Origin of the sequence: Oscillatoria sp. CS-180, from assembly GCF_028330965.1 — a bacterium.
Lineage (GTDB): Bacteria > Cyanobacteriota > Cyanobacteriia > Phormidesmidales > Phormidesmidaceae > Halomicronema.
On the sequence record NZ_JAQMUB010000032.1, the window covers coordinates 1 to 57671 of the forward strand.

Sequence of the window (57671 nt, forward strand, 5' to 3'; positions counted from 1 at the left end):
ACGCACAGTTGTGCGTCCCGACCTCCCTTAGCTTCATAAAAGCCAACCCCGTGTGGCGCTGGCAGATCCCACGTTTACGCTGCCAACGTCTCAACCTGACTGCTTGTTAGCGCTTCGTTGAAGATCATGACCTCATCGATGGCGCCATCAAAGCCATGACCACTCTTGGCAACACCATCATGGAATCGAGTTGTATTGTTAATGCTACCTAGACCAATACCGCCCGTATGTTGCCAGAGCTGTGAGCCTTTACCTTCTCCAAACTGTTTGCCATTGAGATAGCCCTTCAGCGCCCCATCAGTAACCTTCTCGCTACCGTCTAGAACTAACGCGACGTGATTCCATTCGTTCGCCGCAAAGGCATCCGTACTAAGCCAAGTTCCCTTCCACTGGCTTTCTTGACCGGGTTGATTCCAGCCGCCGACTTGCAGTTCATCGCCATCGAGGTAAATATTCAAACCGCGAACGTGTGCCCCCTCTTCATAAAGCACTTGCTTTTGTTTGCCGGATGCCAGCAGTTCATCTGCTTTAAACCAGAGCGAAATTGTTCGTTCGTCGTGCTTGCCTATATTGATGTCTTGAGAATTGGCAAGACGAATAGCGTCGCCTTTCCCGTCAAAAGTGACAGCGCCTCCATTGAGTCCTGAAGTCCATTGAGCATCGCCAACTAAAGTGCCAGCGTTTTTAGTTCCTTGCGAAGAACTATCTGCTGCAATCTTGCCGGACTTTTCATCTAGCTTCAAGCTAGCGATGGGTGCTGGCAAGACACTGGGAGGCATGGGTTGAGGATCTGGATTTGGGTTTGGATTTGAACTGGGTTTAGAAACCCCAGATGGAGCCTCACCCGTTAGCTTGACGTCGTCTATGGCGACAAAATCGCCTGCGTCTGCAAGCTTTGTGCCTTTGGTTTGAAAGAGCAAGAACTGATATCCGTCACCCAGATTAACCTTGGGCTTAAACGTTTTCCAGTTGAAGAACTCTCCGTCTTCACCTCCAAAGGTCTCCTTGTATAGCAGTGTTCGAGACATCGGTAGGGTGCCAACCTGGGTTGGTCCGGTCTCTTCCCAATAGTTCTGATCAAACTGTCCATCAACGCCCCATAGTTCGACGGTGACTTCGTTCCTCTGCCATTGCTTATCGCCGCCTTCTAGATTCTTGAGTCGGAAACTGAGAGTCTGTTCGCCTTGATGGAGAGAATCGTTGTGAACAACTTGTCCCACCGCACCTCCCCACTTACCCACTTTCGAGAGTTTGGCCGCACCGTTGCTGTTTCTGACCGCCTCAGTTGCAAACCAGCCGTCATCGGACCACTGACTATTGTCTTTCCAACCCTCTAAAAAGGTCTTAGATCCACTAAAGTTACTGTTTTTGAAAGCGTTGGCATAAGCGGTTGGTTTGACCTGTACGGCCTGAGTCAAGGTTTGAGCGGCTCCCTGGTTGTCCAAAACTTGCAGGGTGACGTCGTGAGTGCCTACTTTGTTGAATTCATGAGTGACCTTACGACCAAAGTCATCGAACCGACCATCCCCATTGAAGTCCCAAGCATAGGTCGCAATTCCTTTGCTATCGATGGGGTATTTGGGGGACGTTTGATCGGGTCCTAAGGGATCGCGATCATACGAAGCGCTGGCATCGAATGTGACCGACAAGCCACCGGCAGCCTTGTTTTTGAACCGGGCGATAGGAGCTTTATTGCCCTCTTGCTCTTCAAAAACCGTATTTTTGATGGCAAATTCTGCCGGTAAATCATCAGGCCGCTCATCTTTAGGTGCTTTGGTTCCAATCGTTCTGAGGTTATAGGTATTGTCGCTAAAGCGGCTGTTTTCAATGGAGGAACGAGTAAAGTCTCGTTCTTCGTTCAAGAATTCAACGTCAAGTCCTTCCTTGAATCCTTTGACAGTGAGATCTTTGTAGTTTGTTTGAAACGTTGCGTGATTGTGGAAGATACCGTTGCCACCACTCGGTTTTTCGACGTTCCCGACAATGAGTCCGTCTTTGAAGTCTAGATTGCTGCTGTAAAAAACGCGCAGGCCACTATAGCGATTGCCCCACAGCTTAAAATCTTCGATTAGACCCCGGGCTTCATGGGCTGTTCGAGGCTCAGGGCTACTAAATGTGAGATGACCGTCAAAATTAGTCATTTGCCCCCACACTCTCATTCCCATATTGGTGTTGTAGCTTTCGAAGCCCGACAGTTCACGTAGGGGGACGTCGGTGACATCGACTTCCTCTTGCCCGGGTTGAGCAACTCGATCGCGGATATCAGCCGGTAAGTTTTTGACCGCGATCGTCTCCTTGTCCCTAAAGTCGTTCTGAGGATCAAGCGTGTCTCCGAAAACGGTGATTCCGCTGTCGTTAGCGCTGATGGCGACGTTGTCTCGCATCGCGACCTGAGCCGCTCCCTGAACCCAATACCCTTCACCTCGAAAGCCCAAGTCAAATTTGCGATCGCGCGCATCACTTTGCTGAGAAACCTTCTCCCAAGGAATGCCCGTTGTCTTGATGGTAATGTTGTTTTCCCAGAGACCCAGTTCGTTACCGGCCTCTGCAACAATGCCAGCTCCAGCCACATCAAAGACAACGTTGTCTTTAAGGACGGCGTGACTGTCATGGTGCACAATTCCCCAACCCGGAGTATCCACTACGGCGTTCCCCGTCACGATCGCGGCTTGACCGTTGATGTCATCTGCTCCCGTGCGATGAATGTGCAGACCATAGCGACCGCGTGGGTTTTTACCATGACCTTTGGAACCATCAACATTTTCGCTGACATCATCCACAAGTTTCGTTTTATCAGAGCGTCCTAGATGATAGAAACCTGCGTTGTTGATGCTGACATCTGGATTGTGCATAAACATGGTGTGTCCCCGCTGTGAGGTCGGGGTACTCTCGCCATCTTCGCTTTCAATCGTGACGTTACGGCTAGTGTTGGCTACATAGAGAGAAAGCTGGTCTTTCTCTGGAATGTCGGGGCGGACATGATCGAATCGTAGAATCGTGTTGTCGCCGCTCTCAATGCTGTCATTCGTAAAACGGACTCGGTTGCCGTTGATTTCCGTGATTGTGAGTACTTCGTCACGAAAGCGACTGTTGTCCTGATCGGATCCTTTCCAACCGTAGCTGGTGCCGCCCAGGACGAGCTTGTCGCCTACCCGCCATCCAGACGGTTTTCCCTTGAGCACTAGTTCGCTATCGCCTGCGATCGCATCTTTCGATAGGGCAATGAAGTCAGTCTTCTCGGCACCGTTGATGTTGACTTCACCGTGGGTAACAACACCACGACTGAGCTGAGTGGGATCCCAACGGGTGTCAATCTTGCCTTCATTGGCAATGATAATTTGTGCTGTTTTGTCCGCCTGAATAGGGTTTTTTTCGGTTCCGATGTTAAGTGTTCCTTCGTCTGTTGAAACAAAGGTATCGACCACCATCTTGGTGTCTTTGTTGTGCGCGAAGGTCAGCGTTCCATCTAGGCGAACGGTTTTGAGACGGGCATCGCTTTCACCGTCATAACGAACTTTGACACCCTCTTCAATTAAAACCTTTGCCTTGTCACCCGGAATCTTTCCGCCTTTCCAAGTATTAGGGTCAAACCAAGAGCCATTGTTGACAGCGACGTGTGTCGCTTTATTTTTAGGCACCAAGTCCATCAAAGCCTGATGCTCTTTCATCTTCACTGGATCATCTGCATGAGGCCCATCATGATGGGAATGGGTGTTGGATGAACTCATCGTGTGATTGTCCATGATGACACTTAAACTCCATGTTTTGAACGCCAGTACACTACGGCAGAAGTAGGCTTACCCTGTAAAACGCTCGGAAAGCTTATCTGCCTTAGTTTTGAGTTTTGAGTTTTGAATTCCGCGTTGCGGGACTAGTGGCAGTGCAGTAAATCCTGTTAAGGGTGGGGGGTATAGGGGTGTTTTTATTAGGGAGCAGCCCAAAGAATCTCGTGCGATCGCACACGAGACTACGCTCTTTTTTCCAAGCTTTAGAAGTAGGACTTACGCATAAATCCCTGGTATCCCCCAATTCTGGGAGACGTTAGTCTGGCTTTCCCAGGCGGGGGAGCTATGGGCCAAAACCGGATTAATAGCCGTCGCCACTGCCGTTAGGTCAAGACGACGAGCCATTGAGCTACGCGCTAAGCACCTGATGCTAATTAGTTCACCAGCCTAGACAGCTAAAGCGATAACTCTGACTTTTCCTTTCATTCTTCTGCCTTTAGCGGCATCTCTTCTGTTTAGAGATCAGCTTTAAAGCAGCAGTTAGATTCAAATGATTTTGTGTTTTCAGATATCCAAAGCCTGATCAGAGTTGAAACACTTTGGCTCTATGTCTACATTTTTGACAAAAGAAACAGTACTTGAAACGGTAGACACAGCAAACTACTTTACTACTCTGTAGACTCGTCTTGCTGCGGTGAATGCAGGTATTAATTTAGTTGCTACTCTTATCCTGCAGTTCCTCAATGACATCATTAAAGTAATCTCAAGTCCCAATGAAGCAGAACGTTGAGATTACGCAAAATGAGTTGTGTAACTTTTGTACTGTTTGCCTGTGTAGCTAAAAGAACAGTCAGATTTCCGAGTTTTAGCGGCTGACTCTGACCAAATGACCTTCGTCCAAGATGTGCTGAATGGTGTTGCCCATGACCTCTCGTAGCATACGCTGATTAGCACTGTTATCGATTGTTACCGTCAGGACGTAGCGCTCGTCATCAATTTTGACCGCTGTAGAACTGCCGATCACATTGGAATTTTGCCCGGTTTTTTCGCCAATCCAAGCAACTCGCTTGTCTCTGAGCTGACTGACGGCGGTATAGCCAAACTCCCAGTCATACTGACCGACCATGCCCTCAAGGATTTCGTCATCACCGGGATTTGAAAATGTGTAGATCTGGCGCATCATCTCGGTGACTTCGTTGCTGGTCATCACGTTACGCCCCACCGACCGATTACGAGTTGGAGCTGTGCGATCGCCGATAAGCTTCGATCTCACTCGGGTTTGTTCATACCCCATCTTCTGCAGGGTTTCATTCATGTAATCCCAGCCGATATAGTCGATGAGCTGGTTGGTCGCAATGTTGTTACTTTCCTTGAGCATCCGCACCATCACTTCTCGAATGGGATATTCGTGGCGGACATAGATTTTGGCGCCATTGGCGTTCTCAGTCCAGTTATGCGGATCTACGTACATAGAGTCAGACAGATCAATCCCTTCCTCCATCACCTTTTGCATAAGAACGACGGCCACGGGAAGCTTGATTAGACTGGCAGGACTGGCAGGAGGCTGATCGCCTCTATAATCCCGACATTCTCCTGACAAATGACAAATGGTAATGCGGATTGCTTGGGGGCGTCCTGTTGCTTCAGCGATGTTGGATAGGAAGCCGGACTGGAGCTTATCAATATCTTGCGAAACGGGACCCAGAATCGCTGCGTAGTCCTCTCGTCGGGCTGTTGCCGCCTCTGCTAAAACGGATTCCTCGGGTATCTGTTCTAGCTGACGCAGGGCCGACTGCCAGAGATATTCCTGCTGCAACAGTTCTTCTAACGTTTCCTCTCCATCTTCACGGCCAGCATCACGGGTTGCAATGCCTTGAACTGCGAGTTCTTTAGACCGTTTGAAGTTGGCCTCAGCAGCAGCCTCCATCTGAACCTGCTCGCGAGTCATGCGGGCTGCTTGAATTACTGCAAAATAGGGAGCGAGATCTCCCATACCGCCGTTGACTTCAAGGGTAGTTAGGCCGTTTGAGGCAATGTCGGAATCTCCATCAGTTAGGAAAGCATCTGATCCACTACTGCCCAGGTTTAGACCAGGTGGCCTTTGTGACCAAAGGTCAGTAAAGGTCGGTCTTAGGCTGCCGATCGCTACCGTCACAGCTATTCCAGACAGAAATCCCACGCCAAATACCCAGGGGGTATTCCAAGATCGATTTCCGATTGGGTTTTTGAAGCTCTCCCCTAACACTGCTACCTCAACTTTATAGGTGCCACACCACACTTGGGTAAATTATCGCGTTTCATGTCCACTCAGTGTCCTGTTGAATACCAATCCTCCTGAGAGTTATCATCAATCCAGCCACAAATATTTTTGGGACTTACGCAGAATCTCCATCAATAGAGTAAGTGATGTCCGCCATATGCTAGCTGTAGAAGCCGACTAGCTCATTGGTTAGAACTCTTGATTCTGAGGAGACGTACTATCCTGGTTTTTCTCTTCTACGAACACAGCTAGACGCTGAACCCAATTTACTTAGCCGTCATTTATCATGTCAGCGGCAGCAGCCCCTTTTATACTGATATAGCCACAGGCATCTAGCTGAGGACGGTTAAGAACGCTGCAATCCGCGCTGGGTAAAGGATTGATTTTGCCTTTTGGCTTTGTCTTTTTGCTTTTTGCTATGGCTTGGCGAGGCATCTTGTTTTTTGACTGCTGAGGCCGATCGCTGTTTCAAGTGTCCCGATGGCTTGAATCCAGTAGGGTGCTGAAATGTGATAGCGATCGCTCACTGTTTTTCCCCTATGCTGATAAGTCTGAACACGCACCCTTCCCCATACCCATCCACCTTTGAGGCTAGTCATGTCGCTGATCCGCGAGTTACATCGTCAACTCACGCAAAAAGAGCGTTCTGCAGTGGAGATTACGCAGGCGTATTTAGATCGTATCAAAGCAGTTGAGCCAACCGTACACAGCTTCTTGACGGTGACTGAGGAGAGCGCGATCGCCCAAGCTCAGGCAGTGGATGCCAAAATTGCAGCAGGCGAGGATATTGGCCTGCTTGAAGGAATTCCCATCGGACTGAAGGATAACCTGTGCACCAAAGGGATTCGCACCACCTGTGCCTCGAAGGTGCTCGACAATTTTATCCCGCCCTACGAATCGACCGCGACTCAGCGCCTAGCTGACTTAGGAACCGTAGCGTTGGGAAAAACCAATTTGGACGAGTTTGCCATGGGCAGCTCAACTGAGAACTCGGCCTATCACGTTACAGGCAACCCCTGGAATCCCCAATGCGTTCCAGGCGGGTCGTCAGGGGGATCGGCTGCTGCCGTGGCGGCTGATGAATGTCCTGTGGCCTTGGGATCTGACACGGGGGGTTCCATTCGACAGCCCGCCTCCTTTTGTGGGGTTGTGGGCCTGAAGCCAACTTACGGTTTGGTGTCTCGCTATGGCCTGGTCGCGTTTGCCTCTTCTCTTGACCAAATCGGACCGTTGACTCGCACTGTGGAGGATGCGGCAATTGTGTTGGGGGCGATCGCCGGACATGATCCCAGAGACTCCACCAGTCTTGACGTCAAGATTCCAGACTACACGGCTAATCTCAAACCTGGACTGGACTGCAAAGGTCGCACCATCGGCATCATCCAAGAAACCTTTGGCGAAGGGCTTTCGCCGTCGGTGGATAAAGCCGTCAAAGCTGCGATCGCTCAATTCGAAGCTTTGGGAGCCACGGTCAAGACCATTTCCTGTCCTCGTTTCCGCTATGGATTACCCAGCTATTACATCATTGCGCCTTCTGAAGCCTCCTCTAACCTAGCTCGCTATGATGGCGTGAAATATGGTGTGAGGTCAGAGGATAGTAACCTGATCTCGATGTACTCTAAAACGCGAGCCACTGGGTTTGGAGCAGAGGTCAAGCGCCGTATCATGATCGGCACCTATGCCCTCTCAGCAGGCTATTATGATGCCTACTACCTCAAAGCGCAGAAAGTTCGCACGCTGATTAAGCAGGATTTTGAAGCGGCTTTCAAAGAAGTTGATGCATTGGTTTGTCCAACGTCTCCAACTACCGCATTTGAGGCAGGTACCAAAGTCGATGACCCCCTGAGTATGTATTTGATTGACTTGATGACGATTCCGGTCAATCTCGCGGGTCTTCCCGGTATTAGTGTTCCCTGTGGTTTTGATGATGCTGGCCTGCCCATTGGTCTACAGCTCATTGGCGATGTCTTGCAAGAACAGACCCTGTTCGACTTGGCTTATGCCTATGAACAAGTAACCGAGTGGCACACCAGCGCACCTAAACTTTAAGCGTGAATGATTGGATAGGTAGACGAAGGAAAAAGGACGCTGTTCTGTTATGTAAAGCCGTCGTCAGTGCCATACATTTCCTCTTCACCCGCGCTACCCTAACAACGGAAACCGACAAGTAATGCCTATGGGACGGTTAGTATTGACCCTCTTCGGACTGGGAGCGATCGCCTATGTTGCGTTCTGCTTAGCCCTTTGGTTTGGACAAACGCGATTGATCTTCCACCCTCAGCCCGTCCCAACGATGACGCCAGCTGATGTCGGGTTGTCTTACGAAGACGTTTGGATTGAGATGAACCCAGGGAATCTGCACGGATGGTGGATTTCGGCTCAGGATCCTGATGCCAAAACGGTTCTTATCCTGCATGGCAATGCCAGCAATGTAGAAGATGGTCTGATTCATGCCCAGTATTTTCTTGAGTCTGGCCTGTCAGCTTTGGTGGTTGACTATCGAGGTTACGGTAAAAGCGCGGGTGATTTCCCGAATGAGGCCAGCGTCTACGAAGATGCTGCTGCCGCATGGACCTATCTTGTGCAAACCCGCAACATGGCACCAAAATCAATTGTGCTGTTTGGCCACTCCATTGGTGGGGCGATCGCTGTTGAGCTAGCTTCCCAACAACCCCAGGCCGGTGGGGCCATCATCCAAGCGTCTTTCACTTCAATGGCCGACATGATGGATCAAGTGGGCTACAGTCGCGTTGCCCCCAAATGGCTATTGACTCAGCATTTTGATTCCGAATCGAAAGTGAGCAGCCTCAACATGCCAGTCCTGTTCATTCACGGGATGAATGACCGCACCATCCCCGCATTGATGAGCCAACAGCTCTACGCGATCGCCCCTGAACCCAAAGCAATTTGGCTGGTCCCCGGCGCTGACCACAACGATATTGCTGAGGTCTCTGGGACTCAATACCGAGAAACGCTGCGACAGTGGCTCTTGTCTCTTCAAGAGAAACCGGTGTCAGCAGAAACGGTGTCTTAGTTTCTGCTGAACTATTGATGTAAATCAGTTAACTGGTGGGACAAAGCGCGATCGCTCGTTTCTCCGGGAATACGGGTATTCTCCAGTAAGGAATCTTAGGGGAATGGATTTGCTCAGACACCCGTACTTAGGAGAACCGCATGGAGCGAGGGATCTATATCACGGCAAACGACAAGGTGATGGATCACGCGATCGCTTGCGTCAACAGTATTCGGCTGTATGACCCCGATACTCCCATCATGATGATTCCCTACAATGACCATTACCAGGGCATTGCACAAAAACTCAAACAGGATCACGGGGTTGAAACATATCCTGACTTAGCCTTTATCGAGCGTCTTTCTCAAAAGCTTCAGGCTATCTTCGGTAGTGATTTTTTTGCTCGTCCCAATCAGTTTAGAAAGCAAGCCTGCTGGTTTGGGCCATTTGAAAAATTCCTCTATATAGACACTGACGTCGTGGTCTTTAGCAAGATTAGCCGCTGGCTAGACGCCCTAAATGACTACGACTTCTTGTGTTACGACTACCAACATAAAGGTGGTATTACAAACGTTTTTAGTGAAAAAGTTGTCGAAGACAAGATCTTTACCGAGATAGAACTACAAGATATTTTTAATGGCGGTTTTTGGGCCTCTAAGAAAGAACTGATTACCGAAGAAGACCTCTACGAGGTTTTTCGAAACTGTGCGAATCATCCAGACTATTTCGATTTCTCGCAAAAAACGTCTGACCAGCCCATCATCAACTATATGGTTCTAAAACGATTGCCAAAGCGGCTAAATCTGGTTAGAGCTGATGGAAAAGGGCCTGGTAATTGGGCGGGGATGTCGCATTTTGAATACAGTGACATGCGCTTGGTTGACCCTAAAGTTCAAAAAGATTTGGATTACCTTCATTGGGCAGGCATCCGTATCGAAGCGGGCTGCCCCTATTGGGATATCTGGCTCCACTATCGCTACCTAAACGACTCGGAAGGCCCTCCCCCTGAAGTGCTCAACCCTCCACAATCAAAGAAGGGTGTTAAAACCTGGTTACGAGATCTCAAACAAGCGATCAGTTAGCACCGCCTATAGGTTGGGCTTGAGGTAACGAAACCCAGCATTCATAGCGGTTTCGTTAGTTTACGTTGGCGCTCCTTATCCTTCTGCCTTGGCCCTAATCCCACCAGTCGCGGCTTTGGCTCAACATGATGTGATGGGAATGTATCCAGCCTTCCATCCTTGAGAGTGGAAATCGGACCTGAACCCAAGTTTCACAGTCACGACTGAAAGCCTGGCCGACAACTTCGACATAGTAACCGACGCTGCTAGTGTCAATAACGTCGAAAGCCAGTCCTGGTCCAGAACGGACATTGACTGGACTGCCCAACTCATTCCCGTGAACATAGGCAGGTTCAGCTTCGCTGACATACTCAGCTTCGACTGGAATCAGGCCGCCCGCTGTTGCACACGCCTCAACAGGCTGAGTCAGTCCCGGTTTCTGATCAATCGTCATCCCCAACGATGTTGTGCCGGCGAGGATGAGCGCAGTTGCAAAATGTTTCACAGCAATAGGGTTGAATTCTCTCATTTCAAAATTCCCGTCTACTGCTTAATATCAGGCATTTTTGATAAGCGGCAACGCGATTTGCAGACGATTGGGACAGTCTGCATCAGCTAGCGTCATCAGGGATAGGCTGCCATTCATTGCTTTCAGCATGGCTTCGACCAAGCTCATTCGCAGGCTAGATGAGAGTGGGTTGTCTAGGTCAAAATCGCCAGGCGTTGATAGTATGGCAGGCTCATGCCAACAGCTTGTTGGCCGATCATCTTCCAACCACAGCCAGCAGGTATCCGCCGGTGCCAGATCAGCAGCAACTCTAATCCGGAGCGTGCCGCGATCGCAGCTATCCAACGCCATCTCAATCAGTGTCGTCAGGATGTTCTGTAGCCAAACCGGGTCGGCATAAACATAACGTGGCTCCTCCGGCGGTCTGACACTGAGGCGCAAATTTCGATCAGCCACTTGCAGATGCGTTACTTCCTTAACTTGATTGAAGATCTGCGACACATCAACTTTTTGCAGCGTCGGAGTCAGTCGGCCTATCTCAATTTTGGAAACCCGAATCAGAAGGTCAAGGTGTTCCAACAGCTTCATCGAAGCGGCATAGGCTTCTGCAACGAATTCTCGTTCTTCTTCAACATCATCACATAGACCTTCAATGATCATCTGCTGAAGACTGATGATTTTATTGAGGGGCGATCGCAATTCATGTGCTGTTCTGGCTAGAAAGCCCCCCTTAAAGCTTGCCGACTCTAACGCTCGATAATAGGCAAGTTGAAGTCGTGTATCAGACTTCTGAAGAGAACCTGCCTCATTTAGATCCGTCATCAAGAAAACCCTATAGTGCGCTACTCAAGCGTATATCTGGTTTTTTGAGGTTGGGAAAGTTGAAATGTTGCATTACAAATTCAACCCAACACCTTATGCCCTTTTAACAGATTTTGCGGAATAAGCCAGTGAGCATACTGACGACAAGACCAGAATTAAAGCGTGAGCTACTCCATTCTGACTGCGCCTTGTCGTAGAACTTGCCAATCTCCCTGATGCCAGCGAACGACGGTTGACGGAACCCCCGATGCCGCTAGCGTGAAGTCGCCAATCTCAGTTTTGAGATTGGCAATTGCCGCCTCAGACAAAAGAAGTAACTCAGGAAACTGCGCTGCGATGTCTGCCATCGTTTCTAAAGCAGGTTGACCGGATCGGTTAACGCTCGTTGTCGCCAATGGACCTGTTCTCGCTAAGAGATATCGGGCTAAAGCATGATTGGGAACGCGAATGCCGATTGTGCCCGTTTGCAGCGGATTCATTTGAGGGGGAACGCGATCGCTAGCGGGCAACACCAACGTCAACGCGCCTGGCCAATAGCGTTCGGTAATGCGATGCCAATACGACAGTTCATCGTCACGACCTGACACGTAAGGCAACAGGTCAGCTAGGTTTGCGCCCATCAGAATCAGAGGTTTATCTGCCGGACGTTCCTTCGTGGCATAAATCCGCTCGCTCTGATCAGGACGAGCCGCTAAAGCGGGTACCGTATCGGTCGGAAAGCTCGCCAAAGCCTCACCCGAGCGAATCTGGGTCACGAAATCGACAACAGAGACATCAGTCATCAGCCACCATAACCAAAACATGACAAACCGTAGGGTGCATAACGCTAGCAAGACTGGACCAATGCGCAGCAATGCACCACAGTTTCTTGGCCGACTCACAGTAATGCACCACACCTTATGTTCAAAATCTTAATTCAACAGCCCAGCACTTTATCGGTAGAGTGAAGCGTATAGACAGCGTTCCGACATCCCCAAAGCCCGAGGAGGAGACCTACGTTACCATCTGACCTACTCATGCACCGTCCCTGGGGAGAAACCCTTCAGCCCAAGCGACTTCCGTTGAATGACGATTATCTCGCGATCGCAACAGACCTAATTGAGCTGTTTCAAGCTCATCAAGGCAAGTCGCAAGGACAGCTCAACCAGCAGCTGCAAGTCCTGGAAGGAGAAGACACCGACTACCGGATTAAACGTGGGCTAGCGCATATTTTGCGATCCAGTTTCAGCACCTTTGAACCCGTCAGTCCGCTAGAACCCCCGATGCTGCGAGAGCGAGTATTTGCCCTAGCCAGCAGCACTGCCCCCAGTCCAGAATCCACGCACCGACAGTTACAGACTCTCTCAGCTCAGCTCAGCCAAGAGCTGGATCGAGACGTTGAGCCGAGTGAAATCCGGCAGGGACTCTACGCCGACCTGAAAGAAAACCATATTCTGACAGCGTTCGATTCGCCAACAGAGACAGCTCTGATTCACCGCTATAACCTGTCCCAAGTACAGGGCGTTTTCTATAAAGCCAGTCGGGTCACCATTCAGGCTTACCGCAATGATCCGGGGGAATATAAGCTCCTGTTTCGATATCTCAAGCTGTTTCGGCTGATGGCCTACATTGAAGGAGATGCCGATCAAGGGTTTACGGTTGAAATTGATGGACCAACCAGCCTGTTCAAGCCCAGTACTCGCTATGGGCTAGATATGGCAAAGTTGCTTCCGGCCATTCTGCATGTGACACGGTGGGGACTGACGGCAACATTGGTTATGCGCGATCGCTACAGTCAACAGCTGAAAGAACGACGCTTCACCCTAGAGTCTGACTGTGGACTAGTCTCCCACTATCCGCCTGGCAAACCCTACGACAGTATGCTGGAAGAGTCTTTTGCCAACCGCTGGCCGCACAAAAAGACAGATTGGCAGCTAGAGCGGGAAGTCGATCTCATTCCCATTCCGGGCAGCGTCATGATTCCCGATTTTCGTTTGGTTCACCCCGATGGTCGGAGCTATCTGCTAGAGATTGTGGGATATTGGCGACCCGAATATTTGCGAAAAAAATTTGCCCAAGTCCGCCGAGCAGAAACCGACAATTTGATTCTTGCCATCTCTGAACGGTTGAATCTAGAGAAGGCTGGTGTCAAGGTCTCTGACGTTCCCGCTAAGGTAATTTGGTTCAAAAACAAGCTCACGCCCAAAGCTGTGCTGGACTGTCTCGAAGCGTAAAGTTATGCTTAGCTGCTCCGGTTATGGGTAATTCGATGATTCTTAAAGGACAAAGATTGTCCATAATACAGTCATAGCAAGTGCCCGGAGCGGATTCAACAGCATGAGCACAATTTTGATTGTGGACGATAGTTCAGCCCTGCGCGAGATGGTGTCAGGATTACTGATCAATGCTGGCATGACTATCCTAGAGGCGAAAGACGGCGCTGAGGCACAGAAGAAGATTGAAGCCAGCCCCCCAGATTTGGTGGTGTTGGACATCGTAATGCCCAATATGAATGGCTACGAACTGACCCGATGGATCAAGAACAATCCCAAAACTAGAGATGTTCCCATCGTTATTTGCTCCTCCAAGGGAGAAGAGTTCGATCGCTATTGGGGCATGAAACAAGGAGCCGATGCCTATATTGCAAAACCCTTTCGCCCAAATGAGATGGTTGAGACCGTCAGACAACTTCTACGTGGACAAGGCTAGGGTACACCCACCGAGCCTGAAGAGATGAGGGGCTGTTGCCACCTATCATCCCTTCAGGACGCATTGCTGCCAGTATCAGGCTTGCTGACCCAGCAATTCTGCAATTTCGTGATGCTCAATCGGTGGCTTAGCCAGTTCTACCTGCCGGGTATCGGTAATCAACCAGTTAAGTGCAGCGGCCTGCATGTCAATAGACGCACCCGTTTTGTCTACGCAATAGCGACCAAAGACCAGTTTGTCTACTAGACGAACGCCAGAACCGATGCGAGAGTATTCGAAGATGACACTGCGATCGACGATCGCATTGCTGCAAATAGCACAGTTGGGACCAATCATAGTCGGGCCAACAATTTTTGCCCCATCTTCAATGTGAGTTCTGGCACCGATATATACCGGACCTGTAATATCCACTTTGTCCCAGTTGACCTTGACGTTTAGCCCTGTGAAGATTCCCGGCTTGACCTCCTCCCCAGGAATATCAACCAGTTTGACCTGTCCGGTCATGACATCCTGAATAGCCTGCCAATAATCAGGCACCTTACCAATATCAACCCATTCAAACTCCATTGGAATGCCGTAAAAGGGTGCGCCAGCGGCGACCAACTTCGGGAACAGATCGCCCCCAATGTCGTACTCCATTCCGGCAGGAATATAGTTGAAAATTTCTGGCTCAAAAATATAGATGCCCGTATTGATGTTAGTACTTAGGGCTTCTTCAACTTTAGGCTTTTCTTGGAAAGACTTGATGCGGCCATCGTCGTCTGTAACGACAACGCCATAGCTAGGGACTTGCTTCAGCGGAACCGTTTTCATGACCACCGTCGCGATGGCTCCTTTCTCTTTGTGCTGACGCAAGGCTTCAGTCAGATCAAGATCAATCAGGGCGTCGCCACACATCACGACAAAAGTATCGTCAAAAAAGGGCGAAAACTCCTGAATCTTCTTCATGCCTCCCGCAGAGCCAAGGGCATCCCCAACCAGTTGACCATCTTCAATACGCCCTTCAAAAGAATAGGCAATCTCAACACCAAAGCGCTGACCATCTCGGAAATAGCCTTCGATCTCATTGGCCAGATGACTCACATTCACCATGATTTGATCGAAGCCGTGATGCTTCAACAGGTCTAACAAAAATTCCATTACTGGCTTTTGTAAGATAGGGATCATCGGTTTCGGAATTGTGTAGGTGATAGGCCGAACCCGAGTTCCCTTACCAGCGGCCAGAATCATGGCTTTCATAGGGCATCCTCTTTGAACTTAAAAATACTACTTACATAATGGACACACCCGAGGCTTCATGACCGCTCAAAATAGCTTTGAACAGATCACGATTGCACTCGAATACCCGATAAGGGCGAATTAGATCAATATGAATGATCGACGGATTTTTTATGAAACCTCAGACTACCGTATGCTATCAGAGGATACCCAGAGGGACGGGCAAGTTCACGTAACAGATTGCCCTCTACTTCACAAAGATTTAGTGAACCTCATCCGTCAATGACCCGCAAAAATGCTTGGCTCACGCCCACAGATATAGGGCATCCAGGCTGCCTCTTGGTCTGCTCAAGTGGAAGCCCGGACGTCTCACGTTAGACTGACCGCTTACATAGACTCTGTCAGGTAATTTAGATATCGCTTCACCCGGTCAAGATCGCTATCTGTGAGGCAGGCTGTTCTTAAGCTAGAGATTGCTTGGCGTTGCAGGTGACTGTCTTGCAGCATCATGGCTGCTTTCAGCCTTTCTTCACGCGCCTGCAACGCTTTGGTCGTTTCACCCAAAATCTCATAGTTGATGGCTAGACTTTCTAGCGTCTGGGTTTCCCCGTGTAGATCTTGTAGGCGGCGTACAACTTGCAGTCTTTCTTGCAAGTAAACGATCGCCCGACTGTAATCACCTAGCGAATAGCAAGCGTTGTGTAAATTCCGAAGAATTTTGTTGACAACCCTTAGCTCCATGCGATTTCGACAGAGCCGCAAGAGGCGATCGTAATGCTCAATCGTTTTTCGCGAATGACCAAGTGCGTGATACGTGTTGCCTAGATTTCTCAAAATCTGTTCAAGGGTCGTTTTGTTATTTTGAGTTTCGGCAAGCGATAGGCTCCTCTCATAAAGAGCAACCGCCTTTTCGTTGTCTCCTTGCACTCGATAGATCAAGGCAAGATTGCTAGATGAACGCATTTCAGCATCAGCGTCCATCGTTTCTTTTGCCAAACCCAAACTTTGAGCCATACAGATTTTTGCTTTGTCTAAATCTCCTAAGTGGCGATAGCTATTGCCTAAACAGCTAAGCGCTTGATGCAGTAGAGATTTATCGGTTAGGCGATGGGCGATCTCTAATCCCTGACGAGCGTAATCGACAGCCCACAAATAATCGGCAAGGCTGTAGCATAGATGAGCAACAACCAGCACGGTTTGTGCTTCTGATCGCGACTGCTTAAGTGTTCGAAAGGCCCGTAGCGCCTTCTGAAAATCGGCTAGGGCTGCCATTGTGTTGCCTTGCCTTTGATGAGCTGCACCTTGTTTCAGCGATTGGTTTGCCTCGGCAAATAAACATGTCTGCTGTTCTTGAGTTAGAGACCGTTCGGATAACTCCTTGTGTGGCGCAATAACGGTTTCTTCTAATAAATTTTCGAGGACTGAACTAGGGGTCTGCTGCATAGTTTTGAATACCTTCTGAAGTGTCTTTTGCCTCAGGCAAAAAACTCAGGAATATCTCTGTAAATTCTGAAAGACTGAATCAAAAACTGTGTGTTCTGAGGTGAACTCAATGAGAGCTATAGACCTACCTAGTACCGCTACGCGGAATTCAAAATTCAAAATTCAAATACTCTGCGAGAAGAGCAAAGCTCTACAAAACTAAGGCAGATAAGCTTTCCGAGCGTTTTACAGGGTGAGCCTATTTCTGCCGTAATGTACTAGTGGTAGGGAACCTGTATTGTTTGATCCTAATTGAAGCCTTCATGAAGGATAACCGTGCATCTGCCCAGTGTTTGGCGTTCATGCTTATGAGGATACTCCCGTGTTTTCAGAAACTTAGAAGGTTGTTTTAGGCTGTAAGAGAACGAGCTAGAAATAGCCATTAGGTATTTTACGAAAGAGGTTTAAGAGTTTTTGACTGCACTATTTGACGCTGAACGTCTGCTGTTTGAGCCAGCTATCCCCAAAGATGAGGCAATACCTACAATTTTTGCCTTTCCCAATGAATACAGCATTGGCATTACCAGTTTGGGCTACCAAATTATCTGGGCGATGCTAGCGCAGCGGTCTGACTTGGCCGTTTCTCGATTGTTCATGGACGTTCAAGAGTCGCTGCCCCCAGCAGCCCAACTGTTGGGGTTTTCCATGTCGTGGGAACTGGACTACGCCAATATCTTGACCGTGTTGGAGTCGTTGGATATTCCAGTCTTAGCTTCAGAACGAGGCAACGAACATCCGCTGGTCTTTGGGGGGGGTCCCGTTCTCACGGCAAACCCCGAACCTTTTGCTGCCTTTTTTGATGTGGTGTTGTTGGGCGATGGTGAAGTGGTTTTGGATGCCTTCATCGATGCCTATCAGCAGGTGCGGGGCTGCGATCGCGCTACTCAACTCAAACACCTAGCGACCGTCCCTGGCATCTACGTGCCGCTGCTCTATGAGGTGACCTACCAGGACATTACCGGGCCACTGGCATCGGTGCAGCCTGTCAATGCCGATATTCCCGCCATCGTTGAAAAGCAGACCTATCGCGGCAATACCCTGTCAGCCTCCTCCGTGGTCACTGAAAAGGCGGCTTGGGAAAATATCTATATGGTGGAGGTGGTGCGGAGCTGTCCAGAAATGTGTCGGTTCTGTCTCGCCAGCTATTTGACCCTGCCCTTCCGCACGGCTCCGGTTGCCGGTGGCCTCATCCCTGCCGTTGAAAAGGGTATGGCGGTCACGGAACGATTGGGACTGCTGGGAGCCTCTGTGACTCAGCATCCTGAGTTTGATGAACTGTTGGACTACATTAACCAGCCTCAATTTGATGATGTCCGGCTGAGTCTCGCATCCGTTCGCACCAATACCGTCAACCCTAAGCTCACAGAGACGCTGACGCGCCACGGTACCAAATCCATCACGATCGCCATCGAAAGTGGCTCCGAACGGGTTCGTCAGATTGTCAATAAGAAGCTAGAGACCGATGACATCATCGCGGCGGCAATCAACGCTAAAGCGGGCGGACTGAGCGCGATGAAACTCTACGGCATGGCGGGAATTCCGGGGGAAGCTCCGGAGGATTTGGAAATCACCGCTGATTTGATGCTGACCCTCAAGAAAGCCGCCCCGGGTTTGCGCTTGACTTTGGGATGTAGCACCTTCGTGCCCAAAGCACATACGCCGTTTCAGTGGCTAGGCGTCAATCGTCAGGCTGAAAAACGCCTCAAGCTTTTGCAGAAACGCTTACGACCCAAAGGCATTGACTTCAGACCAGAAAGCTACAACTGGTCGATTATTCAAGCCCTGATTTCGCGGGGCGATCGCCGCCTTACCCCACTGCTGCTGCAAGCCCGCGAGTTCGGCGATTCCCTCGGCAGCTACAAACGAGCTTTCAAAGAACTCAAAGGCCAGCTTCCTCCGTTAGAGTTCTATGTCCATGACGACTGGGATCGCAACCAACCCCTCCCTTGGGACCACATCCATGGTCCCCTCCCCAAGCAGACCCTGTTGAAGCATTTAGACACCGCTACAGATATCGCTGAAGGTGGGAGTCAGGAGTCAGAGGGCGGACATCCTCGTCGGCACCGAAGCCGACACCCAAAGCGCCATTGATCTGTTTCACCTGCGGAACTGCATCGAGCGCATCGAGTGGAGTCCAAAAATCGACGTGCCCGAAAACGGCGTGTTGATCCGCCAAGACCCCGGCGATGTGTTGCGATACTTGCAGCGCGACAGGCTGTTTGAATAACGACTAGTTGAGGAGTGTTGAGAGGCGATCGCTATTCTGTTTTGGAGAAGGCGATCGCCCAGCGGCCAAAAAATTAATCCGGATTCCTGGGTAGACCCATTGATTGCAATAGACATAGTGGCTTCACAACAGTGCAAGTTGTGAGCACCTTTAGGGAACTACCCATCGTTTGGCTGGGTACAAGTGCGGCTGTGCATACGAATCGTTGTGCTAATTGGTTCAACGGATAAGAAGAATGCGCGGGTTGCAGCGATCGCCCTATCTTGAAACTGATTTTGCTGACTACCTGAATTTGGAATCGACACTATGGTTAGACCGTCTGGACGCCCTCAATCGTCTCAATCCTCTAATCGAGGACTTTGGGGAATTTTACGACGCCTTTTCTCCTTTGGGTCTGCGGCACCAGAGACGGATACCGTTACTGACGAGGCCGTGTCGACTTCTACCTCAACTACGGAATCAGAGACAAACACCTCCATCACCGAGCCAGGCACTAACGCATCAACTTCCACCACAACGCTTCCTTCAACAACAGAGTTAGAGACGGGGCTCGCCATCGATGAAACCGACTCTGCTGCTGAACCCAGCAATTCGGTTCCTGCGGCAACTCCCAGCCCTGCATCCCCCGCGTCATCTGACAGTGCTCCTCGATATCGCTGGAAAGCTAACAGCCAACATCCAACCGTCAAAGATGCGTTTGCGATCGCTACTGATTTCGACGGCATTCAAATCGTTGGGTATCCAGCACTGTGGGATCCGAACGCCGACCTTCCTCTCTATCGAGTCCAGAGCAGCGAGGATCCCTTTGCTCAAAAAGATTTGGCTCGCTTGATTGCTCCTGGAGAAATTGCGATCTCCGTTTGTGGTTACTATCCCACCCTCAATGCTCGCGAGATTCCCCATAAGCGTAATGTTGGTCATGCAGGTTTGGCTGTAGGGGTTGAAAGTGATGGTAGGCGCGGTGTGCTGACTATCAATAATCCCCAAAGCTACATCGGCGGCGCCTTTGCAGGGCAAAGCAACGGCTATGGGTCTTTCTTTATGCAGAAATTGAAGTTTCCAACGGAGCTGACCCCTGCTGAAAAAGTCGCCTACGAGAAGAACATCATTACAATGACGGCGATCGCCAATACCTATATTCCTTTTGCCAGCAGCAACTTTAATGGTGAAGATCCGCTTGGAATTTATAACGAGGCAAAGATTCAGGAAGCGGGCAATAACTTGATTTTGGCGGTGTATGGTGATGCGGCTGCTCGACAGTGGCTACGAGAAGCCCGCAACACGGCTTATTGTGCTGAGTTGGTGAGTGCGGGAATTAATACCGGCGTCACTACCGTTTTGACTAGAGCGTACATTGAGGATCTACGTCGATGGCTGGCGGGACAAAACGGTGAAGATCGTTATCCCGATCTGTACGAAAAGGTCAGCGATCGCATTAATAATCGCGCTTTTCTCTCAGACAACCAGAACAATAATCTCACCAATGCCAACATCGGTATGGTGGATGATGGCATTGATTTGAAGCCACTCAATGATCGCTGTCCTGATGCTGATCAATCAGGGACTGGCTTAGCCTTCATGTACTACGAATTTTCAGACATCGCATACGGTGCAATTCACGACACCTATCCCCGCAAAGAGACCGCTGGTCTGACCGGAGCTGAATTGCGTGCTGCTCAAGCCTATAACAAGAAGGTGGGCCAAAAACAGATTGCTGAATTCATGAAGATGGTAGAGACATTCAAAAGTATTGCCAATCTAAATGCACCCACGGCAATTGCATTTGATGCCTATGTCACCCAAGTGATCACAGCTCTCGAAAAGGTTTATCCTTCGGAAGCCGAGCGGGATGCTGCGCTGAAGCCTTTGATCCAGGCCGGTCGCCAGTTTACGCCCACGGGACCCAATGGTGAAGGCATGTTCATTCCGCCTGACCTTTATTTGCGACCCACCACCGGTTGGGCAGACGTGGAAACTATTGGCGTTTGTTTCTTCCCAGAAAACCTGGACCCAATCGTATAGCCGTCGCCAGTTCCGTTAGGACAAGACGGTGAGCCATCTGGATATCTGAAGCATTCGGATGCTAACAGATGCGCAAGCCTAGACACTACGGCAGAAACAGGCTCACCGTGTAAAATGCTCGGAAAGCTTATCTGCCTTAGTTTTGAGTTTTGAATTCTGAATTTTGAATTTTGAATTTTGAATTCTGCGTAGCGGTACTAGATGGCTAAAGCTATATTTCTAGATGAGTGAGGCGATCGCACCTTCTGGCATACGGCATCACGAACCTGAAAATTATCGAAATCCTTCATATTAAATATAGACATCAGATGTCAGACATCAGGCATCAGCGCTTTGTCGGCTGACTTCTGGCCTCTGATTCTAGGTATGAACAGATTCTTGATAGCCGGAGAGAAGTATGCAACCCACCAATCCCAATCAGTTTACGGAGAAGGCGTGGCAAGCAATAGTGCGGACGCCAGAGATTGCTAAGGAAGCGAAGCACCAGCAGATCGAAAGTGAGCACCTGATGCAGGCGCTACTGGAGCAGGAAGGATTAGCCGTCTCGATTTTTAATAAGGCCGAAGTCAACGTGCAAAATTTGCGCGATCGCACTGCTGACTTTATTAACAAGCAGCCTAAAATTGGCAACTCAGGCGGTTCAGTCTATTTAGGAAATAGTCTAGATAAACTGCTGGATCGCGCTGATAGTTACCGCAAAGACTTTGGCGATGAGTACATTTCCATCGAGCACTTGCTATTGGCATACGCCAAAGATGATCGCTTTGGTCAAGGGCTGTTCAGAGAATTTGGACTCAACGAGAACACGTTGAGAGAGATCATTAAGGAAGTACGAGGCAATCAGAAGGTGACTGATCAGAATCCCGAAGGGAAATACGAAGCATTAGAAAAATATGGACGTGACTTAACCGAATTAGCCCGAGAAGGCAAGCTTGACCCTGTGATTGGTCGGGATGATGAGATTCGTCGCACCATTCAGATTCTGTCGCGGCGAACTAAGAACAATCCAGTGCTGATTGGGGAACCTGGTGTGGGTAAGACGGCGATCGCGGAAGGTTTAGCCCAACGCATCATTAGCAAGGATGTACCGGAGTCCCTGCGCGATCGCAAAATTATCGCCCTTGATATGGGATCCCTGATTGCAGGAGCCAAGTATCGCGGCGAATTTGAGGAGCGCTTAAAAGCGGTTCTCAAGGAAGTCCAGGAATCAGATGGACAGATGGTGCTGTTCATTGACGAAATTCATACTGTCGTAGGGGCTGGGGCAACTCAGGGTGCCATGGATGCGGGTAACTTGCTGAAGCCGATGTTGGCACGAGGTGAACTGCGCTGTATTGGAGCTACGACACTGGACGAATACCGCAAGTACATCGAGAAAGACGCAGCCCTGGAGCGGCGTTTCCAACAAGTCTTTGTGGATCAGCCATCCATTGCAGATACTATTTCGATTCTGCGTGGACTGAAGGAGCGCTACGAAGTTCACCACGGTGTGAAGATTTCAGATAGCGCTTTAGTTGCGGCGGCGGTGTTATCGACTCGGTATATCAGCGATCGCTTCTTGCCGGATAAAGCGATCGATCTAGTGGACGAATCCGCAGCCAAGCTGAAAATGGAAATCACTTCTAAGCCTGAGGAACTGGACGAAGTAGACCGTAAAATCCTTCAGCTGGAGATGGAGCGTCTATCCCTTAAGAATGAAACGGATGCCGCTTCTTTGGATCGCCTAGAACGCTTGGACAAAGAACTGGCCGACTTGAAAGAGAGTCAGACTAGCTTGAATGCCCAATGGCAGGCTGAAAAGGACCTAATCGACGATATTCAAAAACTGCGAGAGGAGTTGGATCAAACCAACATTGAGATTCAGCAGGCCGAGCGGAATTATGATCTGAATCGCGCTGCTGAACTGAAGTATGGCAAGCTGACAGATCTTCAGCGCAAAGTGGAGCAGGCTGAGGAAAAGCTGGAAAATGCTCAAACCACGGGGCAATCGCTTTTGCGGGAAGAGGTAACTGAAGAAGACATTGCTGAAATCATCTCTAAGTGGACGGGAATTCCGGTCAGTAAGCTAGTCGCTTCTGAAATGGAAAAACTGCTGCATTTAGAAGAGGAACTGCATCAGCGAGTCATTGGTCAGGATGAGGCCGTGACGGCGGTGGCAGATGCCATTCAGCGATCGCGGGCTGGACTAGCCGATCCCAATCGTCCTATTGCCAGCTTTATCTTCCTTGGCCCCACGGGTGTGGGTAAAACGGAGTTGGCTAAGGCCCTGGCGTCTTACATGTTCGACACCGAAGAGGCAATGGTACGGATTGACATGTCGGAGTACATGGAGAAGCATGCTGTTGCCCGCCTCATCGGTGCGCCTCCTGGATATGTTGGCTTTGAGGATGGGGGACAGCTGACAGAAGCCGTACGGCGGCGTCCTTATGCGGTCATTCTGTTTGACGAAATTGAGAAGGCCCATCCTGATGTCTTCAACATCATGCTGCAAATTCTTGATGATGGTCGTTTAACAGATTCCCAAGGTCGCACAGTAGACTTCCGCAATGCCGTGGTGATCATGACCAGCAATATTGGCTCTCAGTACATCCTGGATCTGGCAGGCGATGATGAAAAGTATGACCTGATGCGCGATCGCGTCATGGAGGCCATGCGTTCTAACTTCCGCCCCGAATTCCTCAACCGGGTAGACGAGCTGATCATCTTCCACAGCCTACGCCAAGAGCAACTGCGCGATATTGTGAAGCTCCAGATCAAGCGGTTGGAGAAGCGATTAGGCGATCGCAAGATGTCCCTCGCCCTCTCTGAAGACGCCCTCGATTGGGTGGCGCAAGTGGGCTATGATCCCGTCTATGGTGCTCGTCCTCTGAAGCGAGCTATCCAGAAGGAACTGGAGACCCCCATTGCTAAGGGTATTTTAAGGGGTGAGTTTGTGAATGGCGATCGTATCTACGCTGATGTTGAGAACGAACGCCTTACCTTCAAACGCCAAGCTCCTGAACTTGCGACGGTGTAGTCGAATCATCAAAACCCCAGAGCGAGTTAAAGCTCTGGGGTTTAATTTATGGAAGTGGCGGTTGATTGCTCTGCAATGTATAGCCGTCGCCGGTTCCGCTAGGACAAAACGGCGAACCATCTGGCCTATGCTAAGCACCCGGATGCTATTGGGAATGCACAAACCTGGATGGCTATAGCTATAGCAAATGGACAAGAATCACTTCATCATCACTAGCGACGGTGCAATTGAGAATCCTGAATCTAGAAGCTACACCTTATTCGTGTCCAAGGGGCGTTTAGAAATTGCCCAAATCATTCTAAGCCAACGTGAGTGTGTGTAGGGACAGATCGTTGCGATGGTGAGAGCGCGTAAGACCTGTATCAGCATCCTGAAGAATCTCCTGGCATTGCTTGTCAACCAATGCATTTAGATCGGAGGGATTGAGGATGACTGTAATGGTCGCTATGAACACCAATCAACCTTTGATACCTACCTCTAGAGTAAGAGATCTCGACTCAGTGGATGTAAAAAAGTTAACAGAGATGAACTTGCTGGGTATTATCAAATGTGAAGAATGTAAACCTCAGGTTACGATCGCCACCTTTACAAAGTGGAAGGGGTGTCTTTATATAGACTTTATATTCGTTGGTTGGAGCGACTGAGCAAGCAGTAACAGCGTTTTCACAAGTTCTTGATACTCGTCGTGGATATATCTACTCTTCTGACACCTATGGTTCAACGTGCTGAGATTCAAGCAGGTCAGGAATATTGCTGCCAGGCCAATCTCAATCTGTACAAGTCTCCAACCTGCCAAAGTTTGGTTACTCAAGCCAAAACTGGAAGGCATCTTATTGTTCGCCAAATTCTGCAGAAGCCAGATGACTGTGCCATCAAGGTTTGTCTTTGTGAAGATGATTACCCTGGATGGCTTTCCGCTGACGATGCAGCATTCCTAACGCCTACACCAATGCCTTACCTATCCTCGAATCCTTCGACTGAGGCTATTGCAGCCGCGATTCCAGACGTTATCCGGTTTGCACATAACGCTATGGCGCAGACCAATACTTATTTGTGGGGAGGAACTATTGGTCCTAATTATGATTGCTCAGGACTCGTGCAAACTGCATTTGCTTCGGCAGGAATTATCCTGCCTCGTGATTCCTATCAGCAGGAACACTTCGTTAAACCGATTCGTCTAGACCAGCTGAAGCAGGGCGATTTACTATTTTTTGGCAGTAGCGATCGTACGACCCACGTCGCCTTGTATTTGGGAGAAGGTAAATATATCCATAGCTCTGGAAAAGAGCAGGGTCGTAACGGAATTGGCATTGACTCTATTGAGAATATTCAAGACCCTATCAGTCAGGCTTACTACCAGCAAATTCGCGGAGCTGGGAGGGTTGTTGCTAGCTATCAACCCCTCAAGTGTTCTGGTTCCTGAAAGATAGTCATCTTTGCAACGTTGCTTTCTCCGGAAAACTCCGGAGCTTTCTGCTAATGCATAGGATATTAAAAAAGGCAAGATATACTTTCAAACGTTACTTTGGGGATCTCCCCGTGAAAATACCGAAATTTCTGTCTCTTTTCAAGCGTTTCAAACCTTATGTTCGGTGGTTTATTCTGGCCTTGACGTTTGGATTCATACTCCACACTTTGCGGGTCAATTGGCAGCAAATCTTGACGGTGCGCTTTAGCCCCCATGTATTCCCCAAGTTAATAACAGCTTTGGGCGTCACACTACTGGCTCATGTGTGGTCGGGTTGGGTTTGGTATTGGATTGTTCGGTTACTCAATGCCCCTGTCTCTACAACATGGGCCGTTATTACGTATCTAAAGACCAACTTAGGAAAATATTTACCAGGAAATGTTTGGCATTTTGTCGGACGTGTACAGTTTCTTAGATCGTCTGGTGCGCCCATTGGGGTTTCCATTGTTGGCGTCATCTTAGAGCCCGTTTTAATGGCTGTCGCAGCTTTGGCGCTGGTTGTTGCCATTCTGCCGTCCACCTTTCTGCAAAGTCTGATTCTGATAGGCATCTTGGTTCTCGTACATCCACGAGTGCTTAATCCAATTCTGAGTCGATTAGCCAAGACGAAGATGAAGCAGACTGATTTTGAAGGACAGCCTATTATTCCAAAGCTGAGTAACTATCCTGTCAAACCTCTGATCGGTGAGGTTATTTTCGTTGTCTTGCGTGGCTCTGGCTTCTTGCTCTGTTTTCTATCGCTGGATGTAATTACTATTCGAGATAGCTGGGTTATCCTCGGTGCTTTCAGTTTTGCTTGGCTGTTGGGTCTAGTCGTTCCCGGTGCACCTGGTGGCTTGGGTGTCTTCGAAGCAACGGCCCTAGCTGTGTTGACACCGCAGTTTCCTGTCGAAATTGTTTTAGGAGCAGTTGCGCTCTATCGATTAAACAGCACACTGGCAGAAGTCTTAGGAGCCGGTTTGGCGTTTATCGACGAACGTTGGAATCTGATTCTTGCTCGACGATCGCCTGAACCAACCCCCTCAAGGGGCATGATTTCTTCGCAAGTTACGTCAACGGACGCATAGTTTCCAAGGCTGTGTTTGAGGCTTTCTGACTGACGTGAATGCACGTCGTATTGGAAAATCCTAGTGCCGATTTGAACGACAGCTTTGATATCTTTAGGATGGTGAATCTAGATATCCAGATCTTCTAGATCAAGCTTTGGACCGTAGGTTTCGATAAACTCGCGTCGGGGAGCGACGCGATCGCCCATCAGCACCGTGAAGATGCGATCAGCCTCAGCTGCGTCCTCAATTTCGACTTGTTTTAAGGTGCGGCTGTCAGGATTCATCGTTGTTTCCCAAAGCTGCTGCGGCATCATCTCACCCAAGCCCTTAAAGCGCTGAATGTTGTAATTAGCATTCGCAGGAAAATCATTGATGACCTCATCTCGTTCGCGCTCGCTATAGCAATACCAGTGATTGCGACCGCGCTCAATCTTATAGAGTGGCGGGCAAGCGATGTAGACAAAGCCTTGGTCAATCAAGGCCCGCTGGTAGCGATAGAAAAACGTAAGGAGAAGTGTTCGAATATGCGCACCATCTACATCAGCATCCGTCATCAGACAAATGCGGTGATAGCGTAGCTGCGATTCATCAAACTCTTCACCCTTAATCCCCAGACCCAACGCTGTAATGAGGGCTTGAATTTCTGTATTTTTGTAGATTTTAGCGTCATCGGTTTTTTCGATATTGAGGATTTTGCCTCGCAGTGGCAGAATTGCCTGAAAGCGGCGATCTCGCCCTTGCTTAGCACTACCTCCTGCAGAATCTCCCTCAACGATAAAGATTTCAGATTCTCCCGGATCTCGGCTACTGCAATCCGCCAACTTACCTGGAAGTGTCGAAGATTCCAGCACCGATTTGCGGCGCACTAACTCCCGCGCTCGACGGGCCGCTTCAGCTGCGTTGAATGCCTGAATCGCTTTCTCTAGAATGGAGTCAGCAACGTTGGGATGGAAATCAAGGTACTCGGTCAGAGTTTCACCCACCAACGTATCGACAATACCGCGCACTTCAGTATTGCCCAATTTAGTTTTCGTTTGACCTTCAAACTCAGGCTCAGGGACCTTGACGGAGATGACGCCGGTCAGTCCCTCACGAATATTCTCACCACTCAAGTTGGACTCGCTTTCTTTACGCTTGTTGCGCTTGCGGGAAAAAACGTTCAGGGTCCGAGTCAGTACCGTTTTGAGTCCTTCTAAATGGGTGCCACCATCAATAGTACGAATGTTGTTGGCAAATCCTAGCAAGTTGTCGGAGTAAGCATCGACGCACCACTGTAGAGCAACTTCAACCTGCACCCCTTCTTTTTCGCCTTGCACGTAGACAATCTCGTCATGTAGAGGCTGCTTCTCAGTGTTGATGTACTGGACATACTCTTTAATACCGCCTTCGTAGTGATAGCGGGACACTCTAGGTTCTTCAGCCTTGATGAGTTCTAAACGGTTATCGGTAAAGACAATATCAACGCCGCCATTGAGATACGCTAGCTCACGTAAGCGGCTAGCCAGGGTATCGTAATCAAACTCTGTGCCCGTGGTGAAGATCGTGGCATCTGGCTTAAAGGAAACAGAGGTTCCTGTGCGATTGTTGCTGCTGTCGCTGACCTGTAATTCACCAATGGGAGCACCACGCTCGAATCGCTGAATATGGGTTTTGCGATCGCGCCATACCGTCACTTCTACCCACTCAGATAGAGCATTGACAACTGAAACGCCAACTCCGTGCAAGCCGCCTGAAACCTTGTAGCCGCCGCCGCCAAACTTACCGCCCGCGTGGAGCACCGTCAGCACCGTTTCCAACGCGGACTTCCCGGTTTGAGGATGAACATCAGTTGGAATTCCTCGGCCATCATCTTGAACTGTGACAGACCCGTCAGGATTCAACTCAACTTCAATACGGCTGCAGAATCCAGCTAGCGCCTCATCGACAGAATTATCCACCACCTCATACACTAGATGGTGCAGACCTCGTGGTCCGGTGCTGCCGATGTACATTCCAGGTCTCTTGCGGACAGGTTCTAATCCTTCTAGTACCTGAATCTGCTCAGCACCGTAATTGGTTGCCATAAATTCCTTGCTCCAAAAAAGGCGTCTCAGCGCCCTCTAACCATCTTCAAAGTCAAAATACCCTAAAATTCTATCACAAACGCACTCATGCAGGTCGGAGAGCAGTTTCTGAGGATGCTAGCGCAAGGGATGTTATAACCTACTTCCATAAATATGAATTCAATCGCTCAAAATACATTTGATCTACACCAGATGTGGGGTGGCGTGCATCAGCCTTGTCTTGTCGTCTTAGGGGGAGCGACGGCGACTGGTAAGACTGGACTTTCCCTAGCTTTAGCAAGACGTCTCAGAGTTGCCATTTTGAGTGCGGATTCTCGTTTGGTTTACCGAGAGCTTGATATTGGTACAGCGAAACCCACTGTGAAGGAGCGATCGCAGGCCCCCCATTACTGCATTGATATCCGCAATCCAACCGAGACCATGACCGTGGCGGACTATCAGCAAGAAGCTAACACCCTAATTCAGACGCTTCACGATAACCGAGAAAGACTACCTTTGTTAGTCGGTGGTACAGGACTTTACATTTCATCTATCGTTGACGGACTCAGGATTCCACCCGTGGCTCCCCAGGCAGCATTGCGATCGCAGCTACTTCAGCTAGGACAGACTCAGTGCCATGCCATGCTGCAACACATTGATCCAACTGCGGCGCAGCGTATTCATCCCAACGATTCAGTCCGGACCGTTCGCGCCCTGGAAGTTGCTTATGTCACAGGTCAACCTCTTTCGGTGCAACAAGGACGACAGCCGCCCAACTATCCCGTTTTGTATTTAGGACTAGATTGTGAGACTGATTTCCTTAAAAAGCGGATCGAGCAACGCACTGCACAGATGATGGAGCAGGGTTTGGTCTCAGAAGTTGAAACGCTCTGTCGGCAATATGGTCCTGACCTGCCTCTGCTCAAAACGCTGGGCTATGCTGAGATGTTGGGCTACCTTGCAGGCGATTATTCAATTGCAGAAGCAACAGCACTCATTGTCAAAAGTACTTGTCAGTTTGCTAAACGCCAGCGCACTTGGTTTCGCAAGCAACCCATTCGCTGGTTCGATGCGGCGGCGATCGATGTTGTTGAACAGGTCTGGGATGCCGTGCAAACGTTCTTGACAGCCCTTCCGACAGTCAAGATTTAACTGGTCGTAAATCTTGATGCCTAAGAAGCTAGGGTGTTACATGCGGTAGCGCAGGATGTTTTACGGTATGCGAAAAATATCTGCCAAGATAGCGTTCTCTTCAGGACGACGACGTTCGTCAGGGGAATCGTAAACAATCATGAGGGCCTCGTCGTACCCTAAGCAAGGGAATAAAGTAAGTCCCTCTGCGTGATCTGAACCAATCGTAAATGGCAGGTCAAACAACAATTCGAGTGCGCCTGATTCTTGGTCCCAAATCATATCCTTGTCATGATCTAAGACATCCTTCAGGCGAAAAACTTGCATGGCGCCTTCCAACTCCATGGTCGGACCCGCCAAGATAATTAAATCATCGCCATGCAAGCAGACTTCTCGTACGCCTAAACCGTTCAAATCTACAAAGTGCTTTCGATAGCAGGACCCGTCATCTAAGGGTTTAAGGCGCAGGCGTCCCGGTTCGTGGTTTTCGAGTTCAATGTCAATAATGATGGCCCATCCCCGTAAAACGGGTCCCCTTAGACCGAGGAAAACGTGATGCCCGTCCACCGCCAATCCTTCAACATCAAAGCCATTGTCTTTTGAAGGTAAGTTAATCTTCAAAAATGGACCAAGGTGTTCATCCTCTAGCAGTGCTTCGATGAGCAGATTGTGATTGTCTATCTGCTCAAGCATGGCAGCTGTTAGCGTATCGGTTGCGTCATCAGACCGAGCATAGGTCGGAACAATGTCACCATTCAAAACGGGCAAACGAGCTAGCAGATACCGATTGCGATCGCGCTCAATTTCGGATAAGCGACGAATGTCTTTTTGAGGCTTCTTTCCTTTCGTCTTATTGCGCTTGAGGCTATGGGAGCCAACGACCCACAGATAGCCATCCGCATAATCTAGCCCTTCAATGTCAATTTCAGAATCAGTCTCAGGTAAATCAATAAAGTCTTTGAGGTGAAAGGTTTTGTGTCCGCCGTAGGTACCGTTCCCCATCGGTGTCAGTCGCTCCAACGTCAAATATTCGTCAGAACCCACCCAAAGATGACCATCAGGGGTACGAGCGATCGCCGATAACTCTTCTAGCAAGTCATCTGATGAGCTCTGAAACTGAAGCAAAACTCGGCTGAGTAGGTATCCGGCTGCCATGGACCTCATGCAATTCAATAGTTGTTTGCACTATACCGAGTTAGACTCAGCGGCGCTTGCCCCCAGCGATAGACACAGCCTGATGAAGGGTGACCGCTATCTCTAGTCCAATTCACCCTCTTTGAGCGGTGGCGGTTGAGGCACAACCTTTTGTACAGGACGTTGAGGCTCTGGATTAGACAATGGCAGATCTTGAACGACCTCAGCTTCCTCAGGTGCAGGTAACACCAGTTCCTGAGCCTTTTCAGCTTCAACCACATCGGGTAAAGCCACCAGTTCTTTTTCTTTCTCTTCCAGCTTGAGGGGAAGGCGAACAGGTTTTTCGGTCTCCAGTTCTTCTGCCATTGGCAGAGAGTGTTCGAGATCGTCCAACGGACGGGGAATGACCATCACGGCATGAAGTTCGCCAATGCGTTCTGCTTCGTGCATGCCCGCTTCGACTGCGATCGCGACGTTAGACAGCGATCCGCGAATGATCACCGTACACAATCCATCCCCAATCGACTGATGAGCCACCACTTTGACCTCGGCAGCTTTGGTCATGGCATCAGCACTTCCCACCATTGCTGGAAAACCTCGGGTTTCTAGCAATCCGAGAGCTTGATTGCCCATATGCCCTCGACCTACACGCTCTAATAGGTCTAAATGAGCACAAATGGGAAGAACAGCTTCCAAGTTAGGCAACGGACGCGGAATGATTGAAGAAGCGAGATGTTGTCCAAATTGCTGAGCCGTCTGAGTGCCGGCTTCAACCGCCATGCGTACATCGGCAACATTGCCACGAACAACAGCAGTACACTGGCCAGCACCTGTCTTTTCATAACCAATCAGCACGACATCAGCTGATTTCAGCATGGCATCAGCCGTCCCTACCACTGCTGGAAAGCTTTGGGTAGACACCAGCCCGAGAGCAGCCCCCCGTAATTTTGCAGCCCATCTTTGTGAGCGAGAAGAGGGTTTAGACAGAGATAGGTTTGAATGGGGTGCCACCATTGCGCGGCCTCACAGAATATCGACGATCGCTTTTTACATTGTAAGAAGTGATTAAGAAAGAGGTCGTTAGAGACCCGCAATTTGTCACATCATGAGGAATCACTCCCCGAATTCAGTGAATCACGGTGAGGGAATAATGTTTTAACGAGCTGCATCACTTGGTCTCGCCCATACACGGGGTTGGTAGAGGCTAAAGGCCCCTGACCGTTGCCGTTGTTGTCATTGGGGGCGCTACCGTTATCTTCGTGGCTACTTTCTGCCAAGAACTCGCTGGCCTCCGGTGGTAATTCGTTGCCCTGACCGTTGCTATTGTTGGCCGTGGGATTACCGAGGAGCGATCGTGCTGGAATAACAGCATCCGCCGCAACCTCAGGATTGATCAGAGTGCTCTCAGCACCAATACAAGCCCTTTCACCCACCGTTCCGGTTCCCACCAGTAAGACCTCTTTGCCTAGACTCACTCCTGTGGCTAGGGTGAGGTCTCCACCATAGGCCTGAACAACGACGGCACAGCCAATACACACTCCAGACTGAACAATAAGTCGGCTCCCAGGGGCAGCCTCTAAAACAGCTCCAGATGCAATCACGACGTCAGGATCAACCTCAACGTTATCCCCAATGTAGAAAGCAGTTGCCCTCAACTGTTCACGCATCTGTACCCTGCAGTTGGCATTAAGGACGTTGAATCGTAGTCTCTAGCACCCGCCGCTTCGCTTGAGGATCAATCCCCACTAAGCGGACATATTCGCCAGAATGAGAGGCTAGGCCAGACTCCAAGGCAGAAATCACAGAGGATGGATTATGTCCCTCTAAGATGCCCCCACTTTGCCAAGCTCCGCTCCGATAGCGCCTTGTGTCAGCATGTTCTAGGCTAATGCGATAACCATGATTAACTAACTGGCGCACCTGCTGCACCACGTCGTTAGAAAGAACTTGGCCATTTTGAGAGCCATTGTAGGATTGTGAACTGTTAGAACGGGTTCCATGGTAAGAAGGCGGCTCTTCCACAGGATTGGGAACCCCAGGTGCAGCGGTAGACATCACTTGCCGGCTGTTCGTCACCACATCTCCGGGGCGATGAATGATTGTAGGAGCCATACGCTGCTTGGCAACTGAATCGATGCCGAACATGCGCACGTATTCTCCTTGGTGCTCCTGTACACAGGCGTTGAGCGCAGAGAGTACATCCGACTCGCGGTTAGATTCAATCGGGGAACACGTCTGCCAAACGTTGCTGCGGAAACGGCGGGTATCCGCGTGTTCGGTGCCGATACGATATCCCTGGCTGAGTAGGCCTCTCACTTGCTGGGCTACATTCCCAGTTAACTGACCACCCGAGGCAGACGAACGTGCATAAGACGCGCCGCCATTGCCATTGGTGGAAGAAGAGGCAGTTGAGAAGGAAGACGCAACGGTTGCTTTGCCATTGGGGCGCTGAATGATCGTGGGTGAAATCCTGCGCTTGGCGACAGGATCAATCCCAAACATACGGACATACTCTCCCTGATGCTCATTGAGACAGGCTTGGAGAGCTGCCATAGCCTCGCGCTCACTGCTGGACTGCACAGGTGAGCAGCTTTGCCAAACGTTGCTGCGGAAACGGCGGGCATCCGCATGTTCCAAGCCAATGCGATATCCTTGTCTGAGCCAACTGTGCACCTGTTGGGACAAGCCACCCTCTTGATTGCTGCTGCTGGAATAGCTACCGCCCGAGGATGGTCGGGGCGAAGTCCCTGCTGTCGGAACAGCTTGAGAATGCACCTCTACTGACTTACCATCTGCTCTCTGAACTGTAGTTGTTGCAACTCGACGTTTGGCAACCGGATCAATCCCAAAAATGCGCACGTATTCTCCTGCGTGCTCAGCAAGGCAGGCTTCTAGCGCAGCTAATACCTCGCTCTCACGGTTGGACTGAACAGGAGGGCATGTCTGCCAAACGTTACTGCGATAGCGACGACTATCGGCGTGCTCAGCTCCAATGCGATAGCCTTGATTCAGGAACTGTCGTACCTGCTGCACGATATCGGGCGTTAGTTTTTGGGATTGCATGGTCTTATTTCCGTTGTCTTGAGCATTTGAGGTAAGCGGTTGGCGATCGCGGTCAGAAATCACATCACGGATGCAGGCTTCGTCAGCAGCACAGGCATATCCTTCCCGAAGTTTCTGATTGACACTGACAAGTTCTTGAACGAAGGCTAGATCGCTGGGTTCTGCAGGTGACAGTCGGTCCGCTTGCTCCTGACGGGTAATGATGGCTCCAGAAGGAACCAGCCGACCAGGAGGAATCTCCACATCCTGGACCAGCGCATGCATCATGACAACGCATCCAGCCCCTAAACGAGCATTAAAGATAGTTGATCGAAAACCGACAAAACAGCCATCACCAATGTAAACCGGGCCGTGAACAATGGTTTTATGAGTCAGACAAGCATTTTGACCAATCCAGACAGAATAAAGCTGGTCATCACTGCCCAATACCCGTCCGTCTTCCAGGCCGTGAATCACAACACCATCTTGAATAGTCACTCCCTTGCCAATGGCAAAAGGAGATCCCTCATCTGCTCGAATAGATGCACCAGGGGCAACCAGAACATTCTCAGCAATCCGGACATCCCCAATAATCTGTGAAAAGGGATGGATGAATGCTGACGCATCTATTACAGGTTCTGCCAAATCCCGAGACCAGGGCGTTGGCGGAGCTGCTGCACTCCGGGTCATCATAAACCCGATACCTCCATTCAATTATCAGCTGCCATCCAACTTAATTGGCCGATATTCGCCACGAAGCAATAGACATTTAGAACTGTGCCCCCTCAAACCGAGCGGTCACAATTCACTTAATTAAAGTCATCCCGCTTGCTGTAGAGAGTGCCAGAACTCAGTGAGACCGTATCGACGATCGCGATAACAGCCGCATCCACTGGGCGATCGTGGTAACCCTGATGCTCTCGAGCACCACTACCACGAGTGATCAAAACCCACTCACCAGGACCTGCCCCCACGACATCAGCAGCCACTTCATAATCAGGCAAAGGCTCACCCGTATCACTAATGAGCTGCACCATCAAAAACTTAACACCGCTGAGGGTTGGTTCTTTACAGGTACTGACAACCGTGCCGCGAACTTTAGCCAAAAGCATAGGAAGCAATTACCTACCGACCGTAAGGGCGAATGCCGCTTACGCTCTCACGAAACTGCTCAACCGCTTCGGTGTAGCGAATCGGCAGCACAAATTCTAAATTCTCATGAGGACGAGCAATGATGTGAGTAGACAAAACCTGTCCCCCATTCACCCGCTTCACGTTCTCAATCCCAGCTGCAACAGACGCCTGAACCTCGGAAACGTCGCCGCGAACAATAACAGTTACGCGACCACTACCAATCTTTTCATAACCGACTAGGGTTACCCGTGCAGCTTTTACCATCGCGTCTGCTGCTTCTACAACTGCTGGAAACCCCAAGGTTTCAATCATGCCAACTGCAATGGCCATATCGCCAACTCCTTCTACCTAAAAATCGTGTGTATGTGTTTTAGAGAAAATCCTCAAAAGCCAGACTGTAGCTGACGACCCGCCATAGATACAGAAAGGCAGCGTCTGCCCTTCCTAATTATCTAGGGCGAGTGAGCGCGAGACGTCTATCTCACAACTCATTCAACCTACAATCAAACGGCTATGTCCTGAACTGCTCAACAGCCTCGGTGTAGCGAATCGGCAGGACAAACTCCAAATTCTCGTGGGGGCGAGCAATGATGTGCGTTGACAAAACTTCTCCGCCATTTACGCGCTTTGCTGACTCAATTCCAGCTGCTACAGACGCCTGAACCTCAGAAACGTCGCCCCGTACAATCACGGTCACACGACCGCTACCAATCTTTTCATAACCAACCAGGGTTACTCGCGCTGCTTTAACCATCGCATCAGCAGCCTCAACAACAGCGGGGAAACCCTTGGTTTCAATCATTCCAACCGCAATAGGCATTATCGTTATCTCCCTCTAAGATGCCGTGAACCCGCAACAAGGCAAAAAATTTTTCTAGATTTCAACATCGAGAAAAAATCTTTAAGAATTGATGCATTGCCGCAAAAGGCACGGAAATGGCTCACTTAAACTCCATGTAAATAAAGAATATGAGTCCATTGCATCCTTGGCAATATAAGCCTCAATGATTGTCTTTAATATGAAATATTAATAAGATTAATGAAATAGGGCGACTGATTTCGTCACAAATCAACAAAATATCAGAGGTCGGCACTTCAAAGAATGTCTTCTTTTGATTAAGTTGCGTTAAGGAGAATTTTCATGAAGGTGTCCCTGAACACCGTTAAAGACAGGCATAACGCTACTGCTGGTTGATCTTGGAACATTTGAGAATTCAGGTATGATGACCATTACCGAAATATCGGTCAGTACTTCTGACTCAGTAAAGTAACTTGCTGTAAAAGCAGTGCTGAGTTAATACCTTTAACCAGCTCATTCAGGTTGTTATTTACCGCTGAGCGTAATGTTCTGCACATGCAGAATGCGGCTCTTTAGGGTTGATTTCACCTATCGATTAAGGGTTAGAGGACTTTAGCCGCAAAGGTTAAGGTTCTGCTTCGCGGACTCAGGCACAGCATCTAGGTTTGAGGGTAAATGACAGAGTTTTTAGTGCAGACAGGCTGGTTAATTCCGGCTTATGGATTAGTTGGCGCGATCGCAACGCTACCCTGGGCGCTGGGTTTTGTTCGGGTGACGGGTCAGCGTCCCGCAGCTTACATCAACATCCTGATGACGCTGCTAGCTTTTCTACACGGCACGCTAGCTTTTTGGGGGATTTGGGAACAAGGCCCCACCGAACTGATCTGGAATTGGTTTCAAGTTGCTGACCTGAGCCTGCACGTTTCATTCGAACTGTCTGTTTTGAATTTAGGCATTGTCGAGCTGGTTTCAGGTCTCAGCCTGTTGGCTCAAATCTTTGCTCTGGGATACATGGAAAAGGATTGGGCGCTGGGCCGTTTCTTTGGGCTGATGGGGTTTTTTGAGGCAGCAATGAGCGGCGTCATTTTGAGCAGTTCTCTGTTTCTTTCCTACTCCTTGCTGGAGATGCTGACGGTATCTACTTATCTGCTGGTCGGTTTTTGGTATGCTCAGCCCCTGGTGGTGACAGCAGCCCGCGATGCTTTCCTGACGAAGCGGATTGGCGACGTCCTCTTGCTGATGGGTGTTATTACTCTGTCTGCATTTGCCGGCAGTTTGATGTTTAACGACCTGTATGAGTGGGTGAAGGTTGCCGACCTTGCTCCCTTGACAGCAACCTTGTTAGGGATTGCCCTGATTGCAGGTCCCACAGGTAAGTGTGCTCAGTTTCCACTTCATCTTTGGTTGGATGAGGCAATGGAAGGCCCTAATCCAGCGTCTATCTTACGAAACTCCGTTGTTGTCACCTGTGGCGCTTATGTCCTAATTCGTTTGCAGCCTATTATTGTCCTTGCTCCGGCCGCGCTATCGGTCCTCATTTTTATCGGCACTGTCACGGCAATTGGAGCCTCCTTAGTGGCGATCGCGCAGATTGACATTAAGCGGACCTTTTCGTATTCGACCAGTGCCTATCTGGGTTTGGTGTTCATTGCTGTAGGCACTGAATGGCCAGGGGTGGCCTTGATGATCTTGCTGACTCATGCGATCGCAAAGGCGCTGCTATTCATGAGCGTAGGCGGTATTATCCTGACCACAAACTGCCAAGACCTCACTGAAATGGGAGGTTTGGGTCCTAAGATGCCTGCCACAACCCTTTCGTACCTTGTAGGAGGACTCGGTATGATCGGGCTGCTCCCGTTAGGGTGCTTTTGGGGCTATCGACTGGGCATTGATTTTTTCTGGCAAGAGCGCCCTGTCCTGGTGGGGGTTTTCTTGCTGGTTAACCTGCTAACTGCCTTGAACCTGACTCGTGTATTTCGGCTTGTCTTCATCGGCGAGTCTCAACCTAAAACCCGACGCGCGCCAGAGGTGGCTTGGCCGATGGCTGTTCCGATGGTGACGCTTGCTATTTTGACGTTGTTAGTTCCTTTTGCCATGCAGCGATTGTCCTTACTACCGCCTTTGGAATACATCAACACTGCGGCCTTGATATTGTTGGTCGCCTCCGGAGTCCTTGGCATCGTCATCGGAGCAACGATGCCTTTGAGTAAAACACTGACGAGATCATCGCAAAAGCCATTCAGAATTTTGCAAGACTTGCTGGCCTACGACTTCTATACCGAAAAGTTTTACCGCTTTACCGTGGTATGGCTAGTGGAGCAGCTTTCCTTTGCGAGTAGCTGGTTTGATCGCTACATTGTCGATGGTTTGGTCAATAGTGTCGGCTTGGCGTCTTTAATTGGCGGCGAGAGCTTGAAATACAGTATTTCCGGTCGATCTCAGGGCTATTTGCTGACCATCATGATAGGCGTGAGCCTTCTAGGTCTGTTGATGACGTGGACTATGTGGTAGTGCAATAGCATGATGCTGAGTACTTTGATCTTCATTCCACTCGTTGGTGCTTTACTCGTTAGCCTTTGGCCCAACGCACAGGCCGTCAAACAGGTCCGACAGGTTGCTTTGAGCCTTCAAGGGTTGTCGCTACTGTGGGCGATCGCAATTGCAGCCCAGTTTGATGTTCATCAGCCCACCTTCCAACTCGTTGAATCTCTTCCCTGGATCGAGTCACTAGGGTTAACCTATCAGCTGGGTGTCGATGGGCTCTCGATGCCGCTTCTCATCATCAACAGTTTGCTTGGCGTCATTGCTGTATACGCGAGTTCAGAAGAAACTCAGCGCTCTCGGCTCTACTTCAGCTTAGTGTTGCTGATCAATGCGGCAGTTGCAGGGGCTTTTCTTGCCCAGAATTTGCTGCTGTTCTTCATTTTCTATGAGCTGGAGCTGATTCCCCTATATTTGCTCATTGCTATTTGGGGGGGAGCACGTCGCGGCTACGCAGCAACTAAGTTTCTGATTTATACAGCCACCTCGGGCGCTTTGATTTTGGGCGGCTTTCTAGGGTTTGTCTGGCTAGGTGGAGGCAGCACGTTCAACTACGATCCAGCTCTGGCCCAGTCCATGACGCTAGTGCAGCAGAGCGTTTTGCTAGTGGCTGTGCTGATTGGCTTTGGCATCAAAATTCCGCTTTTCCCCTTTCACACCTGGCTGCCTGATGCTCACGTGGAGGCGTCTACTCCCGTCTCAGTTTTGCTAGCGGGTGTCTTGCTCAAGTTAGGTACGTACGGTCTAGTACGATTTGGCCTACAGATGCTGCCCGATGCCTGGGAAATCTTTTCACCTTGGCTGGCAGCCTGGGCTGTTGTGAGTGTCCTGTACGGCTCATTGGCTGCGATCGCCCAAACTGATATGAAAAAGATGGTGGCCTATAGCTCCATCGGACACATGGGATACATCTTGTTGGCGGCGGCGGCGGCGACTCCCCTAGCCATTCTAGGAACCGTCATGCAGATGATTAGCCACGGTTTGATTTCGGGATTGCTGTTTTTACTGGTTGGCGTTGTCTACGTCAAAACGGGCACACGAGATTTAACGGTTCTCCGGGGACTGTTGAACCCAGAGCGGGGATTGCCCATTGTGGGGAGCTTGATGATTTTGGGGGTCATGGCTAGTGCCGGTATTCCTGGCATGGTTGGCTTCATTTCCGAGTTTGTCGTGTTCCGAGGCAGCTTTCTGGCGTTCCCAGTCCAAACCCTGTTGTGCATGGTGGGTTCGGGGCTGACGGCGGTTTATTTCCTCCTGCTGGTCAATCGCGCCTTTTTTGGGCGATTGGCGATTACTCTTCCCAGCGACACTGTCGAACCGGATGTGCTGCTGCCGCCTGTTGCATGGCGCGATCGCACTCCAGCTATTGCCCTTACGATTCTGATCGTGCTGCTGGGGCTTCAGCCCAACTGGTTAGCTCGATGGAGCGAAGTCACCACCCTAGCGATGCGCTCAACCGCTTCGTCTGTAGAAATTGTCCAGCTTTCCACCCCTGCTGACTGTATTGCTTCGTCTACCGCTGATTGTGCCCTATGACCAACACCCTGTCCCCCACTGCCGTCGTCACCGAGCATCCTTTACAGCCTTTCATTGACCGGCTTCTGAAGGCTGAAGCGCTGCTACCCAATGACGCCACTAATTTGCTGGAGGTCGTCGGCATCCTCAAAAGCTATGGTGTCGTGCTGGAAGCCTATGCTAAAAACCTGATTTATATTGCCGACCATCAGTTTTTAGTCCTTTTTCCGTTCTTCAAATATTTCAACGGTGAGGTGACGCTGCCAAAACTTCTGAAGCACTGGTGGCACGATCGCATTAACTACGAATATGCAGAATACTGTATGAGGACCATGCTGTGGCACGGTGGCGGTGGCCTGGATCAGTATCTAGATAGTCCCGAGTTTGTCCAAACTTGTGAAGCTGCAATACAGGCCAGGATCAACGGCAATTTGATGATGCAAGGGCTGCACCGCCTGTTTCCCGAGTTCTTACCCGAACAAGTCCGACAGTCTGCGTATTACAGCGGCTTGGGGCAGTTTTGGACAGTCATGAGTGAGATTTTTCTGACACTGTCTGATCTTTATGACCAAGAGCGCATTCAGTCGATTCCTGAAGTGGTGTCCCACATCAAAGACGGATTAGTGGCAGCTGCTAGTTTGCCCATCACCTACAGCGTTGAGATTGAGGGCGATCGCTATGACCTTCTCCCCGAATCAGCTGGTCTCACTTTCTTGATGGATACAGCTGTTCCGTATGTAGAAGCGGTTTTCTTTCGCGGTACGCCCTTTCTGGGAACGGTTTCCTACAATGCTCAGGCACAGCAAATTTCTCCGGAGCAGTCACGATTTGCTTACGGTGCCCTCTATGCTGATCCCGTTCCTGTCGGCGGTGCGGGCATTCCTCCCACCTTGTTAATGCAGGACATGCGCCACTTCTTGCCCAACTACCTAGCAAACTATTATCACCAGAGCTTGAGGGGCGATGAAGACGTCCGTGTCCAAATCACTCAAAGCTTTCAAAAATCGATGTTCTGTGTAACTTCAGCAGCGCTGCAAGGTCTTCTTCCCCATGCCGCGAATACCTTGGATCCGCAGGAGCAAGCGGCCAATCAGGCGTTTTTGGCCGCTTGGATGGATCGGTTGATGTCTTCACGCCTAGCCGTCGCCCAACTTTGATGTGTTGATGCAAGGACGCGATGTAGGACATTGCAATAAGGAGGAACACGATATATCACATCCCTCCCGTAGAAGACTATTCGACCGTAACGCCACGCCAGAACGCAACATGATCCTTGATATTGCTAGCTGCCGATTTTGGATCTTTGTAGACCCAGGCCGCATCAGGATTGGTCTCCCCATTCACTTCGAGTGTGTAATAAGAAGCCGTGCCTTTCCAGGGGCAAGATGTGGTCTTGTCACTGGGTTTGAAATAGTCCATGTTGAGCGAATCGGGCGGGAAGTATTGGTTTCCTTCAACTACTTGGCAGCGATCGCTCTCTGCTACGACCACCCCATTCCACGTCGCTTTAGGCATTGTTTCGTTTCTCCAACTGTCCTACGTCTTTAGCCTATAAGAATTTAGCCTATAAGAAACGGGCAAGGAATTCTCAACGAACGCTCTCCTTAGAAAACGCTTAGCTAAGCATCCACTGCCCGTTTGTAGGCAATCAGTTAAAGAACTGATTGATCCCAGTCGATTTATATTGTGTCCTTTTCAATAGAAGCTATCAACGGTCTATAGCTAGTCTTAATGAAATCCTGTTGTAGGATTGACCGCAAGCACCTTTGATTGTGAGCTGCTATCATGAGCCAAATTGCCCCGCAAATTCTCAATACCCTTGAGCGTTACGATCAGGCTGGTATTGCAGCTGAGCGAGATTATAGCCAAGTCAAATCACTGCCCGAGATTTGGCCAATGGCAGCCGCGCAGTATGGCAGTCAGTTGGCGATGGACGATCCTCACAATCAGCCGAGTGCTCGAATTAGCTATCAGGATTTGTGGGACAAAATTCGACAATTTGCTGCTGGCCTACAGTCATTAGGAATGGCAGCTCATGCCCACGTCGCTTTGTTTGCTGACAATAGTCATCGCTGGTTCGTTGCTGATCAGGGTGTTATGGCGGCAGGGGGAATTGATGCCGTTCGTAGTGCTCAAGCAGAAACCGAAGAACTTCGCTACATTGCCGATCACAGCGACAGCACAATCTTGATTGTTGATGATCTCAAACTGTGGCAACGCCTCCGCGATCGCGTCAGCACACTCCCCATCCAGTTTGTCGTTTTGCTGTCCGACGAACAGCCGACAGATGACTCACCATTCAAAATCATCAACTATCAACAGCTGTTGGCGATCGGCAGCCAGCACACCTGGACCCCTGTTCCCGTTGAGTCCGATAGCCTAGCAACTTTGATTTACACCTCAGGCACAACGGGCAAACCCAAAGGCGTGATGATTACCCACCGCAATTTGCTTCACCAAATCACGACGCTAGGCAGCGTGGTTCAGCCCCAGCAAGGCGATCGCGTTTTGGGTCTATTGCCCACTTGGCATACCTTTGGGCGAACTGCCGAATACTTTTTATACTCCCAGGGCTGCACCCAAACCTACACTAATATTCGCAACATCAAGTCAGATTTCAGAGACGTCAAGCCTCAATATATGGTGGGTGTTCCTAGAATCTGGGAATCCATCTACGAAGGTGCTCAGAAGAAATTCCGTGAGCAGCCCGCTAGCAAGCAAAAGCTAGTCAACACGCTGATGTGGTTTAGCCAAAAACACATTGAAAATCAGCGGACTACCAACAGTCTTAGCCTGGATCATCCCGATACCTCCCCTTTACGGCGTTTAGGATCGCGTGTGTTAGCGATCCTTTTCTGGCCGGGACATGTTCTAGGCGAAAAGCTGGTTTATAGCAAAGTGCGCGAGGCGACGGGTGGTCAGGTCAAACAGCTGATTAGTGGTGGCGGCTCCCTCGCACGGCATATCGATTTGTTCTTCGAAATTGTTAATGTACCTATCTTGGTGGGATATGGCCTGACGGAGACATCCCCGGTGGTGTCGGCCCGACGCCCCTGGCGGAACTTGCGTGGAGCGTCAGGACAACCTATTCCCGGAACTGAGTTTAGGATTGTTGATCCCGATACCTGGCAAACATTACCGATTGGCAAAAAGGGGCTAGTGCTGGTGCGAGGCCCTCAAATCATGCGTGGCTACTACAAAAATCCTGAAGCAACGCAAAAGGCGATCGATTCTGACGGCTGGTTCAATACGGGGGACTTGGGCTATCTCACAGCAGACAACAACATTGTTCTTACTGGTAGAGCGAAGGACACTATTGTCCTCACTAATGGTGAGAATATCGAACCCCAGCCCATTGAAGATGTCTGTGTACAGAGCGCCTACATCGACCAGATGATGTTGGTAGGGCAAGACCAACGATCATTAGGAGCGCTCATTGTCCCCAACCTAGACGCTTTGCAGCAGTGGGCTGCCAGTCAATCTCTCCATCTCGACGTTCCTGGTTCAGACTTTGAGAATTCACAAGGCTTTTCAAGCATCGCACTGGAAGACGATCTGATTCAAAAACTCTATCGAGCGGAATTGAATCGTCAGGTCAAAGACCGCCCCGGCTATCGTCCTGACGATCGCATTGGACCGTTTCGTTTGGTCACAGAACCGTTCTCAATCGAAAACGGCATGATGACCCAAACCCTGAAGATCAAGCGACCTGTAGTAGCAGAACGCTATCGCGATATGATTAACGGGATGTTTGCCTAATCCAAGTTCCGATTTGTAAACTTCCTTCAAAGTTTGAGCGCGAGGCTTGCGATAAGCGCTATTGTCTGCCAGTTTCTTAGCAGTATATTGGAGTCCCCTACAATTCAGGTTTATGGACGTGTCTCAACTTCAACTCAAGCGAAATATTACTATCAAGGCGGTTGTGACCCCTCTTTGGAAAGAGGAAGCGCAAAAGCAGCTACAAAATCAGATAAACCAGGTCGATAGTCGCCTTCAGCAGCTAGAGATGCAGGGTCAGCGAGTCGTGTCTGAAGTCCAAAAACAAACTGCTAATCCTGAAGATCCTGCTGTCAAGCAGCAGATTTCGTCAGTTCAGAACAAACTCAACCAAGACAAGAGTAAACTCTTGCAGCAGAAAAATCAGTTTTTGCAGCAACTTCAGACTGTTCAAACGCTAGAACTAGACAAGGAAGTCAACCAAGGACAGATGGAAAGCTTCTTCACCGTTAGCAAAGGCGATAATCTAGTTCAAAAAATGCAGGTAGAAATTCTGCTGAGAGATGGCGTAATCGAAGACATTCGGGGCGAACTGTAGGTTTTACCAACTCGGTCTCATCTTTATCGACAGTGATCCCCCTTGCTGCTCAGTTCACCAGAACTTAAGCGGTCAGGGGGATCGTTTTAGGCGATAGCAAATCACAACATATCTGAGCAGCACTAGAAGAAGCTACCCTATGTTACCTGCCAACTTTCCCTGTTACAACTCCGCAAAAACCTATAAGTGATTTCGCAATCTGAGCCATGATGGGGGGGATGCACAGAGTGGGAGAACGTGTAGCAGATGGGACTGTTTGACAGCGTTTTTGGAGAAGAGGCATCTGAAAAACAAATTAACCTCAAGCCAGAGGAAGCGTTTGCAGCCATTGCGTTAGTCGCGATCGCGGCGGACGGCTATCTCTCCGATCAAGAAGGTCGAGATATGACCAACATTCTGTCTCGGATGCATCTGTTTCAAGATTATTCCGGTGATGTGATGCATCGAATGTTCGACAAGCTATTGTCGCTGCTGAAGCTACAGGGTCCCAGCGTGCTGATTGACTTAGCCAAGTCTCATCTACCTCAGGATCTACGAGAGACAGCGTTTGCGATCGCCACTGATTTAGTCCTATCAGACGGCACGGTAACCTCTCAAGAACAGGCTTTTCTTGATGACCTCTACCGAATTTTAGAAATCCCTGGTGATACAGCACTTCAAATCGTGCAGGTCATGACGATCAAGAATCGAGGATAAATAGAAAAAGACAGAGACAGACTGTCGTCCTTCTAGCGGCATAGCATCCGTCGCATATGTTCCATGTTGCCGGGAAGGTCTTGTCGCATGCCTTGCTCAATGAGAAAACTAGGCACAGGAATGAGTGGTGTTGCCTGTACTGTGTAAGTCAACAAAGTCCCGTTTTGCCAATCCTGGAGAGTCAAATCAGCGCCGAAATCCTTGAAGGTTCCTTTTTCTAGGCGAAACTGAATACTGTGGTAGGCGTCCTCATATACTTTAAGGTAGACTTCGACCTCGGCGGCGATCGCTAGAAATGCTTTCCGGCCCACTTGATAAAGCCGATGAGCATTTTGACCTTTGGCAATCACCTCACTACGGGTAATGTTAGGAAAGTATTCGACCCAGCGTGAATAGTTAGTCAGTTTTTGCCAAAGGTCAGCCCGAGTAGCCTTGACATACATTTTGGTGCTTACTGCTCCGCCCATCATGCCATGGGCCTGAGTTTCGATAAGTACACGACCGCGATGTAACGCATCAACCTCGTGCCCTGAGTGTGACCTCTTTTTTCCCAACAGCAATAGAGAGGGGCGTTTGGCCGAAGAGGTGATAACACTGCTAACCATAAAGACACGCTCCAACAGATCAAATGTCTGGACAAAAAATACTCAACCCTGCTGATAGTAGTATCCTCCACATGACATAAAAGTTATCCAAAGACCACTACTGTAGGAATAAACTTTTTGACAAGCTGGATGGTCTTTTTGTTTCTGTTATGCAGGGTTTCCCTAGAAAACCTATGAGTGAACTTGATAATCGTTCATTGAGGAATATCTACAGTCCTAGCGGATGCTAATCCTGACCGGATCAGCCGTGAGTTCAGCTAATGTTTGGATCTGTCCTCTAGCCTCGCTCGGCATTAGGTTAAAGGTCCAAATACAGCTTTCGACATTTAAGCTTGGACTTTGCTCTTTTGGGTCTGTGCTCGTAGGGACTTCATAAATAATTTGTATTTCCCTTTAAAGTCGTAACGTTAAAGACCCTGTTTGGAACCCACGACATCAAAATTACGTCTACGCCAAGATCTCAGTCATTTCAAAAAAAACTGAACTTGTAAGTTAATTGACCCTTGAAATCTGTGCGATCGCTAACATAATTCATTCATTATCTTGATAGCTTGAACGGGACGACCCGCTCTATTAATAAGCAATAGAGCGGTGTTGAAGCTGATTAATAAATTGTTTTTGAAGAATATCTCTTCCCTACAGGTCAAATGCTTTTTTAAAGGTCAGACTTGAAGAAATATAGCCTCGTCTCCTCAATCACTGTTTGGTTATGTCATCCCTCTAGGGGTTTGCTAGAGTATCGAAGCCAATCGTTCTGTCAGTTTTTTAAACCATTATGGTCTTTAAAGAAAAACCACCCCTCGTTGTCACGATCGGCACAGCGCTTCTTCTGATTGGTGCAGGCGCACTGACTTATTTCGGTTTGCGCTGGCGATTAGCGCGCATTCAAGGACTGCCCTTAGGCGCTCGTGCTGTTCCCCAGGTTGCGATCGCGGCTGTTACGCTCTCCACAGATACAGAACAGTGGCGACAACTGCGGCAATTTGGCACACCTGAAACGCAGACTACTTTTGATCAACAGCTGGCAGATTGGCGCGATCGCTGGTTTGTTCCGTATGGAATTTCTTTTACAGAAGACATTGAACCTTGGGTCGGACCAGAGGTCACAGTTGCTTGGGTGTCAGGCTCTGAAACAGCAACGGAAGATGGCTCAAATCCTGTTGAGCTTGGAGGGCAACAGCGAATGTTGTTGCTGCCTATCGAAGATCCTGAAGAGGCTCAGATTTATGCAGACTCGCTACCAATAGCCTCCGAATCAGCGGAGCAGATTGAGTATCGGGGGGTTGTGCTACAGCAGTTTCTACCCACCACTGGAGACGACAATGAAGCTGTTCTCGTAGGACTATTAGGGACTCAGCTGATTCTAGTTGCAGAAGATGAGTTAGTTGCTCAAAAGGCGATCGATGCCTATAAAGGCGGTAAAAATTTGGCTGATCTAGCAGGCTATCGCCGGTCTTTTGAGCACATTGGGACGTCTCAAGCGTTTGGCAAGCTCTACTTGAACATTCCTGCTGCTGTAGAGCTATTAGCCCAGTCGTCGCAGCCAGCACTCCCTTCCACACTCATCGAAAGTTTCCAAGACAGTCGTGGATTAGCTGCAACTGTCACGCTGGAATCTCAGGGATTGCAAATTCGCAGTACGAGCTGGTTAGGAGCCGATAGCGATTTAGCCTATGTTGACACCAATATCCCGTCTCAACTACCGCAGTACCTGCCCCGTGAGACGTTAGTGCTAGCTTCCGGTGGGAACTTTCAACAGTTTTGGCAGGACTTAGGCGATCGCCGTAACTGGGGTGCTTTCACAGCGCTCGATCCCGATAATCTTGCTCTAGCTTTACAAGGCAGTACAGGACTGACGTTGGAAAATGACCTCCTGCCTTGGATGGGAGGAGAATTTGCCTTGGCGCTAGTTCCGCCTCCAGTTCCAGAATCCCAGGACGATGAAGAAATCGATTTGCCAACACCGGGATTAGCAACCCTAGTGCAGGTGAGCGATCGTCTCCAAGCAGAGCAAGCCTTTGCCAAACTAGATGAAGTTATCGAAAACCGATATCGCTTCACTATCAGCGATGAACCTGCGGGAGATATTGAACTGAGTAAATGGACGTCTCCCTTTGAGTCCCTCACGCTGACCCGGGGTTGGCTTGAAAGCAGTATTGCTTTTCTTACGGTTGGTGATGGCACCGAAGACGCCCTGATTCCAAAACCACGTCGTTCTCTTGCCAAAGCGCCTCTATTTCAACTCACGACAGGGGATGCTCCTTATCCCAACAGTGGTTATTTCTACATCAATCTGGAAGCGATCAATCAAGCAGACGAAAATTTGTTCTTGCCTGCTCTGTCAGTCGAAAATCAAGGGGTCTTGAAGGCAATCCAAGCGCTGGGAGTTACTGCTACCGTTTTAGATGAGCAGCGACTCCGCTATGATCTCTATCTAGCCTTGAAGCGAGGCAACCGCCCAGGCCCTCTACCCAGCACTGAATCAACAGAATCATCTGAAGAAACCGTTTCGGACGAAGCGGCTCCCCTAGAGTCAGCCCCTGAAGAATCGCCTTCAGATCAAGAAACATCAGAAACAGGAGAAACCTCTCCTGAAACTTCCCCTGACACTTCTCCTAGTGATTCTGGGGAGTAAATAGTTCCCAGCAGTAGCCATTCTTCAGCGATGATAGTGATAGAGGCGTGATGAGCTAGTGGTTTAAGTCTCTGAGGATGACACTGATATGACAGTGCGGGTAAACCAATTTTTTGACTGGAAGCAGCAAGGTCGGCCTGTGGCGGTGCTGACTGCTTGGGACTTTATGTCAGGACGTATTGCTGATCAAGCAGGTGCCGATATTGTGTTGGTCGGCGATTCTCTTGCAATGGTTGCTTTAGGGTACGAAACAACTCTGCCGTTGACGTTTGAGGAAATGCTGCACCATGCTAAAGCAGCCCGCAGAGGCGTTGACCAGGCACTCTTTGTGGTGGACTTACCCTTTTTGAGCTATCAGGTCGATATCAGCGGGGCGATGCGCTCAGCAGGACGCATGTTGAAAGAAGCGGGTGCTCAGGCCGTCAAAGTAGAAGGGGGATACCTGCGCATGGCGCAGACTATCGAAGCGCTGGTAGAGTCAGGCATTCCTGTGATGGGCCATGTCGGATTGACTCCGCAGTCGGTTAATCTCATCGGGGGGTTTCGCAAACAGGGTAAGTCACCTGAAGCAGCCGATCGCATCCTACAGGAAGCGATCGCGATTGAGAAAGCAGGTGCATTTTCCATCGTATTGGAACATATCCCCGCTGAACTGGCAAAAACAATTACAGAAACGTTGACCATCACCACAATCGGCATTGGTGCTGGTCAACATTGTGACGGTCAGGTTCTCGTTACTGCTGATGTTCTTGGGTTATCAGACTGGCAACCACCTTTCGCCAAACGCTACGTCGATCTGCAAGAGGCAGGTGTGGATGCTGCCAGACAATTTTGTGAAGATGTGCGATCGCAGGCTTTCCCTCTCTAACAAATCGCTCCGTTCAAAATTTCTATACCGAAGCAAGTTCAGGACGTGCGGCCATTGTTCCAGGCACAGTATTTGCAGTGCAATAAACTTCAGCAGAATTATTCGGACTCTCAATCAGCTTGATTTTGTGCAGACTTGCCCCGGTTTGAGCGATCGGATCGCGCAGCAGGTCTCGAATATGAACCGCAATGTTTTCAGCTGTGGGAACAACTTTCTCAAAGTAAGGAATGTCCTTGTTCAAAAAAGTGTGATCAAACGGTTCGACAACGTGCTGGGCGATCGCGGTCTGCAATTCTTCCAAGTCTGCGATCATACCCGTACGTGAATCAACCTCACCCTTGACAGTGACTTCCAGATGATAGTTATGGCCGTGCCCATTAGGTCGAGCACACTTGCCGTAGATCTCAACATTTTCGTCATAGCTGAGAGTGGGCAAGGCGAGCCGATGAGCGGCGCTAAAGTGAGTGCTAATCGTGAGATACGCTTCCATTCCGTTACCTGTGTAGTCAGCCCAAAGCTCAGGATGTTCAAACAATTGAATCTTGATGATAGGAAGATGAGGTGATAAGCGCTGCCAAATCACCTGGGCCAGATATTCCGTCGTTGGCAGAGTGTCTTGAAACTCCGGCCAAACGTCATTGAGATAGGAAAAATCCAGCTGGCTTGTAACTTCCTGCTTAATAACCTTCTTAACATCAGACAGGTTAAGAACCATGCCGTATTGATCGAGTTCTCCCAGCATAGATACATACAAAACATAGTTATGTCCGTGCCCAGGAGCGCGTGTGCAAGGACCAAACTTTGCTTGGTTTTCGGCTTCGCTCAGCTCTGGCAACCAATACCGATGGCTAGCTGAGAACTGTGCTCGACGATTAATGATGCATTCCATGTTGCTGCGATGCTAATTATTGCATTCTGTAAAGATGCCTTTCCCAGCATAGTCTAAAGGACTGCAACTGTGAGTTGAGGCTCGGATTTTATTGGTGGGATCGAAGGGCTTTATCTATCGAGCGATTCAATGCCCCAATCTATCAAAAGATAGAACTTTGAGTCTGTGATTTCTCTGAATATCGCTCGACAGGTCCAAATAAACTGACTTCTGGCTCTTTCTGTCACAGAATACTCTGTGACTTTTAATTTCATGAGTTGATGACATAGGTCAAAAACAGTATAGTGAGATACAGATATGAGAAGTCGTTCATCTCAGCTAAAGTTTGCATCTTGTCCCTGTGTGGACACGGCCTGAGACGGAAGTAAGGTATGACCTGAAGGAACGCGCCTCTTTACCTGTTGAACTAAACGATCTCACATTTGGAGGCGAGATATGAAACTTTGTTATCGTGGCGTTGAGTACGATTACACTCCCCCGGTTCTGGAAGTATCTGAAAGCGAAGTATTAGGTAGCTATCGTGGCCGCCCTCTTCGGTTTGCTTACGTGAAGCATGTTCCCTTTCCTCAATCTGAGGCAAACCTGACATTCCGCGGTGCAAATTACCATACCAATCGTCATGGTGAGGTTGAGGCGGTTGTTCAAGTGAAGCAAGCTCCCCAAGAACCTCAGTTCAAGCCTGTCTTCGATTCCATGGCGGCGGCTCGACGGACTCTACTGCAAGAGTCTGCACGCGCACATCAGGAAAGCATGAGACGCTCTCTTGAGCGTCGTCTTCAGGTGGCTCAAACCCAGGGAAATGCAGTTCTCGTTCGTCAATTGGAAGCCGAAATGCATCAGCTTGCTTAGAGGTGCTGCTTGAGACTGAGCGTGTTGAGCTTACTTGAGGAATGACTCACTCGTCTGTTTGAAAATTTAACGCTGCTTGAAGCTGAAGAAAAGGGTGTACTGCTAAGTGCACCCTTTTCTGTATGTCAATACTGAACAATTTTGAGGCTTGCAGCTATGACGATTCAGGATGGAATGTGGCTTTAGCCATCCGGTGCAGCGACACTACAGCGCTGGATGTCTGTGCAGCATTTGTCTTACCCGAGTTAGCACTGCATTATCAGGGATGAAGCGCTCCTGATAGCTGCGTTGCCAAATAGCGCTACCAGGAGCGTTTCTGACCAGATTGATCCGTTTTGCTGCGGCTGCCTTGTAGCTGGCAACAAAGAAAGAGAGTTGTCGGGGCTTATGGCTGTTTCTGTTGTACTGGCGCGTTATCGTCGGCTCATCAATATTGACGATTCCTTCCAAACGATTGGGTAAAACGAGCCACTCATCAATGCTCAACTCAGGGTAAGTCTGGGCTGATCGCAACCATTCATCTGCTGCTACCTTGCCAAGGCTATTAAGTTCCAGACGTGCGTCCTCAATATCACCAAACAGTGATTCGCGATTGTACGTGTAGAGCTTGATTAAGTAATAGCTCGATCGCTTAAAGCGTGTCTTTCCATACCTAGGACCAAGAGATGGAACGACTTGAAGCGTGTTAGAAGGATCTTGTTTCAAAGGACTTCTCAAAATAGTTTCCTAATTTATGTCGCTCAATCCATCGGTCTTAGACTTGTAAGGGAAATCTGAGACATTGTTGGATTAGGCGTCAAGATGTTTAAGACGAATAATTTCAAACTTTGCAGCTATAGAGTCTATCTAGAGACTCTATAGCTGCAATTTCGCTCCCTGTCATTGTCCTGCATTTGGTGCATGGGCACCTGCGTAATTTCTGCGAAACAGTGTTGTCTCAGGAGGAAGGTTTTCTAGTGAAATCTTAGGAAAATCCAACTTTTTGAGATGCTCTATAGAAACGATTGACTTGTTTTCATTGGTGGTACAGTCTATTTTTCTATGGGACCTTTAAAGCGGAATTGTGGCTTAAAAATGCCATGAATCCAGTATCTTTTTAGCTTAATATGTATATTTGAAAACATATAATCACATTAATTGGCTAGTGAAAATAGGTGTGATTCCCTTACGGCAATAGCATTTTTTTGCCTTTTGAAAACTAAATTCTGATGTTCACAATGTGTCTCTAAAGAAAACCAAGAATGATTCTTGTGGCACATCCTCAAGGACACTCACCTGTCCCTGATGTTCCATCCGTTGCGCCGGCATTATTAATTTGCTGAAATGTATTGTTGTTTAGTGGATTGATCTGCGGCAAATCAACAATCTGTAAAACGCTGCTGCCAGAGACAAAGAAGTTGCCGTCAAAACTAGCGCTATCAATGCTGATGTTATTTCTGACTACAGCGCATAGTGGGGTCGTTTCATTCTCGTTTCCAAGACTCACGGCAGTAACTGATGTTTCCAGTCGATTGGCTTCAACCGTTAGCGTTGATAGCTGACTGGTATCGTCAGCGAAGGCAAACACACCCGCATCCCCTACCGTTTGAGTTGCGTTATTGCTGATAGTGGCAGTATCCACTCTGCCCCCATCCACCGCAAAAACTCGCAAACCGTCTTCTGCAATTTCCGAGAGCTGGTTGCCGCTCAGTTCTACGTCTGGGAGTTGTCCCTCTGTTTGGGCAAATGCGACTATTCCATCTGAGGCGATCGCCTCTAACTGATTGTCGCTAACTCGAACTTGCTCAATTTGACCGTTATTAGCAGCAAATACTTGAACGCCTGTCTCTGTTGTTTCACTAATTTGGTTTGCCTCAATGTCCAGCGTAGACAATTGACCTTCACCATCGACAAAGACTTGAATGCCTTCGCGCCCAACTTGATTGAGTTGATTGCCCGCTAGCGCTGCTTGGTCTATCTGGCTTTGACCCTGGGCGAACACAAGAATGCCGCCTCCATCAATACCTTGAAGCTGATTGTTTTGCAGGGTTGCGGTTCCGATTTGGCTACGTCCATCCGTAAATACCTGCAAGCCTGTGCCGCCAATCTCGGCAAGCTGATTGGATTGAATGAGGCTACTATCCAAGCTAGACCCGTTATCGGCAAAAACGAGAATACCGTTGTCTCCGATCGCCCCTCCTGTCCCAATCACAGATTCCTCCACAATGGCAGTGGTCACTTGACTGCCGTTATCCGCAATGAGTAACACACCATTCTGACCTGCCGTTATGACTTGTCCACCGCTGAGAATCGCTGACAAAAGCTGACTGCCGTTGTCTGCTTGCATCAGGATGCCGTTAGCACCTGCTGACGCCACTGCCGATTGACTGATAGTGGCCGTGGTGATTTGAGAACCGCTGTCAGCCTGTACCAATAAGCCATTGGCTTCTGCCTGTGCTACCTGGACATTGGTTACCATGGCTGTTTCAACTTGAGAGCCGTTTTGAGCTGAGATCAACAGTCCGTTGCCGTTGGCATTCATGACGGTGGAATCATTGATGATCGCCGTGCCCAGAACACCCCCATTGTCTGCTAGGGCAAGAAGCCCATTACGCTCAACTGTTCCAATTTCGGCAGCTTCGATGATAGCGATTTCAATCACACCGCCCCGATCTGTCAAAATAGCTAGTCCGTTTGCTGCTACCCCTTCAACCGACGTGCGCACCGCCTCGACAGATTGGATCTGCCCCCCATTGTCTGCTAGGAACAGGATCCCGTTACTGCCGCTCTGTGCGATCGCTCCGTCCGTCAGTGTGGTTCTCCCAATTGCCCCGGCGTTGTCCGCTAGAACCAAAACGCCATTACTATCAACCTCAACCGCATCCAAATTGGCAAGCGTTAACCTATCGACCGTACTGCCAGTATCTGCAAGGATGAAGAGGCCATTCTCGCCAGCATCAACGACCTGAGATTGATTAATAACCAGGTCTGACAGCTGACTTTCACCCGTCGTCAAAACTGCAATGCCGTTTTCTTCAGCGTCACTGACCTGATTATCATTCAGCGTCAGTAGCGAGAGCTGACTACTATCAGCTAAGCGAACCAAAATGCCATTTGCGTCCGTGGTAGCGACTTCGTTCTGAGCAATATCCGCTGTCTCGATCGCCTGACCGGAGAGATTCAGCAGAATACCGTTTTGACTAACGGCTTGGACTTGGTTTTGCCGAACTGAAACCTCTCCGTCTACCCGATTCAGCAAGATACCATTGCGGGCTGTTGAAACCCGATTATTGTCGAGGCTAATGGTGGTTACGTCGTTGGCTTGAATGCCGTCTTGGTCTAATCCTGGTGTAACAGCAAATCCTGAGAGGCGAGTGCGATCGCCCAGCACAATGGTTTCTGGTACCGTTGGATGGTCTCCAGTGCCTGAACCCGGCAGATCAACCGTCCCAAACTGAGTCTCGACTGGGTGCACAACCACTGTCGAGAGGACTTGCACGCCGTCTAAGATCGTGAACCCTGATGTCAAGTCTCCTGGCTGCACGAAGACAATATCACCGTCAGCAACTACGGTCATGGCTGAAGAGACTTCTCCAAAGGGATCGCCAAAGCTGCCGTCTCCCCCTTCCCCAACCTGTGGTTGTACGTGCTGAAACCGATAGGTTTGCCCTGTCGTCGGGTTTAGGGCTGCTAAGTTTTGATCGTCCGTCACAATCCAAATGGGCATAGTGCGCTGAACAGGTCGACCTAGCGCAGTGATACCAGGATGCTCGCTCTCTGGGGCAGTTCCACCCCAGCTCAGGCCCGTTTGCAGTAAAACTTGAGTGCCCGAATATTCATCATGCTGGAGGCCCAGTCGCAGATTGAACGTATCAGAAGGATTGATGCCGAGCCCAGCCCGACCCCCCAGAATACTCTCGACGTCAGGATGCCCGTAGTAGTAGAGTCCACCGAAAGCGCTCAGCGGTCCTAAACGACCCAAATCGGCAATCGCTCCGCCAATTTCAATATCCGCTCCGGCCATAGCAACTTGCCGAGTGGTCGGAAAGACAAGACGATTGCCCTGAAAGAAGGGCGCACCTGTCCGAGTCATGTCGGTCGTGCGATCGCCTACAGGAATATAGACGTTGCCGCGAAATTCCCAATCTTCACCAATGCGGTCAAAACCAGCACCGATTTGGTAAAAAGTTTGGTCATCTGTTCCCTGAACGTCGAATCCTAGGTAGCCGCCCAATACCGCTTGCTGATCTGAGGTCAAGGCCCGATATCCTACCAGCATATTGCTACCCAGATCGCCTGTTGTGTTCAGTCTCACCCGCCCTTGTAAAAACCAGAGATCAACACCAGGGGTTTGATAAAGCGGGATAAAACCTTCAACACTGCCGAAGTCTCGGAATCCACCGCCGTCTGTTTGATACTCAATGCCAATGGATGGCTGAATGATGACCGCCAGGGGCGCGTCGGTCGTGTCTGAATCGGTGATCGATGAGGTATCGGGTTCTGCCAGGACAGGAGCCGCAAGGCCTAGTAGCATTAACCCAGTCAAAAGCGGCTTGCAGAAACTTCTCAAACAAAACGGTTGAGCGCGATCGCATGAATATTGTGAAATGTCCTGCTGATTAAAGGTCTTCACTAAATTGTCATGAAAGAAACTCGCATTTTGCCGATATGACATTGGTTTAGAGAGCAATATAAAGGGGGATAGATATAGCTTTTTCGGGTCAGATGGGCGATCGCCTGAGCTGACCTAATACCGTTTAGTCCAATCCACTGGAAACCCAAATAGATTTCTCAGTAAAGCTGTATCAATCTACTTGCAAAATTTGATTGACCCGCAACTTATACGAGAAAAGGCTGCCTCTTGGTCAGAGCGAAAGAACTCTGTGAAGTTACGGTGAGTGCGCTAGACGGAATCAACGAGTGATGTCCGTTCTTGGCTGTTGCTTAGAGGTGACAAATATCCATGCGATTTGACACCTTTGAACCCAATAGCATCTTCAGGCAAGCCCATCACATTATTAACTGGCTGGCAGAATAGAGGCAGATGTGTGCTTCGGGTTAATGCTATGAATACGGGTAAGCGATTTCTCGCCTGGAGTCTGATGAGCCTTTTCCTGACTTTCGGTCTAAATGGCTTGGGATCAACTTCATCGACTGGATGGGCGGCTCAACCGCCTTTGGTTACTGTTGAGGAAACAACTGATTCTGACGCGGCCCCCAACTCTATCGAAGAGACAACCGCTGCTGACTCGACCTCTGGAAATGCTGATGAGTTAACACCGCCTGAGTCAGACGCCGCAACCGAGCCAGACGAGGGCGTTCTCAACTTGCCAGACTTTGAACCCCGACTGCCAGGGGAAAGCATACCCGACGAGATGTCTGCTGAAGAGGATGAATCGACTTGGAATGACCTTGATATTGAGTCCTCGGCAGAAGCGCCTAAGCTGTCTAAACAGCAGCAGATTTTGATTACTGCTGATGAACACTACTTAGCCGGGGATTTTGAAACGGCAGAAATCCTGTATCGTCAGGTCAAAGATGCTGTCTGGCAGGTTGATCCGGCCTCTTTGCGATCGCAGCCCATCTATGACCCTGCTGATTTATCGCCTGCTGGAGCGGTCTATTGGCGAGAGGCGAATGCTGGCTATGACCAGGGCCTGACTCATCGGACAACAGTGCCGCTCGATCTGCTGGTAAGGGAATATCCAGAGTTTATCCCTGCCCACATTTTTTATGCTGAGTATTTGGTTGAGAGCGATCGCGCTGAGGAAGCCGACGCTGTTCTAGACCAAGCGCTCATTGTTTACCCCAGCCACCCTGATTTGCTAATGGCTCGAACGCGGACTCAAATGGTGATGGAGCAGTGGATTGAGGCATCGATTACGGCTAGACAATTTGTGCTTCTGAATCCGGATCATCCAGAGGTTGCTGCCATGGATGAACTTAGTAAGGAGACGCTGAATCGTTTTCGAGCAGAGATGAACGAAGAATTGACGGGTAACCTGTTGGGCAATATCTTCACAGGGGCAGCGGGTCTGCTGCTGACTGGAGGGCTGATAGGTCCCTATACAGCAGTGAATTCTGCGGTAATTCTCATGCAGGGAGAATCAGCCGTAGGTGCGAGTGTGGCTGAGCAGGCCAAAGCTCAATTACCTCTGATCAGCGATGCCGAAGTGGATGCCTACGTCAACGGTATTGGTCAGAAGTTAGCAAGTCTAACTGGACGCGACGAATTTAACTACGAGTTTTACATCATTGATGACCCTGAGTTAAATGCCTTTGCCTTGCCAGGCGGCAAAATTTTTATCAACGGTGGAGCTATCTTAAAGGCCAATTCAGAGGCGGAGCTAGCAGGGCTGCTGGCCCATGAACTTGCCCATGCAGTGCTCTCTCATGGTTTTCAGATGGCGACTAACAGTAATTTAGTTAATAGCGTTGCTGGCGTTATTCCGGTTCCTGAAATTGGTGGCATTGCTGCCGGACTCGCCTTCAGCAGTTACTCTCGTGAAATGGAGCGGCAGGCCGATATTCTGGGCACTCAGCTCCTCTCCGTTGCCGATTATGCGGCAGATGGTTTGCATAATCTAATGGTGACCTTGCAGGCGGAGGCTGGCGATCGCGGCGGCATTCAGTGGTTCTCTACTCATCCCGCCCCTGCCGAACGTGTTGACTATCTGAAGCAGATCGTAGAAGTGGGTGGTTACAACCGCTATGCCTATGAAGGTGTCGCCACGCATTTAGCCATTCAAAGTCGAGTGGATAGGTTGTTGACGAAACCGGAAGAAACAGAAGGAGCGGAGTAAGGTTTGAGTTTTGCTTACTTGTCCTTCTGTCTTCATTTATTGCGGAATTGGGCGTCAGGGGCACAGGCCGTTTAAGCCTTCTGCCTTCATCCTTCTGCCTTCATCCTTCCATCTTCGCCAACGATCGCCTTCATT

The 57671-nt window shown here is 49.5% G+C and carries 44 protein-coding genes, 1 pseudogene and 1 riboswitch (1 of these 46 running past the window's edge); of the genes and pseudogenes, 21 read left to right on the top strand and 24 right to left on the bottom strand.

Annotated elements, in window-relative coordinates:
- Nucleotides 1-74: 74 nt before the first annotated feature.
- The 4 genes from PN498_RS06965 to PN498_RS06980 form a co-directional block, all read right to left on the bottom strand.
- Nucleotides 75-3728, bottom strand: a complete 3654-nt coding sequence (locus tag PN498_RS06965) for a G8 domain-containing protein (protein WP_272062003.1) — start codon at nt 3726-3728, stop codon at nt 75-77.
- Between the two features lie 273 nt (nt 3729-4001).
- Nucleotides 4002-4130, bottom strand: coding sequence for a hypothetical protein (locus tag PN498_RS06970; RefSeq protein ID WP_272062004.1), 129 nt, complete (start codon nt 4128-4130; stop codon nt 4002-4004).
- Between the two features lie 460 nt (nt 4131-4590).
- Nucleotides 4591-5904, bottom strand: coding sequence for a serine hydrolase (locus PN498_RS06975; RefSeq protein ID WP_272062005.1), 1314 nt, complete (start codon nt 5902-5904; stop codon nt 4591-4593).
- Between the two features lie 497 nt (nt 5905-6401).
- Nucleotides 6402-6584, bottom strand: coding sequence for a hypothetical protein (locus tag PN498_RS06980; RefSeq protein ID WP_272062006.1), 183 nt, complete (start codon nt 6582-6584; stop codon nt 6402-6404).
- Here PN498_RS06980 and gatA point away from each other — a divergent pair.
- The 3 genes from gatA (at nt 6583) to PN498_RS06995 (ending at nt 10080) form a co-directional block, all read left to right on the top strand.
- Nucleotides 6583-8034: an Asp-tRNA(Asn)/Glu-tRNA(Gln) amidotransferase subunit GatA gene (gene gatA, locus PN498_RS06985; RefSeq protein WP_272062007.1), complete on the top strand. Its 1452-nt coding sequence runs from the start codon at nt 6583-6585 to the stop codon at nt 8032-8034. The genes PN498_RS06980 and gatA overlap by 2 nt on opposite strands.
- 127 nt (nt 8035-8161) lie before the next feature.
- Nucleotides 8162-9019, top strand: a complete 858-nt coding sequence (locus PN498_RS06990; protein WP_272062008.1) for an alpha/beta hydrolase — start codon at nt 8162-8164, stop codon at nt 9017-9019.
- Between the two features lie 140 nt (nt 9020-9159).
- A complete protein-coding gene (locus PN498_RS06995) occupies nt 9160-10080 on the top strand; it encodes an Npun_R2821/Npun_R2822 family protein (protein WP_272062009.1) in 921 nt (306 codons plus the stop codon).
- A 94-nt stretch (nt 10081-10174) separates the two neighbouring features.
- Here the strand turns inward: PN498_RS06995 and PN498_RS07000 are convergent, their stop codons facing one another.
- From PN498_RS07000 to PN498_RS07010, 3 genes are all read right to left on the bottom strand, one after another.
- Complete coding sequence (locus PN498_RS07000; RefSeq protein WP_272062010.1) at nt 10175-10564, bottom strand: SH3 domain-containing protein; 390 nt, start codon at nt 10562-10564, stop codon at nt 10175-10177.
- 51 nt (nt 10565-10615) lie between these two features.
- A complete protein-coding gene (locus PN498_RS07005; protein ID WP_272062011.1) occupies nt 10616-11389 on the bottom strand; it encodes a sensor histidine kinase in 774 nt (257 codons plus the stop codon).
- Nucleotides 11390-11556: 167 nt separating this feature from the next.
- Nucleotides 11557-12171 carry an L-threonylcarbamoyladenylate synthase gene (locus PN498_RS07010; RefSeq protein ID WP_272062194.1) on the bottom strand — a complete coding sequence of 205 codons (615 nt, stop codon included), beginning with the start codon at nt 12169-12171 and terminating at the stop codon, nt 11557-11559.
- Nucleotides 12172-12387: 216 nt separating this feature from the next.
- On the opposite strand from PN498_RS07010, the pseudogene PN498_RS07015 reads away from it, so the two are divergent.
- Together PN498_RS07015 and PN498_RS07020 are read left to right on the top strand one after the other, a co-directional pair.
- Nucleotides 12388-13602: pseudogene (locus PN498_RS07015) on the top strand (DUF790 family protein); the annotation flags it as partial.
- A 103-nt stretch (nt 13603-13705) separates the two neighbouring features.
- Nucleotides 13706-14077 (top strand): response regulator transcription factor, encoded by a 372-nt coding sequence (locus tag PN498_RS07020; protein ID WP_272062012.1) that lies wholly within the window; start codon nt 13706-13708, stop codon nt 14075-14077.
- 75 nt (nt 14078-14152) lie between these two features.
- Here PN498_RS07020 and PN498_RS07025 read toward each other — a convergent pair whose 3' ends face one another.
- Both PN498_RS07025 and PN498_RS07030 read right to left on the bottom strand, forming a co-directional pair.
- Complete coding sequence (locus PN498_RS07025) at nt 14153-15316, bottom strand: NDP-sugar synthase (protein WP_272062013.1); 1164 nt, start codon at nt 15314-15316, stop codon at nt 14153-14155.
- A 366-nt stretch (nt 15317-15682) separates the two neighbouring features.
- A complete protein-coding gene (locus PN498_RS07030; RefSeq protein WP_272062014.1) occupies nt 15683-16738 on the bottom strand; it encodes a tetratricopeptide repeat protein in 1056 nt (351 codons plus the stop codon).
- A gap of 453 nt (nt 16739-17191) precedes the next feature.
- Between PN498_RS07030 and PN498_RS07035 the strand changes: the two genes are divergently transcribed.
- On the top strand, nt 17192-18868 hold the full coding sequence (locus PN498_RS07035) for a B12-binding domain-containing radical SAM protein (protein WP_272062015.1): 1677 nt from the start codon (nt 17192-17194) through the stop codon (nt 18866-18868).
- Nucleotides 18869-18874: 6 nt separating this feature from the next.
- On the opposite strand, the gene PN498_RS07040 is transcribed toward PN498_RS07035, so the two are convergent.
- Complete coding sequence (locus PN498_RS07040; RefSeq protein ID WP_272062016.1) at nt 18875-19120, bottom strand: hypothetical protein; 246 nt, start codon at nt 19118-19120, stop codon at nt 18875-18877.
- 190 nt (nt 19121-19310) lie between these two features.
- On the opposite strand from PN498_RS07040, the gene PN498_RS07045 reads away from it, so the two are divergent.
- The 4 genes from PN498_RS07045 (at nt 19311) to PN498_RS07060 (ending at nt 26577) form a co-directional block, all read left to right on the top strand.
- On the top strand, nt 19311-21026 hold the full coding sequence (locus PN498_RS07045) for a hypothetical protein (RefSeq protein WP_272062017.1): 1716 nt from the start codon (nt 19311-19313) through the stop codon (nt 21024-21026).
- Nucleotides 21027-21423: 397 nt separating this feature from the next.
- A complete protein-coding gene (clpB, locus tag PN498_RS07050) occupies nt 21424-24042 on the top strand; it encodes an ATP-dependent chaperone ClpB (protein ID WP_272062018.1) in 2619 nt (872 codons plus the stop codon).
- Between the two features lie 712 nt (nt 24043-24754).
- Entirely contained in the window at nt 24755-25465 is a 711-nt protein-coding gene (locus PN498_RS07055) for a C40 family peptidase (protein WP_272062019.1), read from the top strand.
- Nucleotides 25466-25581: 116 nt separating this feature from the next.
- Nucleotides 25582-26577 (top strand): lysylphosphatidylglycerol synthase transmembrane domain-containing protein, encoded by a 996-nt coding sequence (locus tag PN498_RS07060; RefSeq protein ID WP_272062020.1) that lies wholly within the window; start codon nt 25582-25584, stop codon nt 26575-26577.
- Nucleotides 26578-26684: 107 nt separating this feature from the next.
- Here the strand turns inward: PN498_RS07060 and gyrB are convergent, their stop codons facing one another.
- Nucleotides 26685-28622 (bottom strand): DNA topoisomerase (ATP-hydrolyzing) subunit B, encoded by a 1938-nt coding sequence (gyrB, locus tag PN498_RS07065; protein ID WP_272062021.1) that lies wholly within the window; start codon nt 28620-28622, stop codon nt 26685-26687.
- A gap of 192 nt (nt 28623-28814) precedes the next feature.
- On the opposite strand from gyrB, the gene miaA reads away from it, so the two are divergent.
- Nucleotides 28815-29753: a tRNA (adenosine(37)-N6)-dimethylallyltransferase MiaA gene (gene miaA, locus PN498_RS07070; protein ID WP_272062195.1), complete on the top strand. Its 939-nt coding sequence runs from the start codon at nt 28815-28817 to the stop codon at nt 29751-29753.
- A 60-nt stretch (nt 29754-29813) separates the two neighbouring features.
- Here the strand turns inward: miaA and PN498_RS07075 are convergent, their stop codons facing one another.
- The 7 genes from PN498_RS07075 to PN498_RS07105 form a co-directional block, all read right to left on the bottom strand.
- Entirely contained in the window at nt 29814-30887 is a 1074-nt protein-coding gene (locus tag PN498_RS07075) for a DUF3616 domain-containing protein (protein WP_272062022.1), read from the bottom strand.
- A gap of 102 nt (nt 30888-30989) precedes the next feature.
- Nucleotides 30990-31880 carry a carbon dioxide-concentrating mechanism protein CcmK gene (locus tag PN498_RS07080; RefSeq protein WP_272062023.1) on the bottom strand — a complete coding sequence of 297 codons (891 nt, stop codon included), beginning with the start codon at nt 31878-31880 and terminating at the stop codon, nt 30990-30992.
- A gap of 89 nt (nt 31881-31969) precedes the next feature.
- The gene (locus PN498_RS07085; RefSeq protein WP_272062024.1) at nt 31970-32533 is read right to left on the bottom strand and encodes a hypothetical protein; all 564 of its coding nucleotides are present in this window, start codon (nt 32531-32533) and stop codon (nt 31970-31972) included.
- A 19-nt stretch (nt 32534-32552) separates the two neighbouring features.
- The gene (locus tag PN498_RS07090; protein WP_272062025.1) at nt 32553-34601 is read right to left on the bottom strand and encodes a ribulose bisphosphate carboxylase small subunit; all 2049 of its coding nucleotides are present in this window, start codon (nt 34599-34601) and stop codon (nt 32553-32555) included.
- 116 nt (nt 34602-34717) lie between these two features.
- Entirely contained in the window at nt 34718-35020 is a 303-nt protein-coding gene (locus PN498_RS07095; RefSeq protein ID WP_272062026.1) for a EutN/CcmL family microcompartment protein, read from the bottom strand.
- A 13-nt stretch (nt 35021-35033) separates the two neighbouring features.
- Nucleotides 35034-35372, bottom strand: a complete 339-nt coding sequence (locus tag PN498_RS07100; RefSeq protein ID WP_272062027.1) for a carbon dioxide-concentrating mechanism protein CcmK — start codon at nt 35370-35372, stop codon at nt 35034-35036.
- Between the two features lie 181 nt (nt 35373-35553).
- A complete protein-coding gene (locus tag PN498_RS07105; RefSeq protein ID WP_080806054.1) occupies nt 35554-35862 on the bottom strand; it encodes a carbon dioxide-concentrating mechanism protein CcmK in 309 nt (102 codons plus the stop codon).
- A 654-nt stretch (nt 35863-36516) separates the two neighbouring features.
- Between PN498_RS07105 and PN498_RS07110 the strand changes: the two genes are divergently transcribed.
- The 3 genes from PN498_RS07110 to PN498_RS07120 are packed head-to-tail and all read left to right on the top strand — an operon-like array spanning nt 36517 to nt 41054.
- Nucleotides 36517-38352: an NAD(P)H-quinone oxidoreductase subunit F gene (locus PN498_RS07110; RefSeq protein WP_272062028.1), complete on the top strand. Its 1836-nt coding sequence runs from the start codon at nt 36517-36519 to the stop codon at nt 38350-38352.
- A 12-nt stretch (nt 38353-38364) separates the two neighbouring features.
- Nucleotides 38365-39918 (top strand): NADH-quinone oxidoreductase subunit M, encoded by a 1554-nt coding sequence (locus PN498_RS07115; protein ID WP_272062196.1) that lies wholly within the window; start codon nt 38365-38367, stop codon nt 39916-39918.
- Nucleotides 39915-41054 carry a CO2 hydration protein gene (locus PN498_RS07120; RefSeq protein ID WP_272062029.1) on the top strand — a complete coding sequence of 380 codons (1140 nt, stop codon included), beginning with the start codon at nt 39915-39917 and terminating at the stop codon, nt 41052-41054. The genes PN498_RS07115 and PN498_RS07120 overlap by 4 nt, the downstream gene beginning before the upstream one ends.
- 76 nt (nt 41055-41130) lie before the next feature.
- On the opposite strand, the gene PN498_RS07125 is transcribed toward PN498_RS07120, so the two are convergent.
- Nucleotides 41131-41412, bottom strand: a complete 282-nt coding sequence (locus PN498_RS07125; protein ID WP_272062030.1) for a DUF427 domain-containing protein — start codon at nt 41410-41412, stop codon at nt 41131-41133.
- Nucleotides 41413-41682: 270 nt separating this feature from the next.
- Here PN498_RS07125 and PN498_RS07130 point away from each other — a divergent pair, with 270 nt between their 5' ends.
- The 3 genes from PN498_RS07130 to PN498_RS07140 all read left to right on the top strand — a co-directional run bounded on the left by PN498_RS07130 (nt 41683) and on the right by PN498_RS07140 (nt 44908).
- The gene (locus PN498_RS07130) at nt 41683-43656 is read left to right on the top strand and encodes an AMP-dependent synthetase/ligase (RefSeq protein WP_272062031.1); all 1974 of its coding nucleotides are present in this window, start codon (nt 41683-41685) and stop codon (nt 43654-43656) included.
- Nucleotides 43657-43768: 112 nt separating this feature from the next.
- A complete protein-coding gene (locus PN498_RS07135) occupies nt 43769-44212 on the top strand; it encodes a YlqD family protein (RefSeq protein WP_272062032.1) in 444 nt (147 codons plus the stop codon).
- 246 nt (nt 44213-44458) lie between these two features.
- The gene (locus PN498_RS07140) at nt 44459-44908 is read left to right on the top strand and encodes a tellurite resistance TerB family protein (protein WP_272062033.1); all 450 of its coding nucleotides are present in this window, start codon (nt 44459-44461) and stop codon (nt 44906-44908) included.
- A 32-nt stretch (nt 44909-44940) separates the two neighbouring features.
- Here PN498_RS07140 and PN498_RS07145 read toward each other — a convergent pair whose 3' ends face one another.
- Nucleotides 44941-45513, bottom strand: a complete 573-nt coding sequence (locus PN498_RS07145) for an SRPBCC family protein (protein ID WP_272062034.1) — start codon at nt 45511-45513, stop codon at nt 44941-44943.
- 775 nt (nt 45514-46288) lie between these two features.
- Between PN498_RS07145 and PN498_RS07150 the strand changes: the two genes are divergently transcribed.
- A complete protein-coding gene (locus tag PN498_RS07150) occupies nt 46289-48148 on the top strand; it encodes a DUF3352 domain-containing protein (protein WP_272062035.1) in 1860 nt (619 codons plus the stop codon).
- Between the two features lie 88 nt (nt 48149-48236).
- Nucleotides 48237-49016 carry a 3-methyl-2-oxobutanoate hydroxymethyltransferase gene (gene panB, locus PN498_RS07155; protein ID WP_272062036.1) on the top strand — a complete coding sequence of 260 codons (780 nt, stop codon included), beginning with the start codon at nt 48237-48239 and terminating at the stop codon, nt 49014-49016.
- 22 nt (nt 49017-49038) lie between these two features.
- Here panB and PN498_RS07160 read toward each other — a convergent pair whose 3' ends face one another.
- A complete protein-coding gene (locus PN498_RS07160) occupies nt 49039-49905 on the bottom strand; it encodes a 6-carboxytetrahydropterin synthase (RefSeq protein WP_272062037.1) in 867 nt (288 codons plus the stop codon).
- 304 nt (nt 49906-50209) lie between these two features.
- A riboswitch (Glutamine riboswitch) is annotated at nt 50210-50296 on the top strand.
- Nucleotides 50297-50340: 44 nt separating this feature from the next.
- Between PN498_RS07160 and pirA the strand changes: the two genes are divergently transcribed.
- Complete coding sequence (gene pirA, locus PN498_RS07165; protein WP_272062038.1) at nt 50341-50754, top strand: arginine synthesis PII-interacting regulator PirA; 414 nt, start codon at nt 50341-50343, stop codon at nt 50752-50754.
- A gap of 204 nt (nt 50755-50958) precedes the next feature.
- Here the strand turns inward: pirA and PN498_RS07170 are convergent, their stop codons facing one another.
- Together PN498_RS07170 and PN498_RS07175 are read right to left on the bottom strand one after the other, a co-directional pair.
- Entirely contained in the window at nt 50959-51459 is a 501-nt protein-coding gene (locus tag PN498_RS07170; RefSeq protein WP_272062039.1) for a hypothetical protein, read from the bottom strand.
- A gap of 556 nt (nt 51460-52015) precedes the next feature.
- The gene (locus PN498_RS07175) at nt 52016-55408 is read right to left on the bottom strand and encodes a beta strand repeat-containing protein (RefSeq protein ID WP_272062040.1); all 3393 of its coding nucleotides are present in this window, start codon (nt 55406-55408) and stop codon (nt 52016-52018) included.
- A 391-nt stretch (nt 55409-55799) separates the two neighbouring features.
- Between PN498_RS07175 and PN498_RS07180 the strand changes: the two genes are divergently transcribed.
- Nucleotides 55800-57536, top strand: coding sequence for a M48 family metallopeptidase (locus tag PN498_RS07180; RefSeq protein WP_272062041.1), 1737 nt, complete (start codon nt 55800-55802; stop codon nt 57534-57536).
- Nucleotides 57537-57622: 86 nt separating this feature from the next.
- On the opposite strand, the gene PN498_RS07185 is transcribed toward PN498_RS07180, so the two are convergent.
- A protein-coding gene (locus PN498_RS07185) for an SPFH domain-containing protein (RefSeq protein ID WP_272062042.1) crosses the window boundary here: on the bottom strand, nt 57623-57671 show its 3' portion. 920 nt of this gene lie beyond the right edge of the window; the window shows 49 of its 969 coding nt (coding positions 921-969); its start codon lies beyond the right edge, outside the window — the gene reads right to left on this strand; the stop codon is at nt 57623-57625.

Coding starts and splice junctions, on each gene's coding strand:
- PN498_RS06965 (WP_272062003.1), bottom strand. CDS start 3,728: ATGAGTTCATCCAACACCCATTCCCATCATGATGGGCCTCATGCAGAT.
- PN498_RS06970 (WP_272062004.1), bottom strand. CDS start 4,130: ATGGCTCGTCGTCTTGACCTAACGGCAGTGGCGACGGCTATTAATCCG.
- gatA (WP_272062007.1), top strand. CDS start 6,583: ATGTCGCTGATCCGCGAGTTACATCGTCAACTCACGCAAAAAGAGCGT.
- PN498_RS06980 (WP_272062006.1), bottom strand. CDS start 6,584: ATGACTAGCCTCAAAGGTGGATGGGTATGGGGAAGGGTGCGTGTTCAG.
- PN498_RS06990 (WP_272062008.1), top strand. CDS start 8,162: ATGGGACGGTTAGTATTGACCCTCTTCGGACTGGGAGCGATCGCCTAT.
- PN498_RS06995 (WP_272062009.1), top strand. CDS start 9,160: ATGGAGCGAGGGATCTATATCACGGCAAACGACAAGGTGATGGATCAC.
- PN498_RS07005 (WP_272062011.1), bottom strand. CDS start 11,389: ATGACGGATCTAAATGAGGCAGGTTCTCTTCAGAAGTCTGATACACGA.
- PN498_RS07010 (WP_272062194.1), bottom strand. CDS start 12,171: ATGACTGATGTCTCTGTTGTCGATTTCGTGACCCAGATTCGCTCGGGT.
- PN498_RS07020 (WP_272062012.1), top strand. CDS start 13,706: ATGAGCACAATTTTGATTGTGGACGATAGTTCAGCCCTGCGCGAGATG.
- PN498_RS07025 (WP_272062013.1), bottom strand. CDS start 15,316: ATGAAAGCCATGATTCTGGCCGCTGGTAAGGGAACTCGGGTTCGGCCT.
- PN498_RS07030 (WP_272062014.1), bottom strand. CDS start 16,738: ATGCAGCAGACCCCTAGTTCAGTCCTCGAAAATTTATTAGAAGAAACC.
- PN498_RS07040 (WP_272062016.1), bottom strand. CDS start 19,120: ATGTCTATTGCAATCAATGGGTCTACCCAGGAATCCGGATTAATTTTT.
- PN498_RS07045 (WP_272062017.1), top strand. CDS start 19,311: ATGGTTAGACCGTCTGGACGCCCTCAATCGTCTCAATCCTCTAATCGA.
- clpB (WP_272062018.1), top strand. CDS start 21,424: ATGCAACCCACCAATCCCAATCAGTTTACGGAGAAGGCGTGGCAAGCA.
- PN498_RS07055 (WP_272062019.1), top strand. CDS start 24,755: ATGGTTCAACGTGCTGAGATTCAAGCAGGTCAGGAATATTGCTGCCAG.
- gyrB (WP_272062021.1), bottom strand. CDS start 28,622: ATGGCAACCAATTACGGTGCTGAGCAGATTCAGGTACTAGAAGGATTA.
- miaA (WP_272062195.1), top strand. CDS start 28,815: ATGTGGGGTGGCGTGCATCAGCCTTGTCTTGTCGTCTTAGGGGGAGCG.
- PN498_RS07075 (WP_272062022.1), bottom strand. CDS start 30,887: ATGGCAGCCGGATACCTACTCAGCCGAGTTTTGCTTCAGTTTCAGAGC.
- PN498_RS07080 (WP_272062023.1), bottom strand. CDS start 31,880: ATGGTGGCACCCCATTCAAACCTATCTCTGTCTAAACCCTCTTCTCGC.
- PN498_RS07085 (WP_272062024.1), bottom strand. CDS start 32,533: ATGCGTGAACAGTTGAGGGCAACTGCTTTCTACATTGGGGATAACGTT.
- PN498_RS07090 (WP_272062025.1), bottom strand. CDS start 34,601: ATGATGACCCGGAGTGCAGCAGCTCCGCCAACGCCCTGGTCTCGGGAT.
- PN498_RS07095 (WP_272062026.1), bottom strand. CDS start 35,020: ATGCTTTTGGCTAAAGTTCGCGGCACGGTTGTCAGTACCTGTAAAGAA.
- PN498_RS07100 (WP_272062027.1), bottom strand. CDS start 35,372: ATGGCCATTGCAGTTGGCATGATTGAAACCTTGGGGTTTCCAGCAGTT.
- PN498_RS07105 (WP_080806054.1), bottom strand. CDS start 35,862: ATGCCTATTGCGGTTGGAATGATTGAAACCAAGGGTTTCCCCGCTGTT.
- PN498_RS07110 (WP_272062028.1), top strand. CDS start 36,517: ATGACAGAGTTTTTAGTGCAGACAGGCTGGTTAATTCCGGCTTATGGA.
- PN498_RS07115 (WP_272062196.1), top strand. CDS start 38,365: ATGCTGAGTACTTTGATCTTCATTCCACTCGTTGGTGCTTTACTCGTT.
- PN498_RS07120 (WP_272062029.1), top strand. CDS start 39,915: ATGACCAACACCCTGTCCCCCACTGCCGTCGTCACCGAGCATCCTTTA.
- PN498_RS07125 (WP_272062030.1), bottom strand. CDS start 41,412: ATGCCTAAAGCGACGTGGAATGGGGTGGTCGTAGCAGAGAGCGATCGC.
- PN498_RS07130 (WP_272062031.1), top strand. CDS start 41,683: ATGAGCCAAATTGCCCCGCAAATTCTCAATACCCTTGAGCGTTACGAT.
- PN498_RS07135 (WP_272062032.1), top strand. CDS start 43,769: ATGGACGTGTCTCAACTTCAACTCAAGCGAAATATTACTATCAAGGCG.
- PN498_RS07140 (WP_272062033.1), top strand. CDS start 44,459: ATGGGACTGTTTGACAGCGTTTTTGGAGAAGAGGCATCTGAAAAACAA.
- PN498_RS07145 (WP_272062034.1), bottom strand. CDS start 45,513: ATGGTTAGCAGTGTTATCACCTCTTCGGCCAAACGCCCCTCTCTATTG.
- PN498_RS07150 (WP_272062035.1), top strand. CDS start 46,289: ATGGTCTTTAAAGAAAAACCACCCCTCGTTGTCACGATCGGCACAGCG.
- panB (WP_272062036.1), top strand. CDS start 48,237: ATGACAGTGCGGGTAAACCAATTTTTTGACTGGAAGCAGCAAGGTCGG.
- PN498_RS07160 (WP_272062037.1), bottom strand. CDS start 49,905: ATGGAATGCATCATTAATCGTCGAGCACAGTTCTCAGCTAGCCATCGG.
- pirA (WP_272062038.1), top strand. CDS start 50,341: ATGAAACTTTGTTATCGTGGCGTTGAGTACGATTACACTCCCCCGGTT.
- PN498_RS07175 (WP_272062040.1), bottom strand. CDS start 55,408: ATGTCATATCGGCAAAATGCGAGTTTCTTTCATGACAATTTAGTGAAG.
- PN498_RS07180 (WP_272062041.1), top strand. CDS start 55,800: ATGAATACGGGTAAGCGATTTCTCGCCTGGAGTCTGATGAGCCTTTTC.